Origin of the sequence: Pseudarthrobacter sp. CCNWLW217, assembly GCF_037203985.1 — a bacterium.
Taxonomy (GTDB): Bacteria; Actinomycetota; Actinomycetes; order Actinomycetales; family Micrococcaceae; genus Arthrobacter.
In genome coordinates this window covers 55,784-112,891 of record NZ_JBBCBT010000016.1, presented here as the reverse complement: position 1 = coordinate 112,891, position 57,108 = coordinate 55,784, and the positions used below count along the sequence as shown (strand labels likewise).

Below are 57,108 nucleotides of genomic sequence, written 5' to 3'. Positions count from 1 at the left end.
ACTACGAGAACTTCCGCGCCTATCACTCGGCGCTCTATCGACACGTCGAGCCGACCAGCGTCACGCCGTACTCACCGCCCTCCCGCGACCGCGCGCTGCACGCCGCGCTTGTGATCCTAGTTCGCCACCGGCTCGGGCTGGCAGCAGACGGGCGCGCAGGCGAAGTCAGGAACCGCATCGCGGAGTTGCGTGACTTGGCTGCTGCCTTGGTCGACGTAGTGGAGCGTGTCGAGCCCCGGGAGCGCGCCGGGGCGCAGACCTACCTCACCAAGTTCATGGAAGACTGGCTCGACCGCGCCAAGCGTGCCGACGACGACAACAAGCTCCTGTACTACCGGTCCAGCGGCAAGGGGCAGATCAACCTCATCAAGCAGTTCAACGCCAAGGGCGACGCCTGGCCAACCCTCGGCTCAATGCGCAATGTGGACATGGAGTCGTTGGTCGAGGTCGCCCACGGCGCTTCGGGAGGTACGAGTAACTAATGCAGCGCAAGATCAGACAGTCTCAGACCATCGTCCCGTTCGGAGTCGGCGCTATCTTCGACTTCAAAGGCGAGTCGCTGGTCGGATGCGACACCTTCCGGTGGGGGCCCCGCGGCGAGACCATCCAGAGCGAACGGCTCGCAGCCGCGCTCGGCGTCGCCCAGTTCCGCGCGGCCCCAGCCGTGGACAGCAACGCCTGGGCGTCACCCACAGCTGGCGTGCCATACTCACGGTTCCCGACCTGGCTATTCTGTCAGCAGTGCAGGCGCATGGTGCGATGGCGCCGCTCGCTGGAGCAGGAGGGCAAGGCCCCGACTTGTGGGAGCTGCCCGGGCAAGAAGCCGCTCGTGCCGATGCGTTGGATTCAGATTTGCGCCAAGGGCCACATGGACGACGCCGACTGGCGACGTTGGGCCCACTCGCGGAACACGAGTCCGGAGGCGCGCCAGTGTCAGAAGGACAACCTGTTCTTCGAGACGCTGCCTGGCAAGGGCGCTGGGGGTCTCGACACGCTACAGGTGCACTGCCGGAGCTGTCACAGCCGTCGTAACCTCATGGGAATCACGACGAAGGGTTCGCTTAAGTCAATCGGGGTCGCGTGTGGTGGTCGACAGCCGTGGCAGCGGTTCGAGGAGAAGGTGGACTGCGACGAGACTCCGCTGGCTGTCCAGCGCGGTGCCAGCAACGTCTACTTCCCGCTCGTGCACTCGTCCATCGAGATTCCGAACCCTTCCCGTTCGGATGCCTTCAGTGAGAAAGCGTTGGCGATCAAGGCCGATCCTTTCTTCCGTCCGCTTTTGACGGTCAACGATGACGCACCAATGTTTGACATGATGGTGCAGACGCTGGCGGAAGGGCACGGAGTTGGTCCCGGCTTCGTGAAAGCACTCGCCCGGGACGAGAGGCAGCGCGAGGCCGGAATGGCGACCGCAGTCGAAGCGACGCCGGGGGACTTGCTCGGTGAGGAGTGGGCGGCCTTCCTGACGCCCACGGAAAATTCCGACGACCGTCACTTCCGCACCCGACACGTCGGCTTGACCATTGGCACTGGCGATGGCGACGAGATCACGTCCTTGCTCACCGATCGCATCGACAAGGTGGTGCTTGCCGACCGATTGCGCGAGGTTCGAGCGCTGGAGGGATTCCACCGAGTGACGCCCGGCGGAAGGGACACGCTGGTAAAGGCCGCGCTCAAGCACACCGTGAACTGGTTGCCAGCCATCGACGTGCGCGGCGAGGGCATCTTCCTGTCTCTTGACGAGAACCGGCTGACTGTATGGGAGGAGCGGGACGACGTGCGTGCACGCATTGCCGAGCTCGACCGACGCCTTGACACCTCATTCATGGCCCCGCGCCTTCGGGAGCGTACCGGCCCTATCCTCGCTCCTCGCTACGTCCTGCTGCACACCTTCGCGCACTTGCTGATCCGCCGTCTCGCGTTTGAGTCGGGATATGCCGCCACCAGTTTGCGTGAGCGCATTTACGCCAGGAGCAGCATTGAAGTGGACGGCACGGCCAAGCAGGCGGGCATCCTGATCTACACCGCCGCCGGTGACTCCGAGGGCACGCTAGGTGGCCTCGTTCGCCAGGGTGAGCCCCCGGTCCTGAAAACGACGATCCTGGAAGCGTTGCAGGATGCCATGTGGTGTTCGTCCGACCCGCTGTGTAGCGAGAATTTGGCTTCGACGTTCGCAAGCCTGAACCTCGCTGCCTGCCATGCCTGCACTCTTGTTGCGGAGACGAGTTGCGAGAGCGGCAACTTCCTGCTTGACCGGGCGATGGTTATAGGGAACGACCAGGTACAGGGGTTCTTCAAGCCCGTTCTCGACGCCGCCATCGCGGCGGCTGGTGAGGGAGTCAAGGGAATCAGGTGAGACTGCCTGCCTTCGAGGACCTGTCAAAAGAGCAGGACCTCATCTTCAACCTCGACCTCGACGGCAACTACATCGTCAGTGGTCCGCCTGGCACAGGCAAGTCGGTGATGGCGCTGTACCGCGCCCAGGCGCTGACTTTCGATGACCGCAAGCCTACGGTGCTCATGTACTCCAAAGTGCTCAAGCAATACACCGAGCAGGCCGCGAACGAGGTGGACGTGGCAGGCTATGTCACGACTTTCCATAGTTGGTTCTGGGACTTCTGGCGAAAGAACTACAGCGCAAATCCACCTTCGTTAGCCGGCAACTCGTTCGACCACGACTGGGCGCAGATCGCACAGGAGTTCATGACTAACCCGCCGGAGCTTGGCAGCCTTGCTGACCTCATCGTGGACGAGGGGCAGGACTTGTCGCTGAGTTTCTTCCGCATCGCCCGATTCGTCGCCAAAAACATCACGGTGTTTGCTGATGAGAACCAGCAGTTGTTCGACAACAACACCACGCTGCGCGAGATCGAAACTGGCATTGGCGCGCGGGAGCATCTGGTGTTGCGACGCAACCATCGCAACACGACAGAGATCGCGGCTGTCGCCGCCAAGTACTACTCGGGTACGCCAACGGGCATCCCTGACCCGCCTGAGCGCCACGGCGACAAGCCGAGCCTTCGGCGGTACGCCAGCACCGACGAGTTCACCGACTTCGTTGCCCGCTATGTAAAGGCGCGCTCCCATCTGACTATCGGCATCGCCTGCCCGAACGTAAACACCCAGCACCGGCTCTACCGCGAGCTGACGAAGCGAAAGCTGCCGATCCCGGTACAGCAGTACGTCTCGGGGAACCGCCAGCACAGTTTGGTGGGCTTTGATTCGCCAGCTCTGACCCTCCTCCACTACAAGTCGCTGAAGGGGTTGGAGTTCGACGCCTTGTTCGTGCCCGAACTACAGCAGGTGGCAGGAGATGTAACGTCGGCGGCGACTCGCATGATGTTCTATGTCGTGATGTCCAGAGCGCGCAACGAGCTGCACCTGTCGTGGAGCGGCTTCTCCAATAAGCCGGACATTGTGGCGAATTTGAAAGGCCTGGTGCAAGAATAATGACTGAAGAAGGGCAGTTGGAATTTAGTGGACTGCCAAGCGACGAGCTGGCTAACGAGAAAAAGCCCGCACTCAAACGCAAACGAGTTAATCTCGTCGAGGAGCCAGCGGAGGTAGCCCCAACGGCGACTGACCCTGAGCTGGCAACGGACGAGGCTGAGGAACCGGCTGACACTTCCTCCGCGCTCGAGCATTTTTCCGAGATCGAAGAATCGATCTCCATAGGGATCAGCGATGAGTCGATATCGATGGAGGAACCGGCCGCGGGAATCGCGCGCGAGCAAGCGGAGGAGGAAGTTGAAGCTCCCGATCCAGTGGCCGGAGTCGGGGGAGGCGTCGTTGTCGTATCCGGGGCCAGGCGGCTGTTCCTTCTAACTAATCGGATGAACCTCATCGGCATTCTCAGTTCGCGGGTGCTGGCGCCACGCGAGTCCTTCCACAAGTACTACGCCGACCTGTTGGAGCTGTCTCCCGGCTGGGTGCCGTTGCTTACCGTCCAGCCGACAGCTCAACTTGTGGAACGAGTCGTGGCAGAACGCGGAGCTGGCGCACCGGTGCTTGTGGAGTTATCCGAATCAGGTCTGAAGGGCCAGCAACCTGACAGCCCGGTAACGTACGTTCGCGCTGCGCTGTTGTCCGATGTCGTCGCGATCCATTTTCGCGAGGAGAAGTCGCTGCGCGAGCATCGAGCTCGCGGATACAGTAACGTTCACCCGCATGAGGATCTGCTTAGAGTCAGCTCCGAGCTGTTCACATCGACGTCGGATGTCAAGTTCCCGGTCGGAGCACCCGAGGACGGGGCGGGAATTGACTGGCTGCAAATCGATCGTACGCGAGGAGCTCTGAGTGGGTTCCTGGCGGCGGCGGACAGCGGCGAAGGTCTGGCAGTAGCATCTCGCGCGCTGGGCGCCCCTCAGGTCCCCAAGGGGACTGTCTTGCCGCATTGGTTGACATGGGACTCCCTGACAGGCCGAGTTCCGGCGCCAGTGACCGAAAGCGAAGCTGAGCTTGCGGACCGGTTGATATTCCAGACGGCGTATCGGATCCTGGGCGAACGGGATCAGGCGGAGTATTGGAGTGCGTCTGAAGTGCTAGAAGCAGTTGCCAGCGAGATCCAGTCGGCACAGCCCAACCCTGGGGCTCAGGTCCTCATCGATCGGAACCTTCAACGTGTTCGTGAGCTGGTCAACGTCGAGCGTGACTTTGAGCCCTTTCGCAATCCTGGGAGTCCCTACGTCGCGGCGAAGTCCTTCCTAATGGTCTTGTTACGACCCGACCTTGGTCAGCTCCTTGATTGGTCGGCCGAGGAGACAGGCGCTGACCCCACGACTCGCACGGTGGCCGCCGTTCTGGCCGGTCGCCTGCGCGGCTTGGCTCGTGAGTCAGTCAAACTCCGGAACAAGGCACTGGATGACATCACCGCCGCTCAGGCTGTGCATGCCGCGACCGGTGCAGAACGTTCACTAGGTGTAGCTGAGTTCGTGGCCAGCGCCGCCGGTACCACGCTGCTGCTAAATGGCATGGAACTACAGGCGGCAGCACCGCTTGTGTCGATCCAACCACCGTCTTCGGTGCGTTGAGCCCTGAAACAAAGAGTCTTAACCTTAAAAGCCGCCCTGGAGCTGTCCCAGGGCGGCTTTTGTTGTAGCTCTACCCAACTGTGGCAAGCTCTCGCTGGGCTGCTAGCGCAGTGTGGAGATGACGGGCGATTGCCCAGGCCAGCGCGGTCGGGACGGCGTTGCCGATTTGTCGGGCTATTTCGATTTTGGAACCCTCAAAGATGAAGCTGTCAGGGAAGCCTTGGAGCCGTGCCGCTTCACGATGAGTGATCGGCCTGTGCGCCTCAGGGTGGAGGTAGCGGCCCTTCTCCGGCTTAAAGAACTCGGTCCGAATCGTCGGCGATGGTCGCTCCCACCACAACCGACCCATAACGTCGGTTGTGCCGGTCGGCTTCTCAGCCCAGCATCTGGGGAGGAGATCCGGTCGGTTCCTTGCTAGGTCAAATCTGTTCCCGCCCTCAGGAATCGCCATGTAGCGCTCTAGGCTCGTCGGGCGGGGGTTCCGCTTTAAGTGGAGCTCCTGACGGTCGCCAGCAATGCCCTCGATCACTTCCGGCTCGACGGCGGTCGGGTACTGCGGTAAGTCGCCGATAGCGTCGCGCACGGTCACATACGGGGTGCCGCTGACGGCGTTTGGGCCGTGGGTGACGGGCGGGGGCCATGCTACTGCGTCGGCTCCACGGACTGCCATGAAGATGCCTCGGATGCGGCGCTGGGGCGCTCCGTATTCAGCGGCGTTCAGCGGGCCGTAAGCGAAGGCGTACTCCTTCAGTACGGGGTCAGTTTCCATTGCCTCTAGGAGTGCGTGGAACTGCGCGGACTTCTGGAACTCCGGCACGTTCTCGATGACGAACGCCGCGGGCCGTACTTGGCGGACGGCGCGAAGGTACTGCTGCCAGAGTTCATTGAGCTCCGCGCGGGATTCGTCGTCGCGGTCCCGCCCCAGGGGCGAAAAACCTTGGCAGGGAGGTCCACCGATAATCACGTCGGCTTCGGGGAACGACTCTACGTCAGTCACAGAGCCGGTTTCCACGGCACAGCCGAAGTGTCTCTCGTAGGTGCGTGCGGCGGCCTTGTCGATCTCAACGGCGAAGATCGGCATGAAGCCTAGCTCCGCCTGCTCGAAGCCCAGAGAAAGTCCTCCGGCGCCTGCGAATAAGTCTATTGTGCGTATGTCCATGATGCCCTTCCCGGTCGTAATCCTATCCTTACCGAGGGGTGCGACATCCGAGCTCGCCGGTGTGTCCAGTTGGGTGATTGCTCACGTTTAATGAAAGGCTCAGGCTCATGCCAGCCCCTTTCGCCGCTCAGCTGTGCGGATATCGTCTAGACAAACAACAGAACCTTACCGACCGCCCAAACACGTCGGATGCTAGTGAAGAAGGGTCAAAGGAGCTGGGACGGGCCCTGTTCGAGGAACTCGGCGTGCCTACTGACAGGGTGGGCCCCAAGGATCCCGGGGCAAGGATGGAGGAGGCGATTCAGGAGCACCTCAAAAAGATAGGTTCCGACGTTTCGATCCACCGTTCGAAGTCGGCGCTTGATTTCCAGCAGTATGCACATTTGAGGGTTTTTCCAGAGTTTAAAAAGGGCCACAAAGACGCCTGGCCAGCCATAAACGATTTGCTCACAATTGCACAGGAGCTTCCGCGATCCAAGGCTACGACAAGTATCCGGCGGAAACTGAAAGTAGCCTCAACGAACTTCTCGGTGCAAGACAGCATCAGTGAGAGACTGAAGTTGTATATGCCTGAAGAGTCTCTGCTAAATCTGGATCTCACCTGTGCACTAGAGAGGGAGGGGCAGGAACCAGTTCTCCGACTCGGACTTTCGTCGAAATGGACACTTCGCACCGACCGCGCCCAGGACTGCGTATCTCAAGGTGCCAAGTTGGCTTCACAGCGGAGGGGGCCGATGCCGCACTACGCAGTCATAACCATGGAGCCCCGCCCAGCCATGTTGAAGATTCTTGCGGACGGCTCCGGAGCTGTGGATTACGTGTACCACTTGGATCTACCAGCCCTAAGCCGGGCCATAGAAAAGGTCAGATCAACGAAAAAGGGCAGCTGGAGCCCAGGCATTACGTTTGACAGGCTGCTTATGCAAGGGCGTATCCGTGATTACGACGACTTGGTAAGGGCTGTGAAATCGATTTCCGCCTACGTTCCGCCCACGGTGCCAGAGGGCGCCATTGCTGAAGCTGAAGAGATCGCACGCCGCAGCGGCGAGACGTTAGATGATGTAGAACTTCCTCCTAGGAATGTCTAACTGGCCCACTGCCGTCGAGAGTAAGCAATGCGGCACGAAGCTGGACTTGCGAAAACCTAGTGGCATATATGCGGTCTAGGCGAATTGAACTGGAGGAAGAATGTCCGAAGAAGGCACGCTCTTTAGGCTATCCCCGTCTGCCGGAACGGGCGGAGATGAAGCATCCGGCCCGACTGGCGGAGTAGATTTTTATGCCCACGCTGGCGACGTAGTCGCCCGCATGAACCGCGGGACTGAACCTTTATTGGTCACAGCACGCCGCGAGTTTCACCGGGACTTAGCCAGTGCCCTCACGATAGATGCCGAAGGAGTTCCAAGCAACGCGGACTCCAGTAGCCGACCAAGCATTAGGTTTGCACAAGGAGTCGCTGAGCGATTAGGGACGGCGACACGGGCAAAAAAGTTACAAGGCCAAACTTTGGGCGCCCGGTTCGAACAGGCCACTGCTAGTTTCTTAGCAAAAACGTTTCCTTACCTAGATACGATTCGTCCCGGGGATTGGACGGTTCGTCGCATTGGCGATAATAGTCACCCTGGGTTCAAGTCGCAGAAGCAAAAGATTGAGGGGTCAATATACGAGCAGTACGAACACCTTGCAGATCTAGAAACAATCGTGAAGGAGAATCGGGCAATGCAAGCGTCGTTGGGAAACGCCTATGCTATTGCGCCAGACGTGGTTGTGACTCGCATGCCAGTCGGTGACGACTTGATAAATCGGGAGCGCTACATCGTTGGCGAAGATGCCGCACAGCACGCCCCGATTCGGAGTAATGTGCAGACCCGTGCACTTCTTCATGCAGTTGTTTCCTGTAAGTGGACCATTCGCACCGATAGGGCGCAGAATGCCCGCTCTGAAGCACTTAACCTAATTCGAAATCGGAAGGGCCGCACTCCTCATATTGCCATTGTCACAGCTGAACCGGTGCCAAATCGATTGGCATCGCTGGCTCTCGGTACCGGAGACGTAGACTGCGTTTATCACTTCGCGCTTCCGGAGCTTATGCACACGCTTGAGGAAGACAGCGATGAGTCCGCCTTCGAGATGCTCCAGATGATGGTGCATGGAAAGCGGTTAAAGGACATCTCTGACTTGCCCTTAGACCTGGCAGTCTAATTATCGCACGACCAGGCAGGTGGGTTTCTTCATATTCCAGAATCGGACTGATTCGACATCTCCAAGCTAACGCTAATCTAGCAAATCTCATAGGGGCATCCATTCAGAAGGGCCAGTAGAACGCCCATAGGAACGAGGGTACGACTTGCAATGCAACGCTTGCGATCGATGGTGCCCGGGATGCTTTCCACGAAGGGCGTGGAGACAATGAGAGCGCTGGCCTTATGCCAGGCTCTCTGCGCGTGATCAGATTACCGAGTAGAGAATTGCGCACCAAATACTAGGGCCAATCGAAGTAAGTTCAGGTCGAAAGACGCATTTTGATTGCGCAGGCACGAATAAGAGCATTGCAGCCAAACGGCAATCCGCATACCGAAATTGAGGTTGGTCCAATCGCCGCTTCAGACGCTTCCACTTTGCGGGAGGCTGTCGCTGCGTGTCAGCAACTATCTGCCATGCTTCGTATGGACCGGGTTTCGTCACAGCTCAAAAGCGGTGGCTGGCAAGCAGGAGCCATGGGGATTTAGGCTACTTTCGCGCCCTATTCCTTGTGTCCACAAGCAGCATCCGAACTTCCCCAGCCCTACGGTATTGGTGATTTGACCGTAGTTTACAGCATTTCGTTGGCGCGGCTATGCCCTAGTCCCCCTAATCTGTCGTACTCTGACCAAGTAGAGGGAGGTGGGTCAACCACCATGCTAGGGGCCGGGGGACGTTGCTCCCCTACTTCATGGGAATAGTTAGAGGATGTATGCGACTAAACGTTTTCAAGATTCCGACTGGCCAGGTGAAGGCGCTCAAGTCAAAATTGGATAGTAAAGGCCTTACGTCCATCAAGGAGCTTGAGCTGGACGGATGGAATGGGGATTTCCTCTTTTCCGAGTCGCCGGATCCCGGCAAGATACCTTGGATAACCAATTTTGCGGAATTTTTCGGGCAGCGTGACGTTGCAAATGTCAGCTATTTCGGTGTCATCTTGCTCCACAAGAAGAAGTCCTGCTATGCCATTTGCTTTGGTAAGTCACATTTTTATGTTCGCCCGCATTGTGATTTCGATTTCGGAATAGAGCTTTCCAAGCGCATAGCTGATGCAAACGATATCACTCAAACGTCGGCGAGACGATTTCAGGGAAAGCAGAAGAAGGATATTCGGAGCTTTGGTGCGCGAGCTCGCCTCAACATCCCTCCCGGGGAGTCGGTTGATTTCCTGCAGGCGGCCATTATTCCGGCGAAAAAGGAATCATATGGCGCAACTGGAAAATTTGGCGTTTCCGCTCTTGTTTCGCCACCGATACAACCCAGTGAGCTGGGTAATTTCCTTTCTTCGATTGAAAAGGAATTGAAACGAACGGAGCGGTTCAAACTGCCAAGGACGCTTTTACTCAAGGACAAGGCTGAGATTGCCCGATATGATGAGCAGCTTTTGGATGAGCTGACCGCGCCTGTCGGCCTCTCTGATATTGCAACCGCCACATTTGATCTATTTGGGGTGGATTTCATCTTTAGTAGCCAGGGGTCATTCACGCTTAAATGCGGCCATTACAAAGCAAAAGACCTGGATCAGCTCACAATGAAAGAAGTTAAAGCCTATATTAAGGAAAAGGACATACCACGCGAAAAGCTTTTGCAGCTGAAAATTACGCATCGTCGTGAGGGAGAACCCGAGTTCACGCAATCTATAAAGGAAGCGATCGACTTCATCTCCGATGAGGATCGAGTGGTATTGACGCAAGGAAAATGGTTGCAGTTCAACCAAGATTATCTGGACTACCTTGATGCTTCCATCAGGCAGATCCGTGTAGAGGAAGTTGAACAGGACTTCCTGAAAATAGCGGATATTGAAGGTGATTTTAATGCCAAATTGAGTGAATCAGGCTATGAAGTTGCCGATAGGGACTTCTCGATCTTCAGGACTAGCTCGGGGACGGCCGTAGAGGCCTGGGACCTGAAGAAAGGGGGCACCGTCTACGCTGTGAAGTTTGGTACCGCGCAAAAACTGAACTACGTCTGCGACCAAGCTATGAACGTACTTGAGCTTATGCATAATCGCGCAAATGTACAAAGAATCCCCGATTTCGATAGCTACTGCCTGTGGTTTGGCTACCGAGCTACGAAGCTGCCAGCAAATTTGGCCGACTCCGGTTCAATCATCTTGAAGCAAAAAGTGGACGCGTGGGCCCGTCGTTGCGAAGAATTAGGAATAATACCCAAACTTAAAATGAGCCTGAAAATAGACCCTGTGCACGACAGTCTTGCAGGCGTCCACGCCAGCTGATTCAAGTCAAATATGCCCTGCAGCATTATTGGTTAACTTTGCTCCAACAAGGCCAGGAATCTTTCCCGGGCTTCGTAGTAATCTTCAATCATATTCGCGAATACAGGTCGCTTCGGAGAGGTGACCGGCGCTGGCCACGTTGCCCGCTTCTTGTGGCACCCCGTGAAGTCACCGACTGCATCCTGGCGTTGAGGTCCGAACATCACGGGTGAGAGCCGCGCCTGGGTTTTGGGCTCTTCAAGGTTGGTGGGGAATTGAGTTCGTGTCGTTGAAGACAAGAGGGCCCCGTGGCCCTGTTGGGGTGAGGGTGTCTAAGCATTAAACCTGGAACAGGACCACGAGCCCTCCATTTCCCCACGAACCGTGAAGAGCCGATAAAAGACTGCTTGGGCGGATGCGGTTTCCGTGTATCTGCTAGACGGTACAGGAGCCCGGGAACAGGAAATGAGTAAGGAAGTCCATGCACGGAGCCGGAAATCTGGAGATATGTGCGACACAGCTGTTTGAAGCGTTGACTGAAGTTTGACAAGCTGCCGTGGGAGTACGAAGCGTGGCAGGATTCCGAGACTTATAACTGGGCTGTAGGCATCACTGCGCTCCCGTACCTCAGGCGGGAAAGCCCATTACGATGGCAGTTTCCTCAACTGATGGTCTACAGGGACTTTGGACGGGGGAAGGGTTGTGATGAGGAGTTCGTCGGCGTCACGCTTTCCAGTCTTGCCACTCGCCGAATAACGCACAGTTACCAGGCGTTTGGAAAGAGTCCAAGAGCGGATGCCTAACGTCTCGCGGTCCTCGATGCTCGGCGTCATGCGAGCGTGCCCATAGAGCCACGGGCTGTCGGTCAGAAGCGCATTGTGGTCATAGCTAAGCAGCCAACGGAACTGGGCCTTGGTGCGCAGGTATTCGGCAAGCTGCATGTGGAGTAAATGATCAATCCGCGCCGGCTTGCCACCCTCATAGTTGCCGTATCCCCCGCTCGGATCAAATGACGCGCGGTAGAGGTGCGAGGCCTTTTCGAGATATGGCGGGTCGAGGTATGCGACGACGCGCGACGGGATAAGCTGCGGGTATTGCTCAGGAACGTCAGCCAGTGTCTGCTTCCAGTCCTTACGCCAGACATCGACAATTCTGCCAGTCTCGTACAAGTGACCAACGTACCGAAGTCGTTTCTCGATGGCGTCCGGATTCCACCGACATCCGATGCCGTACGGACTCTCCTGCTTTCGCCCACCAATGGGCCCGGCCTTGCCGTGCAGGATTCCGGAGAAGGTCGTGCGGTTCAGGAATAGGCACTGCATCGCCAGGCCGATCCGGACGACGTCGGGGGCCGCGTTGCGAGCGGGTACCCATGAACGCCAATAGTCCCAACGCTCCACTCCAGTCGTTCCGCCAGGCTTGACGTATCGAGTCCACTCGTCATGCATTCGATCGATTAGTGCGTCGGTGTCGGCCGCCGCAACCTGCCAGAATGCGGTCACCAGAGGATCAACATCGGCGAGTAGGACTCGGTCGACGATCCCTTGGCCGACCAGCCGTAAAGACGCCGACGCGCCGCCAGCGAATGGTTCGACCAGCAGACTGATCTCCGGGACCTCTCGTGAGCCCTTTGCAGCCTCCAAGATCCGGGCAATAACCGGAGCAAGGGATGACTTGGCTCCCGGATACCGAAGGGGCGACTGGTATCGGCCGGACGTGAGTGGGTGATCAAGCTTGCCAAGTGGCCAAACAAGCGAACGAGCGTTGTCGAGGATGTGCCTAGGAATCGTGGGCGTGGTGGGAGGGTTGACACTGGTGGGTGGGGAGGCTGTAGCCCCGTCCGCATCCCGAATCATCGGGCAGACCGTGCCGGGTCCGTTGGCGCGGTGGGCGAATCGAGACCAAGACGTTTGGTGGCCACCAGCCGGAGTACGTCAGTGCCCACGCCGATCGGAAATGCGGCCTTTCCATGCGCGGCTGCGACAGGGATGATGCCGTCGAGGTACATGGAGGAACCAGTCCGATCGATCACATCGAGGATTGCTGCCAGTGTTGGGTAGTCTGCAGGATCGGCCTGACCGCCGCTGGCGTCGTAGGGCGCGCCGGACGCGGGTGGAACAGTCGGGACGAGGACGCGCCCATCGAGTGCGCGGTATACGAACTTGCGGCCCCAGTACGTTTCCTTGCCGTAAGCGCGCGCGTTATTGGCGTTGACGACACGGGCAATGACATGTTCGTCGCATATCAGCAACTCGCCCGGCCTCAGGATATCGTGACGCGCAAGTTGGCGAGCATAATCGACGAGAGCTCCCGTTTTCTCGATCCCACAGACGTACGGCGCTTTGCCCGGAGCGGAGTTGCCCATCGCCTGAAAGTACTCAAGGGCTCGTCCGCGCAGCTTCGCTGGCGTGCCAAATACTGCCAGCGGACCATCAACGATGAACAAGGTCGCGGGCAGGGCCTTCTGGCGCGATTGTTCCCACAGCAATGTCGCCAACCCCACTAGCACTAGCAGTTCCACAACGGACATTAGCCGCCCAAGGGCGGACTGGTTCGTACCTTCTTCGCCCACCTCCTCGTGGATGCGAAGCACGTCGGTGGGAAATAGATCGACGCCGCATGCATCGCAGACGACGCCCGCGGGCGGAACCGCCACGTTCCTACTGCAGTCGGGAGTGGGGCAATTGACCGGGACGGTGGCCGCCGGCGCTCCGGGCACGCCATGGAGGAGGAAAAGTAAGTCGAGAAGTGGCTGGTCGAGGCGGTTAACATCAATCTTTTTTTGCCGGAACAGAACGTTGATTGCCTCGCGCCATGAGGTTGTAATGTCGACGCCGGGGCGCGTGTATGCGCCGGCGACGGGAAGGTCCAAGGTAACAAGCGCGGTGTTAACGGCACGCTCTATCTCGTACGGGTCGACAAACCGTTCGGCTCGCTGCGATTCAAGAATGTCGAGGTCCAGGAACGCAGCAGCGGCTTGGGCGAAGCCATACATGACCGATGGCAGGCCGTCACGTACCTGCTCGACAACATAGGAACCGTCAATTGCCAGAGCTGACTGGAGACGCTCCTGCGGGGACGGCAAACTAAATTCACTGCGTGGCCGGATTCGCTCGCGAATCGCATCTGAATCCTGGATCGCCTCTGCAGGAACGTGAAAGGTACGTTGGTCCGCGATGGCTTTGATAGCGGCCGCTGAATGGCCCAAACGCGACGCAATCTCGTGCCCGCCGCCGGTGGTTTCGTACGGCATCAGGTGGCCGAGGCGATCGTTAGCGGCGGGTCGCCGGCTGCAGACCGCGCCTCGTTGACGAGCTCTGCGTTATACCGGTCGATCTGTACAGGGACGATATAGGGCGATGACAGGGTCTTGAGACGCACGAAGCCACGGTCTTCGGACGCGATGATCGCGTCCGAAAATGACCCGAAGTCGTAGAACTTCGCCAACTCACGCACCTCCGTTGTGTTGTTCAAGTGCGCAACGACCCAATTGGCGGTGTTCGCCTTGACCTGGTGCGCGACTCCGGATACCTCCTGCGTGGCATACGTCATGCCGAGATTGAGCTTGCTGGCCTCCTTCGCAAGCTTCACCCACACATCAAGATTGTCCTTATAGCGGTCGGAAGAGAACAGGTTATGTGCCTCTTCGAGCATGACCTGGATGTGGGGTGGTTCTTGGCCCGACGTGAACGTCTCGGTCTGACGAGACAGCAACCGACGCGTAATCGACTCACTGAGCGCCTTCGTGATCGCCTCGGCACCAACGTGGAGGTCAACAATCACGATGCGGCCACCGACGAGTTCGTCGTAGATCTCCAGGGCTGGGTCCTGCTGGGTCAGCGGGCTATGGAAAGGGCGCAGTGGGTTCAGGTTCTTCCATCCACGAACAGGGCGCCCGCTGTTCTTTGTGGTGAAGATCGGCTCAACGCTCGTCCAGCGCACATCCTTCGTGAAGTCAAGCGCGTCAGTATCGCCTGCGGCCTTGAGCTCGACGATCTTGTCGACTACAGGCTGCAAGTTGTCAGCGGAGATCCCCACCAAGTTCGCTGTCTTTCCGACCTGCACGAACGGATTTCTTCCGAGCGCGCCTGTTAGGGTCTGCTGGAACGCGGTCTTAATGTTAGCTCGGGCTTGAAAACCCTGAGGCACGGCAAAACCCGCACGCATCAGCGCACCGTATAGAGCCAGCCGCGCCCGCTGCGCGTGGGTCGTCGCCGACGGATCGCCTGGGACGTCGGCGAAAGAGGTTCCAGCGAAGTCCTTCACATAGCCTGAGTCCTCACCGCTGAGTTGGTCAGCGACGAGCCCCTGAACGGCATCGATCTGGTTCTCCGAGTAGAAGTTGATGTTAAGCGGCTTAACGTGGGCCTGCGAGCCGTCGGCGCCGAACTTGAAGATGCTGACGTGCTTGGCGCCAATGGCCGCGATCTCGGTACCGTCCTGGGTGTTCGCGTTGGCGTACTCGCCTTGAGGGTCGAAAATAAGCTGGCCAATGGGCTTGCCCCCACTGGCACGCTGCCGCTCGGAGACGACAAAAGTTCGGGCAATGATCGTCTTGGCAGTGTTGGACTTGCCCATACGCGTCATGCCAAGGAGAGCCGTCTTGTTTCCGATGAAATCGTGGATGTTGACTTCCACTGCGGCGTCGGCCTGTTTGGAGGTTTTCGCACGGCGCCGTGTCGCCGAGTATCGGACGGCTCCGATCCTGACCCGTTCCTGCTTGCGGCCGGTCGGCTTCAGATACGAGGCGATCGTCGCGAGGCCGTCGCCGATCGGCTTCAGAACCCGGTAGGTGGATGTGGCGTAAAAGTTATCCACATCGGCACCGAACTCCAGCACCTTCTGTCCGTCGACCTCGTCTTCGTAAAAAGTGCCCAGGATCCTGCAGCGGACTCCGGTAAATGACACCCGATTCTTGGTGAACGGGTCAAGCTCCGCATCAAGCACGGCCGATGGCGCTGGATCTCGCATGTTCGAAAGGGCCGTGCGCAGCGACTCCTCACGCACTGCATGGAGGTCGCGCTCGAGCGACAGTGGGGAAGTACCTTCGACACGGAGGAGCAGCACCTCGTCGTCGTCCACGCGAGGGTCGTTAACATCCTGCGCAGTCGCCAGGAGAAAAGAGTACTGCGGGATGCCACCGGCGTCGAATTTCCACCGGTCGTGGGTCAGCACAACAGCTTGGCCATAGTCGATCTGGTGGATTGCTCCGATTCGCGTCGAGCGATCATCGGCAAGCAGCTCAGACCGCAGCAATGACCCAGCGCCAACGCCGGGGATAAATTCCTTCATTCTCACCCTCCCAAGAGGCACCGGCCGGAGGCGGCCAGTGCGCCTCCAGTTTATGGCAACACCTAATCGGTTCGTGGCTAGGCCGACGGGACGCGCGGCGCGTACAACCCTGAGCGCACGGTGTGCTGCCCGAAGTGTCCGGCGATACTAATCGGGCCGCTGCGACCGCCTGCATGGCGGGGACGCCAGGAATGACAAATATCGGGCATCCCCGCGACCCACTAGCCGCCCCAAGGCTTCGACTGCCTCAAAGTCCGAGGCGCTCATGTCCGCGGGCAGCCACCAAATGAGGAGCGCGGCGTCGCCGCTGGACGGCACAACCGACCCGACCGCCAGGTCCAGCTGGCCCCGCAGCAACCTGCACCAGAGCCGGAACTACTCCTCCTACCTGGCCCTGCAGCTCAAAGCCCGGATGGAAGGGCTGGAGACGCCGGTGTACGAACTGCAGCCCAGCCACCACACCCGCTGAGGAGGTGGTTGAGCCTGTCGAAACCAATGGAAGGACCATCATGAAGGCAGCACGATTCCACGCCCGCAAGGCATCCGTATCGAGGACATCCCGGAGCCGGAACTTCGCGCCGGGGCGGTGAAGATCGACGTCGCGTGGTGCGGCATCCCGGCACCGACCTGCACGAATACCTGGAGGGGCCCATCTTCTGTCCGGCGCCCGGCCACCCGCACCCGCTGTCCCACGAGGACTCCCCGGTGACCCTCGGGGGCACGAATTCTCCGGGACTGTCTCGGACGTGGGCGCAGGCGTGGAGGGGCTGGAAGTTGGTGAGAACGTCGTCGTCGAACCCTATTTCCTGGACGGCGACTGCGACATGTGCCAGGCCGGCAGCTACCACCTGTGCCGCAAGATGGGGTTCATCGGGCTCTCCGGCGGCGGGGGAGGGCTGAGCGAGAAGATCGTGGTGGACCAGCGGTGGGTGCACCCCGTTGGGGACATCCCGCTGGATAGGCGGCGCTGATCGAGCCGCTGTCCGTGGCGCACCACGCGGTGGCGCGCAGCGACGTGAAGGCGGGCGACACGGCGCTGGTGGGCGGGTCGGGTCCGATCGGGCTGCTCACCGCCGGGGTCCTGAAGGGCATGGGGGGTGACCACGATCATCAGCGAGCTCACGCAGGCGCGGAAGGAGAAGGCCACCTCCAGCGGGGTGGCGGACCATGTTCTGGACCCGAGTCAGGAGAACGTGCCGGAGCGGGTGCGGGCGCTCACCGGCGGGACGGGGGCCGACGTCTCGTTCGAATGCGCCGGCGTGAACGCGGTGCTGGACACCAAGCTCGACGCCGTCCGGCCCGGCGCCGTGGTGGTCAACGTGTCCATCTGGGGCGCGCCCGCCACTGTGGATATGCAGAAGCTGGTGCTCAAGGAGATCGACCTGCGCGGCGCCATCGCTTACGTCCGCGACCACCCCGCTGTCATCAAGATGGTGCAGGAGGACAAGGTGGATCTCAAGCCGTTTATCACCGGCCGGATCGCGCTGGAGAACCTGGTGGAGCAGGGCTTCGACACCCTGATCAACCACAAGGACACCGCGGTGAAGGTGCTGGTGCACCCGTAGGGGCAGGTGCAGAGCTTCATCGGATCAGGCCTTCGGAGTCTCCAGCGTTACGTCGTTAGGGCCGGGCTCAGCTGGTGGCGTCATGGGCAGACGGTAATCCATCCTCCGCTTGAGGACGGAGACTTTAGGCGTCGGAAATCCTGCATCCCGTAGTTCCTGCGCCTTCCACTGGCCCCGGGTGGCGTTTTTGAAGGACTCGCTGTAGCGCCGTCTGGCTTGGTACAACACCTGCTCAGCCTCTTGCAGCGCCTTGTATTTGTCCAAGACTTTGGCGGCTAGCTCAAGTTCCTGTTCGCTACGGCGTTGATGTGTCTGACGAAGGAATTCCATTGGATCCTGGCTGGTCATGGCTTATCGTACCGACCGGCAGCAATGAGCGACCAGAGGTGGGAAGCGTTGTTCTGGTCGGCCGAAAAGCCCCGGGGCGACAGCCCTGTGGACAGGACTTAGCCCGATAGGCAACGTGGGAAACAAGGCGCAGTGATGCGGGACAGTTGGGACGACGGCGGGACGCAAGTTCCGCCATCGTTCCTCCCCTTCCTTCGCTTTGGAGCGCCGTTGTAGTGTCATGGCGTGATCGTCCCCGAAACCTCCCAGAACGCCGTGGCGGTCGCGGATCACTACGACGAGCTCGATCCCCTTTACCGCAGGGTGTGGGGCGAGCATGTCCATCACGGGCTGTGGACGACGGGCCGCGAGACACCCGGCGAGGCCGTCGAGGCGCTCGTGGATACGGTCGGCGACAGGCTGGGCCTCAGGCCCGGCCAGGCGTGCGTCGACATCGGCTGCGGCTACGGCTCCACCGCAAGGCGGCTCGCTGTGACGCGCGGGGTCCGCGTCACCGGCTTCACGCTTTCGACTGAGCAGGCCCGCTACGCCGCCGCGCATGCCACACCGGAGGTAGACATCCAGGTCCGCGACTGGCTGGACAACGGGCTGGCCGATGCCTCGGCCGATGCCGCCTGGGCGATCGAGTCGAGCGAGCACATGGTCGATAAGCCCCGGTTCTTCGCCGAGGCACACCGCGTGCTCTCGCCCGGCGGCCGCTTCGTCATTTGCGCGTGGCTCGCCGAGACCGGCGCCAGCGGATGGAAGGTCCGCCACCTGCTCGAGCCGATCTGCCGCGAAGGGCGCCTGCCCTCGATGGGCACGCGCGAGGAGTATGAGGAGATGGCAAGGCAGGCTGGCTTTGCGGTCACCGGCTATGAGGATGTCAGCCGCCGGGTCGCCCGCACCTGGCCGATCTGCGCCGGCCGGCTTGTGAAGGCCTTGCTCACCGACCGCGGGACACGGCGGATTGCCCTTGGCGCACGCAACCGCAGCTCGTTTCTGGGCATCCCGCGCATGATCCTGGCCTACCGCACAGCAGCCATGCGCTACGGGGTCTTCACGCTTACCAAGGTTGGGGAGAACGGGCGGTAACAGGCGCAACACCACAGGGGCGGGCTGACCGCGAACACCCTGTTAGAGCCCTGCATCAGGGCAGCGGCTGCCGTTCGCCCACGCTGACGGAGGCCGTCGGCGGCAGGTGCTCCCGCCGTCGTCGTTCCATCCGGCGCTGCTGGCCCGGCGACGGGATCCGGGCACGCTTTGCCCGGTTGCACCTGGCACAGGCCGCAACGAAATTCTGCAGACTGGTGGAACCGCCCTTGGACCACGGGTAAAAGTGGTCGCCGTGCTCGGCCGGGCGGGCGCAGCGGCGCCCGAACCCGGCTTCCAGCTCGCACAGCCCGTCCGCGCGGGCCATCCCTTCGCGGCGCTGTTGGCGCGTGAAACGGCGTACAGGATCCCGGCGCCGGACGTCCCGGCCGGTGATGACGGCGGCGGCAATACCCAGCACGACGGCGGCCACGCCGGGGAGCGCAACCGCGGCGGCAACGCCCTCCACCATGCCGCGCAGCACCCCTGCGGCGGCGGACGGACCAGCTCCGGTAGCCGGTGCTGCCTTGGCCGTGAGCGCCGACATCACCGCGACAGCGAGCCAAATCATCACCGCTGAGTACGCCAGGCGAAGCCCCTGCCGGGTCCAGTAGATGCGGCCGAGTTCCGGCATTGATTCCCCCTATGTCGCTGCGCCGGTAGCCCTTGGCCCCGGATGTCCAGGAAATCTTATTGGCCTGGCGCAGGCCGGCGCCCCAGGTTCAGCTCAGTTTTTGCCCAGTTTTCGTATCCACCGAGCGGACGGATAAGCCGCAGGTGGTCCGAATCTGGGCGGAGCCGCGTCCAACAATGGCGCCATACCCACGAACAGCACGAATCCGCGGAGCCCGCACTGGACAGCACCGAAAAGCTACCGGGACACCACGCTGTACACCACCCTCGCCCCCTGCGCCATGTGCGCCGGAACCATCATCCAGTTCAAAATCCCCCGCGTGGTGGTGGGGGAGGCACGCACGTTCGACGGCGAACTGGAGCTCCTGCGGTCACGCGCGGTTGAGGTTGTGGTCCTGGAGGATCAGCGCTGCGTGGACATGATGCGCACCTTCCAGGCCGACAACCCGGAGCTGTGGGCGGAGGACATCGCCGAGTAGCCCTCAGCCGCCGTCGTCCGTTTCAGGGTGTTGCCCCGCGCGCAGGACCCGGCAGCAGCGGGGACCTTCGCCCCTTCCCTGCCTTGGTTCCGGCTGGGGAGGCTGGATCGCAAAAGGGGGAGCAGGGAGGTGGCTGGCGTGAGCAGCTGGGACTTGGGAATCGGCGGATTGGCACTGCTGGCGGCCATGTCGCTGGCCTTCGGCCTGGTGGCGCAGCTGATCGTCGGCTGGCACGTGGCCCGCTGGCTCTGGCTCTATTCGGCCCTGGCCTATTTCGTGGCGGGGATCCTGGTCAGCGAAGCCTGGTTCGGCTGGGCCACCGAGGAGGAGCTGCAGCCGAACATTGACGGGCTGTCCTTTGACGAAGTGCAGCTGGTGACCCTCGCGGGCCTCATTGCAGCCGTCACCGCACGGCTCGTCCTCCGGCGCAGAGGCCGCGCCGGGGGATCCGCCGGGAAACCGGCCAGCTGAACCCCTGCCCCCGGACCTAGCAGCGGGAGTCCAGGGCGTCGAACTGCTCCTGCCACAGGGACAGCTCGCGGGCCTTGTAAAGCCTGTGCGACGGGCTCCACTTCGGCCAGATCCCGGACGCGGGCTCTGCTTGCGCGGGCGGCCGGTTCTGGACGCGGGCGACTCCCGGCGGGGAGGGCGCGCGCTGCACGTTCCGTCCGCTGGCCACGGCGGGCCTGGCCACCGCTTTTGGCCGGGTTCCGTGCCCGGCGGGCAGGGGCTTCAGGTCCATCGCCCAGAGAATCAGCTTGCGGCCCGTCCAGATGATGCCGAACAGGACCATCGCGGCAAACAGGACGGCAATCCACAACAGGAGTCCGATCGCGGAGAAAATTACCACCATGGTCCATTTTACGGACGTGGCCGCCATTAAGGGGAGGGCTGGATCTCCCGAAGAGGGACCGTGGCCCCCTCGAGTTGGAGCGTGAACACCCACAGCAGCACGTCCTCGCCCGGCACGTACCAGTCCCGCTCGGGCGCCCGCCGGAAGCCCAGCGACTCATAGAGCCCGTGCGCCCGTTCCATGAACGTGGCGCTGGTGATGCTGATCGCCCCGATGCCGGGCAGCTGCTGGGCGTGATCCACGATCCTGCGGACCACGGCGCGGCCCACGCCGCCGCCCTGGCACGCCGGGTCCACCGCCAGCATCCGGAACTCCAGCTCCCCGTCCGCGGCGATTTCACTGTACGGCTGGCCGGCGAACGTCAGCGTCACCGCCGCCACCACCCGCCCGCCGGCCTCCGCCACCCACACCTGCGCATGCTCGGCGCGGTGCTCCACATCCTCCAGCACGCCCATGTACGGGTGGTCCGCGGCGAAATGCCCGGCCCGGAGGTAGGCATCGCGCGTGATGCGCCGGACCTCCGGAAAGTCCGACGGCGCCGCCCGCCGGAGCGCGACGCTCACCGCGCGCCGCCGGTTGCGGCAGTCCGGTCCACGTAGTGGCCCAGCTGTGCCAAATCCGGCTGCGATGAAGGATCGCCCACGGCGTCGCCGCCCACCGCGTTGGCCACGGCCAGTGCCCGCGCATAGTCCAGCCCCTGGCGCAGCGCCAGGACCAGGGCGGCGCAGAACGCGTCCCCCGCGCCCACGGTGTTTGCCACCGTCACGGCGGCCGACGGCGCCTCGGCCACCTTCCGGCCGTGCTGGAACATCGCGGAGCCGTCCCCGCCGAACGTCACGGCCACGAGTTTGGCCGACTCGAGGGCGGGGATCAGGGCGTATTCGCTTTCGTTGACGATCACCAGGTCGCACCGCTCCAGCAGCTCGGCCGGCAGGTCCATGGCCGGAGCGGCGTTCAGCACAAAATACCCCGGAGTCTTCCGGGCCGCCTCCAGCACCACCGGCAGGCCCACCTCCAGCTGGCACAGCACCGTCTCCTCCGGGCCGAACTCCACCCCGTCCAGGGACAGGTGCGAGTTGGCACCCGGGCACACCACAATCTGGTTTTCGCCGTCGCGGTCCACCACAATCAGCGCGGTCCCGGTGGCCCCCGGAAGGACCGCCACGTCAGCGGTGCCGACGCCGGCACCCGCCAGGGCGTCCAGCATCCGCTGCCCCTGGGCGTCACTGCCCACCGCACCCACCATCCGGGCGCTGCCTCCCAGCCGCGCGGCAGCCGCGGCCTGGTTGGCGCCCTTGCCTCCGGGCTGCTCGGACAGCACGGCGCCGCCGATGGTTTCGCCCGCCGTCGGGAGCCTTTCGGCGGTGGCGATCAGGTCCAGGTTGATGCTGCCGACGACGGTGACGGCAGGAAATGGATTGCTCATGGGAAGTCTCTCTCGAGGGGAAGCCGGAAGCGGCCGGATTAGGAAATAGTGTACGCCATGGTTGTACTTGTGCGTCATACATGGTTGTATAACAACTCGAATCGCCATTCCGGCGCATCCCCGTTCGAACAAAGGAGTTTGATGTGAACACCCCCACCCCGGTCACCGCCTCCCCGCCGGTTACCGCGGAACAGCCCGCCTTGGCCGGCAGCCGCGCCGCCCTGTTGATCTCCACCCTGCTGCTGGGCGTGCTGTCCTTCCAGCTCAACGCCAGCATGGTCACCCCCGCGCTGCCGCAGATCGCCGCCAGCTTCGGCCAAGGTGCGGACAGCGCCGCCCCCGTCCAGTCCATGTTCTTCCTGGCCGGCGCCATCGCCGGGCCGGTGATCGGCCGGTGGAGCGATTTCATCGGCCGCCGCGCCGCCCTGCTCCTGGTTCTCGGCATCATGGGCGCCGGCACCATCCTCTGCATCACCGCCCCCACCCTGCCGCTGCTCATCACGGGCCGGTTCCTGCAGGGCGTCTCCAGCGCCGTCTTCGCCCTCGCCTACATCGTGCTCAGCGAAAACCTGCAGGCCAAAGTCTTCGGCACCTCGGTGGGCATCATCGCCGCCATCAACGGGGGAGTGGGCGGCGTGGACGGCTACGTGGGCGGGCTGATGGCCGAGACCCTCGGCTTCCGGTCCATCTTCGTCGTGGTCCTGGTCCTCACGGCCATCGCCGCGGCCTGCATCATCAGGATCGTCCCGGCCGGACGCCCTGCCGGAGTGCGCGGCGCCATGGACTGGTGGGGCGCCGGATCCCTGTCCGTGTTCCTGGTCTTCATCACCTACTTCGTCTCCGGCGGCTCGGCCGCCGGCTGGACAGCACCGAGCACCCTGGCCCTGCTGGCCGGCACCATCGCGTCCTTCGCCGCCTTCTGGATCATCGAAAAGAAGCGCAGCCACCCGCTGATCGCCGTCCACCACCTGCGCTCCCGCCAGGTCTGGCCGGTCATCGCCACCACCGTCCTCACCCTGGCCGGCATCTTCGCCATCATCAACTTCACCGTGGTGCTTCTCAGCCAGGACGCCGGCGCCGGCTTCGGCCTGACCGCGTCCGTCTCCGCGCTCCTGTTCCTCACTCCGGCCGCGCTCATCGGCGTCTTCGCCGCACCCCTTGCCGGCTGGCTGGCCGACCGCCGCGGCTGGATCAAAACCCTCCGGATCGGCACCGGCCTGAGCCTGGCCTGCGCCATTGTTGCGGCCACTTTCTCCGAGAACCAGGTGGCGGTGCTGATTGCCGTCGCGGCCCTGGGCATCTTCTACAACGGCTTTTTCCTCACCGCCATCAACGGGCTCTCGGTGCTGCTGTCACCCAAGGAAGCCCCGGCTGCCCTGCCCGGCATCAACGGTGCCTCCTTCGGCATCGGGGCGAGCCTCGGCGTCGTGCTCGTGGCGCCGTTCGCAGCGCAGGCCACCGCCGCCGGGTACGCCGCCGCCCTCTGGATTTCGGTGGCCATCACGGCCGCCGCGTTCATCGTCAGCCTCTTCGTCGCCGCCCCCAAGGGCGAGACCCTCTGACCAACCCCACCCTCAAAGGAAAGATAAACACCGCCATGACCACCACCAGCCACCCGTTCTACCTGGACTGCGACACCGGAATCGACGACGCCCTCGCCCTGGCCTACCTTCTCGCCGCGCCCACGGCCGACGTTGTGGGGATCGGGACCGTCAGCGGCAACGTCAGTGCCGCCGTCGGCGCCCGCAACACCCTGGACCTGCTCCAGCTCGCCGGCCACACGCACATTCCCGTGGCGCTCGGCGCGCACCATCCGCTGGCCGGGCAGTTCGGGGGAGGGGCGCCGTGGGTGCACGGGGACAACGGCATCGGCGGGGTGCAGCTGACGACGGCGTCTGCCGGGCTTGCGTCTGAGTCAGCGGCGGAGATGCTGGTCCGGCTCGCCCATGCGTATCCGGGAACGCTGCGGGTGCTGGCCGTCGGCCCACTGACCAACATCGCCGAGGCCCTCCGGCTGGAACCGGACCTGCCCGCGCTGGTGGACTCGGTCACCATCATGGGCGGCGCGGCCCTGTCCCCCGGTAACATCTCGCCGGTGGCCGAGGCCAACATCCACAACGACCCCGAGGCCGCCGCCCTGGTGCTGGCGGCCGGCTGGGATGTCACGCTGGTTCCGCTGGACGTGACCATGGCCTCGGTGCTGGAGGAGCCGCACCGGCAGGCGCTGCTGACGTCCTCCGCGCCGGTGCCGCAGGCGCTGGGGGAGATGCTGGGCTACTACTTCCGGTTCTACGAGGGCATCTTCGGGCGGCCCTGTTCCGCCATGCACGATCCCCTGGCTGCGGCGCTCGCTGTTGGCGCGGTGCAGGCGGCTGTTGCACCCGTGGTGCGGGCCGCCGTCGACACTTCCGACGGGCCGGGCCGCGGGCAGACCGTTTGCGACCTGCGCGGGCTGTACGCGGGCTACCCGCCGGTGAAGGGCGCGCGGTGCCGTGTGGTCCTCGCGCTGGAAGAGGACTTTGCCCCACACCTGGTGGAGACGCTGCTTGGCTTCTTTGAGGGCACGACGGCGGGACTCGCCTCAGCGGGCTCCGCCGCCTGACGCCCTCCTGCGGTGGGGAGAGCCGTTGCCCGGCACGTCCGCAGGGACGAGCCGGGCAACGGTCGTTCAGCTCACGTGCTCCGGGACCGGCCGGGTGGTGTTCGCAACGGCGTGCGGGACCGCCACTAGGGCCAGCACCGCGAGGGCGCCGGCTGCTGCGAAGACGTAAAAACCCCAGGGATAGGCGATGCCGGCGGCGACCAGCCCGCCCGTCACCGCAGGTCCGGCGATGGCGCCGACGCGGCCCACGCCGGCAGCGAACCCGAGGGCCGTGGCGCGCAGGCGGGCCGGGAACAGCTGGCTCACCCAGGCGTAAACGAGCACCTGGGAACTGAAGACAAACACCCCGGTGACGAAGACGAGGGCGTTGAGCAAGACGGCGTTCTCAACCTTGATGCTCAGCAGGGCAAGGCAGGCCGCGGAGAGGCCGAACCAGAGCAGCACGATGGGTTTGGTGCCGTGCTTGTCCGCCAGGATGCCGGCGATAATTAGGCCGGCTACGGCGCCCAGGTTCAGCACCAGAAGCAGGGAAAGGCCGGCGCTGACAGGGTAACCAGCGGATGCCATGAGCTGCGGAAGCCAGGTGTTCAGGCCATAGACGAGCAGCAGCCCCATGAAAGAGGCGGCGGCGATGGCCGCGGCAACCAGGGGGTAGGGCTTCTTCACCAGGTCCCGGAACCCGGTCTGTTCCTGCTTCTCGGCGGTCTCTGCAGCGGGCAGGGTCTCGGGCAGCTTGAACCACAGGAACGGCAGCAGGACAAGGCCGGCGACGCCTCCGACGACGAACATCGTGCGCCAGTCCGGGATGACCATCAGCGCCAGGAAAGCAGTTGCCACAGCCCCGACGTGGTAGCCGGTCATGGTGCGGGTGGTGGATTTTCCTGCGGATCCCGCCGGTGCGTAGTCGTTCATGTAGGCGAGGGCCACCGGAAGGCAGGCGCCCAGTCCGACTCCGGCCAGGAAGCGGAAGACGCCGAACATCGCCACGTTGGGCGCCCACGCCACCGCGAGGGTGAAGATCGAGAACCAGAGCACGCAGGCAACCATCAGTTTGCGGCGCCCGAAGCGGTCTGACAGCGGGGCGATAAAGAGCGCGCCGAGGCCGACGCCGACGAGGGAGATGGTGGCAACCAGGGTGGCGCCGACCGCGTCGAAACCAAGTTCGCCGGTCTTAATGAGTGTGGGAATGACGGTGCCAAGCACCACCAGGTCAAAGCCGTCCAGGATCATGGCCAGCCAGCAAAGCCACACGGGCCACTGGGACCTGCGGATGGAGGGTGAAGTACTCATGTAATCCTCATTGATCAGGGAAAGGGATAGGTGCACGCCGCGACTTACAGCCTCATCAGCAGATGTGATGCGCGGCATACGATCCGTCGACGAGGATAACGGAAAGTTCAGTGAACGCACAAATGTTCGCATATCGAACACTTAAGAGCATGAAGTTGCTTAGGCATGAAGCATTCAGGTTCCTGAAATCCAGGTAGCTGCCGGGCAACTCCGCGTCGCGGGTGGGTTTAGGACTGGAACTGCTGCATCACCGAGAGGTGGCCGGCCCGTGCCGACACTAGGCACTTGGCCAGATAGAAGGGCCGGTTGCCGTTCCGCACGTACTGCGTCAGGACCAGCACCGGGTCCGACGCGCGCAGGTCCAGCAGCTTAGCCCGGCTGGGTCCCACCTGGCTGAGGCTGATCTGGCACTCGCCCGGTCCGGCCAGCCGGCCCAGCTGCTTGTTGAGCGCGGCAAGCAAGGTGGCGCCGCCGTCGTGCTCTATCTCAAGGGGCGCCGCGGCACCCTTGCCAACGCTGACCGGCTGGGCGGTGACGTTTTCCTGCAGGTGGGCGATCGCCTCGCCGTCGCGGATCAGGACCGATTCCCAGAGCCAGCAGTCGGTGCCGGGCTCCACGCCGATGCCGGGGGCGACGAATTCGGAGGCCGCCTGCCGGACCACCTGCGTGCGTTTGACCTCCACCTGCTGCCCGGGGCTGCCGAGGACGTCCTCGAACGGCTGGATGCGCTCGATGCCGATGCGGGGGAGCGTGTCCGAGACGAATCGCCCGACGCCGCGCCGCGCCCTGATGAGCCCGTCCTCCTCGAGCAGCATAAGGGCCTCGCGGACCACCGTGCGGCTGACCTTCATGTCCGTGCCGAGTTCGGTTTCGGTGGGGATCATGGACCCGGGCGTGAGCAGGCCGTTGCGGATGGCTGCGGCGATCCGCGAGTACACCGCGACGCGAAGAGGAGCGCCGGGCTGGGCGGCCACCGGCTGAGACAGGAACCGGGCGGCGTCCTGGTGCACGATATGCCTCGCTTGCTTGTGGGTGGTCCGGGGGTCGGTCCGGGGATTCCAGCCTAGTGCAACGTCTGACGCGTGTGTTGGACAAGTGTGGGTTGCTGGCTGGGCCGTCGTCCGTCCTGATTCTTCCTGGTGGAAGCCTCTGCAGGTTTCTACTTGCGGAAGGCTGCCGGGCGGGCGCTGTCGCGCACCACCAGGGTGGGCGGAATGGGGGTGCGGTCCACGTCCCGTCCCTCCATGGCACCGAGGAGCACCTCGGTGCTCATCAGCGCCAGCGCGTTGAAGTCCTGGCGCACGGTGGTCAGGGGAGGCAGGAAATAATCCGACCCCTCAACATCGTCAAATCCGACGATGCTGACATCGTCCGGAACCCGGATGCCGTTTTCGGTGAAAGCGCGGATCAGCCCCAGCGCGGTGTGGTCGCTGGCGGCAAAAATGGCCTGCGGAACCTTTTCCTCGCGTACCAGCCGGAGACCCGTTTCGTAGGCCCACTTGGGGCTCCAGTCACCTTCGACGCAAAGCCCCGGCTCCAGTCCTGCATCCCGCAGCGTCGCTTCCCAGCCGCGCTTGCGGACCCGTCCATCGAACCAGTCCATGGAACCGGCAATATGGGCGATGTCCGTATGGCCCAGGTCTATGAGGTGCTGGGTGGCAAGCCTGGCTCCGAGCTCCTGGTTTTCGGAGTAGGTGAAGACATTGGGAGTTGAGGAGGCTCCGGCAGCGATCATCTCCACCGGTACGCGGCATGTGGCGTTCCAGACTGCTGCAGCCATATCAACAACCGGCGCGATGACGATGATCCCTCCCACGCCGGTATCGTCCAGGCTGTCGAGGGCGGCTTGGACAGACTCCTCATAAGGTTTCTCAACGCTGATGACCGTTGCGGCGTAGCCCTTCTTCCGCGCCACGTTTTCCAGCGCCAGGAGCGTTCCCACCGGGCCGAACCGGGGCGAGCCGTCGGAAAGTATGCCGATGGACGTCGAGCGGCTGGTAACCAGTGCCGTGGCCGCCCGGTTCCGCCGGTAGCCGATGTCCTTGATGATCTGGAGGACGCGTTCGCGGGTTGAGGCGCTGACGTCGGGCGCGTCGTTCAGGACCCGCGAGACAGTGCCAAAGGAGACGCCGGCCAGCTGCGCCACATCGTTGATGGTGGGTTTCCTGCGCGACGGCGTTGCCGGAGGCCCGTCATTGCCCTCCCGGCGGACTGCCATGCCTGCCATGCCTCTCCTTGTCCTGCACTGTGCCAGCTGAGCCTGGGACAGCTTGTGAGCCTGCTTAAGCTTACGTCCCTGCCCCCGCACCAGCCTGCCACGTGATCGTTGACACTATCTCCGTTAGCGTTTACGCTAATTACCGTAAACGTTCACGGAGGCGTCGTAAACGATAACGGAAGGCAACCGGGACGGAGAGTGAGCGGGATGAGCGACACAATCGCGGCCGCTCTTTCGCTCCATCCCGGGGCCAGCTTTCGGAACGTTGATGAAGCCCAGTGGGCACATCTGGAGGTACTGCTTACGGGCACAGCATCTGATGATCTCGGAGCAGCTGTCCGCACTTTTGTCCCCGCCGGTTCCTCGGCTGTTGTCGGCGTGTTCGATGACAACACCCTGTGGGCAAGCCTGGTTGTTTCCCTCGACCAATCCGGCACGCCTGTGTCACTGACGACCATCCAGGGGTCAGTAGCCGAGGCAGCCGGCGGCATGGCAAAGGCGGCAGGGGAGGCGGTCAGGTGGGTGCAAGCCCACCACGGACCGTGTTCACTGGGCCTTTTCGTAGACAAGGTCCATGCGGAAGCCTTCGTGAAGGCTTCCGACAAGGCGGCCGCTGTCCGCACGGCCGCGGCCGCAGGCGGCCTTGTCCTGTCGCCGGTTCCCCCTGCCCTCGCCATAGCGCTGGCCTGACCCAAACAACCACACCACCCATTCCATACAAAGCACTGGAGAACAACGATGATCCGCAGGCTTCCCCTGGTGGCCCTGGCCGCAGCTCTGTCCCTTTCCGTCGCATCCTGCAGCAGTTCAACCGCGAGCACCTCCAACGCCCCTGATGCCGGCGTTTCCGAGAAGGCCCAGCAGGCCCTCGACAAGATCAAGGGACAGGTCCTGAGCAAGGGCCCCAACGGTGAATCTCCGTCTCCGGCCTCAGTTGCAGATCTGACGCCGGAGGAGATTGAAAAGGTCAAGGCACTCAATGCCAAAGCCGCCATCGTGATGCACTACGGCGGCAACGACTGGGCCACCGCCCAGACCAACGGCCTCAAGAGCGAGTTCGAAAAGCTCGGCATCCAGGTGATTGCCACCACCGACGCGAACTTCAAGCCGGACAAGCAGGTCTCGGACATCGAGACCGTCATGACGCAGGACCCGGACATTATTGTGTCCATCCCCACCGACCCCGTGGCCACCGCCTCGGCCTACAAGAAGGCCGCGGCCGCCGGAACCAAGATCGTCTTCATGGACAACATTCCCCAGGGACTGACCGCCGGCACGGACTACGTTTCGGTCGTTTCCGCGGACAACTACGGCAACGGCGTCGTCTCCGCACACCAGATGGCCAAGGCCATCGGCGGCAAGGGCAAGATCGGGCTTGTATTCCACCAGGCTGACTTCTTTGTGACCAAGCAGCGCTACCAGGGCTTCAAGGAGACGATCACCAAGGAATACCCCGAAATCCAGATCGTCGAAGAGAAGGGGATCGCGGGTCCGGACTTCGCCGGTGATGCGCAGGCAGCCGCCAACGCCATGCTGAGCAAGTACGCCGACCTCTCCGGCATCTGGGCGGTATGGGACGTGCCGGCAGAAGGTGTCATGGCTGCCGCCCGCGCCGCGGGCCGGCAGGACTTGAAGATCGCCACCGAGGACCTCGGCAAGAACGTCGCCATCGCCCTGGCCAAGGACCAGCTCATCGTCGGCCTCGGCGCCCAGGTTCCCTTCGACCAGGGCGTGACTGAGGCCCGGCTGGCCGCAGGAGCCCTCATTGGCAAGCAGGCACCGGCCTACGTGGCGCTGAGCGCACTGCCGGTGGACCACTCCAACGTCCTGGAGGCCTGGAAGCAGGTCTACCACGAGGACGCTCCCAAGGACATCCAAGAGTCCTACAAAAAGTAGCCAGACCTGACGGTGCGGGGGCTGCCTGCCCCCGCACTGTCCCGAAAGGGCAACAATGAACACCGCAGACAATGCCGTCGAAATGCGTTCGATCTCCAAAGGCTTCAACGGTGTCTCCGTGCTGAAGGACGTCAGCTTCGACGTCCGGAAGGGCGAAGTCCACGCCTTGGCAGGCGGCAACGGCGCCGGAAAATCCACGCTCATGAAGATCCTCCAGGGCGTTTACCAGATGGACGCGGGCGAGATCCTCATCGGCGGGAAACCCACCGTCATCAACTCGATCCAGGAAGCCAAAGCAGCCGGCATCGGCATGGTCTTCCAGGAATTCAGCCTGGTACCCAGCCTGACCGTGGCCCAGAACATTTTCCTTGCCGCCGAGCCCCTCAGCGCGGGCGGGTTCATTGACGACAAGGCCTCGGCCCGGCGGGCCAAGGAAATCTTCGCCGAGATGGAAGTGGATGTGGACCCCCATGCGGAGGTCTCCCGGCTGGGTACCGCGTACTGGCAGCTGACCGAGATTGCCAAGGCACTCTCGCAGAACGCCCAGGTACTGATCATGGATGAGCCCACCGCCAGCCTTGCCCGGCACGAGTCCGAAGCGCTCTTCGAACTGATTGACCGGCTCAAGCAGCGCGGCATTTCCATCATCTACATCTCCCACCGCATGGACGAGGTCTACCGGCTCGCGGACCGGATCACCATTCTCCGCGACGGCCGCCAGCTCCTGACCGAACCGCTGAGCGCAGTGACCCCAGAACAGATCGTGGAAGGCATTGTTGGCAAGAAAATTGAAGGCCAGCTTGCATACCGCGAACGGGACACCGTGGCCGATGGGGGAGTGCCCCTGCTGGAGGTCCGCGGCCTGAACGTCGGCCGGCGGGTGAAGGACATCTCCTTCACGCTTCAGCCCGGCGAAATCCTGGGACTGGCAGGGCTCATGGGGAGCGGGCGCACCGAACTCGCGCGCGCACTGTTCGGCATCGACCGGCGTGACAGCGGTGAAATCCTCATCAGGGGGAAAAAGGGCACCCTAGCCTCACCGCAACAAGCCATCGACGCCGGCATCGCCCTCATCCCCGAGGACCGGCGTGCGCAGGGCCTTGTCCTGGACCATTCGGTCCGTGACAACCTCCTGCTGCCGCTGCTGGGCCAGATCAGGCGCGGACCGCTGCTGGACGCCACCAAAGGCAAGGAACTTTCGGCGTCCCTCATCAAGAAGTTCGCGGTCAAGGTGGCCCACCCCCACCGTCCGGTGCGGCTGCTCTCCGGCGGCAACCAGCAGAAAGTGGTCATCGCCAAGTGGCTGGGCACCGACCCGGACATCCTCATCCTGGATGAACCGACGGCCGGCGTCGACATCGGCACCAAAAGCGAAATCCTGGACATGATCCGCGAACTCGCCAGTGCCGGCAAAGCCGTCATCGTCATCTCGTCCGAGTACCCCGAACTACTCGCGGTCAGCGACCGCGTCCTCGTCCTCAAGGACGGCTCCGTCATCCGTGACATCCCCCGCAGCGAGATCGCTGACGAGGAATATCTTCAACTTGCAGTCCAGGGAGTCTGACCAGTGAGCAACGCCAACACCATCACCCCCCGCGATGCCGCGGTAACCCGCAATTTTGGGTCCAAGCTGAAAGAGCTGGACTGGCGGCGCTACGTCATCTACATCGGCTTCGTCGTCGTCTTTATCTTCTTCGCCATCCTCCTGCGCGACCAGGGCTTCCTGTCTCCGCAGAACCTGCTCAACATCTTCCGGCAGACGGCCACCATCACGGTCATCGCCGTCGGCATGACGTACGTCATCTCGTGCGCGGAAATCGACCTCAGCGTCGGCTCCGTGGCCGGTCTCTCCAGCGTCTGCACAGCCATGGCGCTGGCACAGTGGGGCATTGTCCCCGGCATCCTCGCGGGCCTCGCCGTCGGACTCGTGGTGGGCTCCGTCAACGGTGCGCTGGTCAGTCTCCTCGGGATCCCCTCCTTCCTGGTGACACTGGGCATGCTGGGCATCGCCGTCGGCGTCGCGCAGTGGATTACCGCCTCGGCGCCGCAGCCGATCCTGAACGACACCTTCAACATGCTGTTCGGATCAGGAGACTTTGGCCCGGTTCCCGGCCTGGTGGTCTGGAGCGCAATCTTCGTCGCCATCGGCGCCGTCGTCCTGAACCGCACCAGGTTCGGCCGGCAGGTCCTCGCCACGGGCGGCAACCGCAACGCGGCCGAGTTCACCGGCATCAACACCAGGCGCATCAAATTCCAGGTGCTCCTCATCTCGGGCATGGTGGCCAGCGTTGCCGGCATGCTGTACGCCGGCCGCCTGCAGTCCGGCCGGTTCCAGTGGGGAGCAGGCGATGAGCTATCCGCCATCGCAGCCGTCATCCTGGGCGGAACCAGCCTCTTCGGCGGGTTCGGCTCGATCATCGGCACCCTCTTCGGCGCCCTGCTGATCGGCCTCATCAACAACGGACTGATCCTCGCCGGCCTCGACAGCAGCCAGCAGCAGGTGGTCCGCGGCGCAATCATCATCCTGGCCGTCGCGCTAGCACGAAAGAAGTAGCACCCGTGACCCCCACATCTTCCCTAGCAGCTGAAAGGCAGAAGCAATGAAACTCGGTTACTGTTCCATCACCTGGGGCGGCGTCGTCGGCCACCCCCAAGGTGTAACCAGCGTGAAGGACCTTTTCTACCTGACCCACGGATCCATGCGGGACGCCGTCGCGGACATCGCATCAGTGGGCTACCAGGGTGTTGAAATGTTCGACGGCAATCTCGCGGAATACGCGGAAAAGCCCGAAGAACTCAAGGAAATCCTGAGTACTGCCGGCGTCGAACTGACAAGCGTCTACACCGGGGCGAACTTCATCTACGCGGACATCCTTCCGGACGAGCTGCACCGGATCCGCCGTGCCGCCGAGCTGGCTGCAGGCTTCGGAGCGGAACGGCTTGTGGTGGGAGGCGGAGCACGCCGCGCTGCCGGCACCACCGACGAAGACTACCGACGGCTCGCCGAAGGGCTGAACCAAGTAACCGATATCGCGGAAAGCTTCGGGCTGTCAGCCAGCTACCACCCGCATCTGAGCACCATCGTGGAGAGCCCTGACGAGCTGGACAAGCTGATGCCGCTCACCCGGATCGGATTCTGCCCGGACACCGCCCACCTTGCTGCCGGCGGGGCGGACCCGGCCGCGGTCATCCGGAAATACCCGGACCGTATCCGGCACGTCCACCTCAAAGACTTCCAGCAGGACCCCTTCGCCTTCCTCCCGCTGGGCCAGGGTGAGCTGGACTTCCCGGACATCATCGCCGCCATCCGCGAAAGCGGGTATGACAGCTGGCTCATGGTGGAACTGGACAACTACGACGGCGACCCCCGCGAAGCAGCAGCCCTCAGCAAAAAGTACCTGGACAACCTCCTCTCCAACTGATTTTTCAACCGAAGGGGAGTGCCACAGCCGGCATCTGCCCCGCCTTCCGGAAGGAACAAGATTCACATGCAGAACCTCAACGTCGGCCTCATCGGAGGCGGCTTCATGGGCAAGGCCCACTCCTTGGCGTACGCCGCCATGCCCATGTTCTTCTGGCCTGCACCGGCAATGCCGGTCCGCAAGGTCATTGCCGAAGCCAACGAAGACCTCGCTGCCGAAGCAGCCCGACGCTTCGGCTTCGAAAAATCCACCTCGGACTGGCGCAGCATCATCGACGATCCGGACATCCACGTGGTGGACATTGCAACGCCGAACCACCTCCACGCCGAGATCGCCATTGCCGCGGCCGAAGCCGGCAAGCACATCATCTGCGAAAAGCCCCTGGCCCGTACCGGTGAAGAATCCAAGGCCATGTACGACGCGGTCAAGGACAAAAACATCGTCCACATGGTTGCCTTCAACTACCGGCGCACCCCTGCCGTTGCGCTGGCAAAGAAATACATCGAGGAAGGCGCCATTGGCCGCATCCTCAGCTTCCGGGGGACCTACCTGCAGGACTGGAGCGCCGACCCGAACTCGCCGCTCTCCTGGCGCTTCCAGAAATCCATTGCTGGTTCCGGTGCCCTTGGTGACATCGCAACGCACGTCTTCGACATGGCCCGCTACCTCGTCGGCGAATTCAGCGCCGTGAACGCCGTCCTGTCCACCTGGATCCCCGAGCGGCCGCTCCAGTCCGGCGGTGCCGACGCATTGGGCACCGTTCGCGGCGAAGAAGGACCCCGCGGCGACGTTGATGTGGACGACGAAGTCATGACCATGATCCGTTTCGCCAACGGCGCCGTGGGATCCGTGGAAGCAACACGCAACGCCCACGGCCGGAACAACTACATCACCTTCGAGATCCACGGAACAGAAGGAAGCATCGTCTTCAACTACGAGCGGCGCGACGAGCTGCAGGTCTGCTTCGCTTCAGACCAGTCCGACCGCCGGGGCTTCCGCACCGTCTACACCGGCCCGGCCCACCCCTACGGAGAAGGACTCTGGCCCATCCCTGCCCTGGGCATTGGATACGGCGAAACGAAGATCATCGAGGCCTACGACTTCTTCAAGGCCATCGCGGAAGGCGGCAGCGTCAGCCCGAGTTTCGCCGACGGCTACCAGGTGGCACTGATCGATGACGCAATCGTCGAATCCGCCGCCAAGGAATCGTGGGTAGAGGTTCCGCTTATCAATTCATGACCGAACAGGAGGGGCGGCGGCCAAGCCGCCCCTCCTGAACGCACAGGACCACCCGAGGACGTCAAAATTGCCACATACAACAGTCAGCCAAGAAGCAGCGGAAGTCTGGCTCATGCCAGTGTTCATCGCAAAAGAGGGGCACGAAGCGACGCTTCGGGAAGCCCTCGGGGAGCTGGAGTCCGCGAGCCGCCAGGACGCCGGATGCCTGGAATACACCGTCTTCTCTGAAGACCAAAGGCCCGGCGCGTTTGTCCTCTTTGAGGGATGGGCAACCCGCGAGGACCTCAAGTCCCACAATGAAAAAGACCATGTCAAGGAATTCGTGAAAGGTGTGGAGTCCCTGCTGGCCGCACCGTTCTCAGTAACTCCCATAACCCCTCTTACCGGGGCCTCCAGCTGAACCTGCTGAGCCTGGCGGGCCGGCGGGCCTGTTAAAGTCGGGAACCATGACCCATCCACGCAACGGTGCCGCCGATAGAGTCGGTTTCCTCCACACGGCGCAGGTCCATGAGGCCACGTTTGAGGCCCTTGCCCGGGAGTATCTGCCTTCCGCCTCCACCGTCCACCGCGTGGATCCCGATGCCCTGGAGCTTGCGCGGCAAGACGGAACTGAGGAGAGCGTGCGGGCCGTCGTCGCCGCCCATCTCGCGGAACTTCGACGTGCTGGATGCGAGGTGGTCTTGTGCACCTGCTCCACGCTCGGCGAGGTAGCGGAGGACCTCTCCGGCGATGGGCTGGAAGTGGTTCGGATTGATCGGCCGATGCTTCGCCGTGCCGTGACGCTCGGTCCGCGCATCGGAGTCCTCGTGGCTCTCGCGAGCACCGTGGAGCCAACCAGCCGTGTCCTCGCCGAGGAGGCTGTGGACGCGGAAGCCGGCATCACCGTGGAGGTCAGCGTTGTGGAGGGGGCGTGGGACGCCTTCCTGGCGGGGGATGCGGAGGCCTACCACTCGAGCATCGCCCAGGCGGCGGATAGGCTCGCAAGCCGCTCCGACGTCGTCGTCCTTGCCCAGGCCAGCATGGAACCCGCGGCGGCCCTGCTGACCGGGCTCGCAACGCCGGTCCTCACGAGCCCCCGCTCCGCCGTCGAAGCAGTGGCACTGATACAAATCAGCAGCCCGCCGAAAGGCCCGTCTTAGCCGGAAACCTCAGCCACCTCAACCGCAACCCCCGCGTCCCGGAACTTCTGCACCTGCACCGGATCGGCGCCGTCGTCCGTCACCAAAGTCCACGGCAGCGCCAGCCGGGCCCAGGCATGGAACGGCCGCAGGCCGAGCTTGGACGAGTCCGCCAGCACATACACAAGATTGCCGCGCCGGGCCATTAGCTCCTTGAGCCGGGTCTGCTCGTGGCTAGCCTCGCAGATGCCGTCCTCGGCGGTGACGGCGTCGGCACCCAAGAACACCCGGTCGAAGCTCATCCGCTCCAGCGCGGCCTCGGCCAGCGGTCCCACGAAGCTCTGGCTGACGGTGCGGAGCCGGCCGCCCAGGCAGTCCACCTCGATGCCCTCCGAGTCCGCCAGTTCCTGCATGGTGTTGATGCCCGGGGTGGTCACGGACAGCTTGTCGAACCCGCGGAGTTCGTGGGCCAGGGCACCCACGGTGGAACCGGCGTCGAGCAGGATGTTCTCACCCGGCGGGATCACGGACGCCGCCCAGCGGGCGATGGCGTGCTTCTGTTCGAACGCCTGGCCGGTGCGCTGCCGCAGCGACGCCTCGGGGTGCGCGCCCAGCGCCATCGCGCCGCCGTAGGTGCGGGCCAGCCGGCCCTGCGAATTCAGCAGCGCCAGGTCGCGGCGGATGGTGGACGCGGTGACCTCGAACCGGGCGGAGAGTTCCTCCACCGATGCGAGGCCGGTGGTCACGGCAAGGTGGTAGATCTCCTCGCGTGGTCGTGGTATACGGCCACCACCACGCCGTAAGCGCTCCGGCCGACGCGGGTTTAGGATCTCTTAGGGTGAACCAGCGGTGGGTACACCCCATCGGGGACATCCCGCTGGATGAGGCGGCGCTGATCGAGCCGCTGTCCGTGGCGCACCACGCGGTGGCGCGCAGCGGCGTGAAGGCGGGCGACACGGCGGTAGTGGGCGGGTCGGGTCCCATCGGCCTGCTCACCGCCCCGGTCCGAAGGGCATGGGGGTGACCACGATCATCAGCGAGCTCACCCAGGCGCGCAAGGAGAAGGCCACCTCCAGCGGGGTGGCGGACCACGTCCTGGACCCCAGCAAGGAGGACGTCCCGGTCCGGGTGCGGGAGCTCACCGGCGGGACCGGGGCCGACGTCGCCTTCGAATGCGCCGGCGTAAGCGCGGTGCTGGACTCGACGCCGTCCGGCCAGGCGCCGTGGTGGTCAACGTGTCCATCTGGGGCGCGCCCGCCACCATCGACATGCAGAAGATTGTGCTCAAGGAGATCGACCTGCGCGGCACCATCGCCTACGTCCGCGACCACCCCGCCGTCATCAAGATGGTGCAGGAGGGCAAGGTGGACCTCAAACCGTTCATCACCGGCCGGATCGCGCTGGAGCACCTGGTGGAGCAGGGCTTTGACACCCTTATCAACCACAAGGACACGGCGGTGAAGGTGCTGGTGCACCCGTAGGAGTGCTTGAGGCTACGCGGAGTAACTGCACTGCAACAGTCGCGTAGCGCGGCATAGCAAAGCCCCCGCCTCTGGCGGGGGCTTTGCGAACTTCCTCTGAGTGTTATTTGGCTGCGACGAATACCTTGTCACCGAGCATGCCCGCCCTGACGGCGAGAACGCCTTGAGCCGCGGTGGCCGACGGCACTTCAAAAGCCTTGTTGCCTGTTGCCGAGCCGCCCTTAAAGAGCGCGTTCGAGCTGATGGCATCCGGTTCTACGACGGACTTGTCGTAGCTATTCACGGTCCTGCCGTCAGCTGTCACGTATTCGACTGACACGAACGAAGGCGTCTGCCCGTTAGCGTCATCGCCGATGTAGGTGACGGAGTAGTTCACGAGGATGTACTCCGAACCCGCGGCAGGCGGGTCGTTGAATTGGTTGGCAGCGACAACAGCGTCTGTGGCGGCAAGGGTGACCGAGTTGACCACAACACGCCAGTCCTTGGATTCAATGACCGAGCCGATCGGATGTGGAGTCTCGCGGGTCCCGGTCTTGGCAGCGGGAGCCTCCGCTGCCTCGCCGTTAGTGGCACCCTCGCCGGACGGTGCTACGACTTTGGTGTCGCCGCTGCCGAATGCGTTGTCGAAGGACGACCCGACTACGGCAAAGAACACGACGACCCCGACAATTGTTCCAACGATTGACAGGATCAGGGCGGTGATACCCAGCCCTTTGGGCTTGTCCTTTAGGAACAGAGAAACGAGAGCCAGAACGAATGCGATCGGCAACAGTATCCAGCCAACGATGAGGGCACCAGGCATACAGGCGAAGATGAACCCGAGCACGGCTGTGATGAGGGCGATGAGCCCAACGACGTTCAATGGCTTCTTTGCCTTCGTCGGCCGGGGCGGGAGGGTCTGCGTTGACGCCTCGTAAGCCGGCTGCGCGGCAGGTGGATGGTTGGGCGAAGCCTGCTGTGAGCCCGCCCCAGGGAACTCTGGTGTAGTCATGGCTCAAATATCGCAGACGCAGTAGGTTTTCCGGTGTTACGACAAGATGCAATCTCAAATATGACAAGCATGAGTGGCTTTTCATTTGTTATTTACAAAGAGTATGTATGCTTGAACCTTTGACTTTGAGTCTCAGATCCTTTGGCCGGGTGTAATGAGATCTGCGCCCGCACCGGACCCGGGCGGCACAAAGATGGACCCTCTTCGACGGATCGTTCCAGCGCTCATTGGGAACGTTGAAGGCCCCCGGCGCGATGGCGCCTAGGCCCGAATGGCAGCCATTCCGAGTCCGTTCCGTACCCGTAAATCGTGGTCGTGGCTCATCTCATGGCTTTCGACACCTAATTTCGACACACATGTATTTCAATCAATCGTGCCGTAATTTCTTCCCATGGAGCAGAATAAAGTCGCACGAGAGCAACAGGTTGCCGTATTCGGCAAGAGCGGAAGCGGCAAGACAGTGCTCTTGTCGTCCTTTTACGGACTCGCGGCAGCAGGTACTCTCCGTCACCGAGCTGTTTGACGTTCTTGCAGGCGATAACGCTCAAGGTCGACGTCTGCATCAAAACTGCCTCGGCATGAAAAATTCAGCCTTGCTACCGACGACGAATAGGTTTTCTGCCACGTCGTAGGCGTTTTCGATCAAACGGAAGCCGGGGACGAGTTCATGAAGTGCCTGTATGACGTGCTGCGGCCAGTGCTCCCGCAGCAGTTCCAGGACGTCGGCGACGTCATGCAGATGCCGCGGATTGTGCCAGAGCTCGGATGGAAGGGGCTGGAACGCCGGTAGACGAACTGCAGCCAGCACAAACACCCGCTGAGACACTTTGGTTGAGCTTGTCTAGACCCCGGGTTCCGGGACGGCCCAACCCCGCCGCAGTTTGTCTCTCCAACGTTCTCTCCCTTCCTGCACGTTTCCCAACGCTCTATCACTTTGGGGCCACAGAATGTCTAGTCCGAAATCCCGTCAACGAGAGTATGGCCAGGGATAACAGACGTTGAATGGTTCAAGCGGTCCCTGCGTTCAAGGGCTTACTTTTGTTCGGGAGGGCTTGCCCGCCCCTGTATATCCGGATTGCGGCCAGAGTGGTTACGACGCTCGTTATCGCAACGACCGTCATGCTGATGACGAGTTCCAACAAGCTGATGTTTCCGAGTGCATTCCGGAACAGCAATGTACTGGGTGCAGTGAGTGGGAAATAGGTCATTGTCTGAACCGCCAGCGATCCGGGATTTTCCGAAATCACACCCAGAATGTAGCTCGGAGAGAACATCGCAATGATAAACAGAGTTCCGAATGCTGATCCTTCACGCACGCTCTTGATTTTTGCGCCAACAGCCGCATGAACCGCGATCATCATGGCGACGCCGAGCAGCAGCGTCGCGAACCCCACGAGCATCTTTGAACTGTCAAGGACCCAAGTGCTAAATGCCGGGACTGGCAGTCCGAGACTAGGTCCGATGGCGAAGTAGGCGATTATGAGCGGAATTGCCATGATGGCAAGCTGAAGGGCTCCCAACACAGTGGTTGCGACCATCCTTGCAAGAAACACGCTCGAAGCGGTCACGTCGACGAACAGCACCTCGCGTATCTTCTGTTCGCGTTCCTCGGCAAAGCCTCCGATTATTTGGTTGCCGAGAAAGATCGTCATGGTGAAGTACACGAACAAGAACAGCATTGGAACCGCCACGGCTGCCAACCCTGGATCAGGAACTCCGTTTCGATAGCCGGCTCTGGTCACTTCGACACTGGCAGTTAACGATTTCACAATCTGAGGCGAGTCGACGGTTCTTGCAACCGACATCTGGAGGAGTTGTCTGGCAAAAGCGGTTGACTTTTGATCCCCTACAAGACCCACATTGTTCTCGAAAATCTGGATCTTCCCGCGAGCCACGTCGCTCGGGTAGACGATCAGCGTCTGTATTTTGCCAATCTTCACTTCCTCTTTGGCCTTGTCCACGTTGGTAGCGATACTTCCACCAACCCGTTTGGCCAGATCTGCGTCGATCAAGCCGGAGTAGTCGGCGTAGTGAAACGCAAACGACGTTAGGCCGGATACGTCCGAACTCTTCCGGATGGCACTTTCGCTGGACTGGACCAGAAAACCCAAGAGAACCATGAATGCAGGCACCATTAGTGACGCAATCCAGAAACTCTTCCTTCTCAGATGGCGCCTGACGTCAAAAGCGACAAGCTGCCGGTTTGGGCCTGTCATCCGGTGATCTCATCCTCCACTTGCACCGATTCTCCATATGTGCGCACAAACACTTCATCCAGGGTTGATGACCGAGTCTGAAACCCAGTGAGCCGGACGCCGGCATGTATCAAGTCCGAAAGCAAACGCTCGGGCATCCCCTGACTATGCGTGTGAATCAAGGCAGCACGCCCTCGTCCTTGGCGTACTAATGGCCAGTCACTTATGAGAGAGGGGAGGTCTCCAAGATATGTGAATTGCGTTCGGGTCTCACCGAGGTCGGTTTTGGCGTCATGCACCGTTCCCAAGTAATGCTGAGCCCCATTGTCTAGAAAGAGGATGCGCTCAGTTAGGTCTTCGACCTCCTGCATCTGATGAGTGACTAGGATCAGTGTCGCCCCTCGGCTAGTGCGTTCTGCCACGTACTTGTTGAAGGCGGCCTTGTTGACAGGATCAAACCCCCGTGTGGGCTCATCCAGCACCAACAGGTCAGGATTCCCCATGAAGGTGATTCCCAAATGGACCTTTTGCTGCTGGCCGTTCGATAGGGCCTGGATCTGTGTGAAGGCCAACGATCCCAACCCCATCTCTTCAAGATATTCGTGAGCCTGGCTATCGGCCGCCCTCGAGTCGAGACCCCGCAAGGTGCCGAAAAGCCGCAGCACGTCAATCACTCGGTCACGCTGAAAATGCCCTCGATCTTCTGGTAAGTAGCCGATCCGGGTCGGGTCGGCAGGCTGATACGCTCTCCCTGCAATATCCACAATCCCTTCGCTCGCTTCGACCAAGCCGAGCAAGCACCTGACCAGAGTCGTCTTGCCAGATCCGTTGGGCCCAACTATCGCCATCGACTCTCCTGCGTTGAGGTCGAATTGGATGTGTTCAATTCCTCGGACTGAGCCGTAATGCTTTGATAGCTCCTTGACTCTTACCAGTGCCATTTGCCCTCATTGGTTGGCTGTGTATGTGGCTCAACACGTGTCCGTGTCTGGAGCGGACCTCTGTCGACTCCAGACACAGCCATGTAGAGACGCAGTACAGACTTATTTTGCTTGCTTCTTGTAGACGAACCACGTCGCGAGACATGCCCCCGCCGCGGCCAGGGATAGGACCCCCATGATCTGGTTGCTAAAGAACGCAATGATGGCAACGATCGAGAAAATGACAGCCGCGGACAGGGTTAGAAATTTCATAGATCAGTTACCCACACCCCAAGGCCAGTGACAGGCCGCTAAGTGTGTACGAAATACCAGCAATGACAAGTGTTGCACCACCAGTAAATGCAGCCGCGATCAGCGAACCCGTCGTAATGATGTGTCCCAGGAATCCCAGTATGCAGTTGAATTGTTGCCAGTTCACAATTCCTCCAAAAGGTATGATTTCCATAATTTCGATTAGGAAAGATTGGCCACATATTGAACCCAATGACCGCTCCTTCCTGAAAGGAAAATACGGCCGTAAATTTCATCTAGGTATGGACTGGGTCATTTTTGGGCTGATCTGGGACCGATTTAGGTGTGATTCCCGCAAAGATAAGTGGAGAGCGGCCTGCTTCTAGGTGGAGGTCTGCGCCCCCCCTGAGACGAGGTTGCCGTCGTCGGCTACTTCCTTCCGCTCTCGCAACCGTAGCCGCGACATTCTCCCGCGCAGCTGGATCCGCACGGGAGACCTGCGCAAGAGCCGGAAGTACTCCTCCTACCTGGGCCTGCAGCTTAAGGCAGGATGGAAAGACTGGAGGCGCCACCGCCTGGCCTGCCGGGTCAAATGCCGGCATCCTGAACTCCAATTCGCCGTGGGCGGCGATCTCGGGCTGTGAGCACCATGGCATACGCTGGCCGCCCACGCAGCAGGCACCGCCCTGCTGCTGCCAGGCCGCAGCCGTGTGTGTGACGGGCGGTCGCGTGGCAGGGCGCCCTCTAAATCCTGGGTATCTCGTGGGTACGGATCACGCGGGAGTCGTTCGGGCACCCGGACCGAGAGACCACCCCGCTGATAGCTTCAGGGCTTGTCCTGTCTATTGCTGTGGCGCTGCTCGAGCTCGGACGAAAGCGGCGGCAGCTGGCCCTTCGGCCACTCGTACGGGGGATTAGATCCTGTCGTTGTCACAGGTCGTGTGGACAAATTTCAGTACCCGCCAGCCCAGGCGTTCCTTGTCCGAAGGCGGGCTCGTCCTCACTTCCGGCCCACACAGCACCGCCGCCAGGGCAGGGCATCACCTCGAATGCAAGGGCATCATGCTCGGCCCGCAGGTGGCGTCCGTCATCCTCAACCACTTCCCAGCCCGCCTCAGGCAGCGCTGCACGATAATGCTGCAGCACATCCACGTCTTCTGAGATCACTAACCACCGGACACAACCGCCCACACCACTTACGCCGCCACCGCTGAATAGGCCGATGTGTTCGATGGAATCGAACGCCCGCTGGGACTCGCGGTCTGCGCTGGCCATGGGCTCAGCCGTTCCCTCCATCACGCACTGCGGAGAGGAGTCGTACTTCCCCACCTTCTGCGCCAAGGCCAAGGGGGTGACAGCGAGCATCACGAGCAGCAAAACTACCGGAATGGCCACGGCCGTCAGCCGCATCCACAGCCGTGGCGAGAGGACCAAACCGGCCACGGCAACCACCGCGACCACACCGAGCGCCATTCCGGAGGGACCGGCCGTCAACCCCCAGGTGAGCGCCTCAAGCGCGGTATCGGTGACATTGCCGTATACGGACATGAAGCCCTGGTGGACCAGTACAGCCAGCAGGGCCAGCCCTGCCTCGACGGCGAGCAGAACCACAACAGAGACAGCTCGGCCGGTCATGGGCATGGCTCATTGTAGGGTCCGCCTGACCACTTGTATACGGATCGACGACTCGGCGGGAACGCGACCATCCGCCGATCAGATCCGGTCAGGCAAGGCGGGCGCCGTCGAGCAATTCGACGGAAAGCAGGTCACCGGTGGCGGTGCCGGGGAGGGCATGAACAGCGAAGACGAGTGCCCCGGACACTTCGGTCCTTGCCTCTGCGGGGACGGCGTATTCGGTCACCTCGGCGCCCTGCTCGAGGGCGGAGCGCAAAGCCTCGGTCAGCGGCACTCCGTTGAGGCTGATCCGCTGTCCACGTCCTGCATCTGGCCGCATTCTCACCCGGACGCTGGCAGCTTTGCCGTGGGCATCCTTGAGCACATAGGAGAACCAGCCCGTCGCATTGCGCCAATGCACTCCGTCCTGACCGCCGGCCCGGGTGGCAACGCCGGCGAAGAAGTGGTCCGACTCCGGCTGCTGCTCACCCGCGGCCACGGCGTCGATGACATCGCTCTTCATGCCCGCTGCCGCATCAATTGCGGCAAGCTCCGCCGTCCGCACCTCGGCGGATGCACCCGTGGGCCAGTACACGGTGTAGCGCTCGTCGTGGATCCCGGCAAACGGCTCGAGCTTGAGCTGAACGGTTGCGCCGTTCCGGACGGCAGTCAGTTCCGCGGTGATGGCCGCCCGGTTGGACAGTTCGACGGCGGCTGCCGGGTCAGCTGAAACTACCACCGGTGTGCCGGCCAGGGGATCCAGGGGACCGGATGCAACATGGCCCATGCGCTCGTCCGGCGCCTCCACGGCTTCCACCCCGGCGGTTCCCTCCCGCGCGGCGAGGACCACGGGCCCGTAGAGGAAGGAAACCCAGGGAGAACCGTCTGGCAGGGCTTCGGCCGTCATTTCGGCCTGCAGCCGAACGGTGACCGTGGTGGTTCCCTCCCACACGCGATGGACGGTGTTTCGGCCCACCGCCTGTGGCCGCCCCCCGCCGGCCGGATGCACACTGACCTCCATGGCGGTCGCCCATTCCGGGCGGCGGAGCTGCAAGGTGAAGGCTGTTGGACTGTCGGCCGTGACGGCCAGCTGGACGGTGTCCGAGTACGGGAAGTCTGTCTCCATCCGGACCTTCACTCCGCGCTCGGCCCAGTTGAGTTCCGAGGCGATGTACAGGTTCACTGCCAGGTTGCCGCCGCTGTGGCTGTAGATCAGCTCGCCATAGCGGGCATGGTTTTCCAGGCCGGAGCCCACGCAGCACCACATGGATTCATGGACGGTGGAGTACACACGGTAGTGGGACGGACGCATCGGCGTGAAGTACACAAACCCGCCGCGCTCCGGGTGCTGGGAGGAAAGGATGTGGTTGAAGGTGGCGCGCTCGTAGAACGCCATCGCTGCAGGATCGCCGGCCCGCTCGAAGCGCAGCTTGGCGAGCTTGAGCATGTTGTAGGTGTTGCAGGTCTCCGGTCCCTCGACGTCGAGGATCATGGGCGTGAAATCGCGGGACGAGTGGAAATGCTCCCGGACGCTGTTGCCCCCGATCGACACCGTGCGCTCACGGGTGACGGTCTGCCAGAAGTAGTCGGACGCCTCGAGATGCTCCTGGCTGCCCGTGGCCTGCGCGTACCGTTCGTACCCCACCACCTTCGGTATCTGTGTGTTGGCGTGGAGCCCGTCCAGCCGGTCAAGGCCTGAAGCAAGGGGTTCCAGGATGGCGCGGTGCGAAAAACGGCGGGCCTCGCGCAGGTAGTCATCCCGCCCTGTCAGCTCGGCAAGGGATGTCAGGGTGTCGTTCATTCCGCCGAACTCAGTGACCAGGACATCCTCGAATGCATCATCGTCCAGGCCGGCGGAAACCGTGAGCCACCAGTCCGCCAGGCGGGTGAGCATGTGCAGGGCGGATTCGGCCCCGGCATACGTGTAGGCATCCAGGAGCCCGGCGAAGGTCTTGTGAAGGCTGTAAAGCGGGACCCAGCGTCCGTTGAGCGTGAAAACATCAGCATCAATTTCTCCTGCCCGGAGCTCTTCGCCGAGGCGGCGGCCGCCGGGAACCCCGCCCAGGTACCCGGTGCCCGCCGCGTTCTGGCACTCTTCGAACACAGCCAGGACGTACTGTAGCCGCTCGAGCAAGCGGGCATCGCCCGTTGCCGCAAACAATTGCGCACAGGCCGAGAGGTAGTGCCCGCCGATGTGTCCTGCCAAGCCGTCCGATTCCCACCCGCCGTACGCCGCCGCCGTCGTCGGAAGTCCTGCTTCCCTGCGGTAGGGAGCACAGAGGCGGTCAGCATCCAGTGCCAGGACATAACGGATGCTGGTGTCCTGCGCGTTCTTGAAGTCGCCGGCCAGCAGCCGGACGCTGTTCAAGGGAAAGGACGACGGCGGCGCGGTGGTTTCCGCGGTGGCGGTGGTGGGGTGCATGGGAAGTGCGGCTCTCTTGGCTTGGGTCTGTGGGGAACGGGACGGCGTGGTTCTTAGCCCTTGACGGCCCCCGCGACGAGGCCCCGCACGTAGTAGCGCTGAACGGCTGCGTAGAGGATGAGGCAGGGGAGCATGAGCAACACCGCGCCTGCGATCACGTAACCGTAATTCACCGTTCCGAAGGCTCCGGAGGCGACGTTCTCCACCGCGACGGGCAGGGTGAAGAGCTCCTGCCTGGTCAGGAAAGTCAGCGCTCCCAGGAAGTCTCCCCAGGCGCCGAGGAACGCGAAGAGGAATACGGTCACGGCCCCGGGGACAATCATGGGCCTCAGCACGGAGAACAGAATCCGGAGGGGACCCGCGCCGTCGATCCGTGCCGCTTCCACAACCTCTGCCGGGATCTGGGCGAATGAGTTCCTCATCAGGAAGACGCCGAAGGGCAAGTTGAAGGTGAGGTGGAAGACGATGATGCCAGCCAGGGAGTCTGTCAGGCCCAGGGCGTTCATCTCCAGGAAGAGCGGCGTCAGGATGGCCTGGAAGGGGACCATCATGGTCAGCAGGATGAGCGCGAACGCCACGTTCGAACCCCGGAACGGGTAGTTGACCAAGGCGTAGGCGGCAAGGGTGGTGATGGCCACGCTCAACACCGCGGAGCCCAGCGCAATGGTCAGGCTGTTCCAGATGTAGGAGCCGGCGCCGATGTTGTTGATGAGGCCGACGTAGTTCTCGAAGGACAGCTCAGTGAACGATTGCCCCGCCGCCGGGCCCGCAATCTGGGCGCCGGGCTGAAGGGAACGGAGGACGGACCAGAGAACCGGGGCAACGAAGAGTATCGATACGACGGTGCCAATCACCGCGTACAGTGCCGTCCTGATCCGTGCCGACGCAGGTGCTTTCTTGGCATGTGGGGCGTTGGGGGGAGTGCGGGGCAGCCGCGTAGTAACCGGCGGCGGCGCTTGGGTGGAAGTTGTCACGAAATCTCCTTTGATCGGACTCGGACGAAGAGTTTGTGCTTGTCAGTCCTCGCGCATGACGCGGAACTGGATGAGGGTGAGGCCTGCTGCGATGACGACGACGACAAACGACAGGGCGGTTGCGTAACCCACCTGCAGGTCGCCGAAGGCCTTGTTGTAGACGTAGAGCATGGTGGTGAGGGTGCCGGTTCCCGGGCCACCGCCCGTGATGATGAAGAACTGGGTGAAGGCGAGGATGGCGCCGATGAAGCCCATCACCGTCAGCAGCCCGAGGTACCGCTTGAGCAGCGGAACGGTGACCAGGAATTCCTGCTTCCACCGTCCGGCGCCGTCTATCTGGGCGGATTCGTAGAGTTCCTCCGGGATGCTTTGCATGCCGGACATCAGGATGATCATGGTAAAGCCGGCGCCCACATAGGTGCCCAGGAGGACTATCAGCACGGTGGCGCTCGTACCGTCCAGGAGCCAGGCCGTGGGCGCCGAGGTGATGCCAAGGTTGAGAAGCAGCTGGTCGAGCGCGCCGCTGTCCGGCCGGAATTCCAAGATGGCCACGAAGCTTAATGAGGTGATGCCGATGACGTAGGGCAGGAACACTGCAGTGCGGATGAGCCCGGCACCTCGGCGGTTGGAGCGGACCAGCATGGCGAGCATGTAGCCGACGGCGATCCCTAAGGCCGTGGAGACGACGGCAAAACCCAGCGTGTAGAGGATGGATCCCCAGAAGACGGTGTCGGCGAAGGCGGTGACGTAGTTTTCGACGCCGTTGAACTCCACTTCGCCGACGAGCGGCCAGTTGGTCAGGGAGATGACCACGGCAAAGATCAGCGGAACGATGACGAAAACAGCTACGAGGAGCACGGCCGGGGCGAGCATAAACATCCCGGTGTAGGAATCACGGCGCGATGCGCGCCGGGGTGCCTTCTTCCCGGTCTTCCCGGTCTGGAGTTGGGTCTGGTACGGGGTTGCGGTTGTCATGCCTGATTCACCTTCAGAACTCGGGCAGTCTCTTCATGCGCCCGCTGAAGTACGTCGTCGAGGGCGTCCTGGCTGAAGACTGCTTCGCGGAACATCGCAAGCCAGGGTGACTGCACGGTGTTGGTGAGCTGTGTGTAGAGCGTGGTGGGAGCGGCGAAGCCTTCGTTCATGCGCTCCATGCCCGGGACCATCAGAGGGAATTTCTCGGCGAAGCCGGTCTTGAGGATGTCGCTGCGGACCGGGTACCAGCCCAAGGCGGCCAGTTCGGACTGCTGTTCAAGCTCACCCACGAAGCGGATGAAATCCCAGGCGGCCCCCGGATTCGCGGCGCCCCGGGGAATGGACAGCACCGCTCCGCCGGAAAATTGCGAAACGTTTCCGTCGGGGCCAGGGAAGGCGCTGACGCCAAGCTTGTCCAGGAACTCCGGTGTGGCGCCCCCTACCACCAGGTCGTAGGACCCCGGAAAGAGCCCCACAGTTCCCTTGAGGAAGTCCTGCCCCCACGCCGCACCGGAGTCCGCCTCGGCGCCTGGCTGGGCGAGTCCTTCCGTGTAAAAGCTGCGGTAAAGCTCCAGCGTCCTTCGGAGCGGCTCGTTGCCGAGCACCGCCGCCTGCTGGTGGCCTAGTGGCCCCTTGTAGAACGGGCTCTGGTCGGCCCAGAAATGCGGTTGGATGACGTAGCCAAGGATGCCGGCGGAGTTGCCGGTGAAGGTCACTCCGGAAACCCCGTTGATGGACCGAACCGCCGCGGCGTGCTCCAGATATTCCGCGTAGTTGCTGGGGCCCTTCTCCGGGTCCAGCCCTGCCTTCTCGTAGAGCTCCTTGTTCCAGAACAGTTGCGACACGTTGGAGAGCGCCGGGAGCCCGTAGATTTTTCCGTCGAAGGAGGCCACGTCAAGGAGTGGCTTGTTCAGGTGCTCCGCGTAGGGGAGCTCGTTGATCAGCGGCGTGAGGTCCGTTAAGGCGTCCCGGGTGCTGAAAACGGGAGTCGTGACGGAGTCAGGGGCTACGACGTCCGGCACGGAACCGCCCCGGATCGCGGTGGCGAGCTTTGTGGTCATCTGGCCCTCCGGCAGGACGGTGAGTTCGATCCTCACTGCCTGCTGGGCCCGGTGGTATTTCTCCACGATGAGCTGGGCGGGCTTGAAGGCCGTGGCTCGGCACCAGAAGCGGATGGAGCCGGACGGGTTCTTCCCGAAGTTGGCTGCAGCAACATTTGTTTCCGGCAGGACAGCCGAGCATCCTGACAGGCCGAACGTCGCTGCCACGGCTGCGGCTCCGAGCGTCAGTACAGAGCGGCGGCTGAAGTCCCTGCGGCCGCCGTCGGGGGAATTTTGGGCGCGGCGAAGGCCGGCCGGTGGGGAGTGCATCATTGGTCCCTCGTGGTCGTTGACGTTAGTGGGGCTGGATGGATGTTAAGTGGAATCGCGGACGATGAGTTGGCACGGCTGTGCTTCCACTCCGGTCCTGCTGTTTCCGCCGATGGCTTCAAGGACACGTGCTCCTGCGGCGCGGCCCAGTTCTTCAAGGTTCATGTCGACGGTTGTCAGGGATGGCCTGCAGTTCATGGCCGCTGCTGCCCAGTTGTCGAAGCCGATGATCGCGACGTCATGAGGCACCACAATGTTTGCTTCGCGGAGTCCGTCAGCCACACCGCGGGCGATCTCGTCACTGCCGCAGAGAACGATGTCCACAGGTTCCACCCGCTGGCGCAGCATCTGGGCGGCTTGCCTGCCCCAAGCCTCGGACCAGTTTCCGTAGAGGGGACGGTCGCCCGCCAGGGTGAGCCCGAAGGCTCCGGCATGTTCCTGTACGGCCTCGGCGCGGATGCGGGCAGAGTAGTCCTGGCGCGGCCCCGCTACGTAGGCGATGTTCTGATGACCCAGGTTGGCTGCATGTTCGAGTGCAAGGAGTACGCCCTGCACCTGGTCAACCACCACTGACATGTCTTCGGGGTCGGAAGAATGTCCCATGACATAGACGATCGGGACCGATGTCGGGGGCAAGGGGGCGCGCGGGCCGGTGAGATTCGTCATGACCACGATTGCATCGACATTGCGGGAGGCCAGCGTCTCCACGCAGTGGCGCTCGCGGACCAGGTCGCCCCGTGAGTTGCTGATGAGCACCGATGCCTGCTCCGGGCCGAACGAATCCTCTAGCCCGTACATAACGGGAATGCTGAAGCGTCCGATGTCGTCCGACGTCACCAGGCCGATGGTGAGGACGTCGTTGTGGTTGCCTTCCGCAGCGGGGGCCTCGAAACCGAGTTCCCGCGCGGCAGCCAGGACGCGGTCCCGGGTATCTTCACGAAGCTGGCCCCGTTTGTTGAGCGCCTTGGACACCGTGCCTATGGAAACGCCAGAGGCGTTGGCGACGTCGGCCATGGTGACCCTGCGGGACGTGAAGCTCACGGATCCTCCTGGAAGTGATGAGATGTGCAACACGTTCAGAATAGGTTGCGGAAACTTTTCCTGTCAATGGGAAACATTTCTGCGAACTCTTTTCCGGCCGAACATTTCGGGATGTCCCGGCGAAAATCATCGCAGCGAGCTGTATAGGCTGGATAGATGCCCTCCGGTCCGCTAAGAATCGTTGTCCTCCTCTTTCCCAGAGTCACCCAGTTGGATTTCACCGGGCCGGCTCAGGTTTTCTCCAAGTTCCCGGATACCGAAGTCCACCTCGCGTGGCACGATCTGGATCCCGTCATCACTGACGCCGGCTGGTGCATCGTGCCGACGACGACCCTTGACGATTGTCCCCAGGCTGACGTTCTCTTTGTTCCCGGAGGCGCCGGGGCGTTCGACATGTTCGACGACCCCAAGGCCCTCGAGTTTCTACGCGTACAAGCACGGAGTGCCCGCTGGATCACGTCCGTCTGCACCGGATCATTCACCCTCGCCGCTGCGGGTCTCCTCACCGGCTACCGAGCCACCAGCCATTGGGCGTCCCTTCGGATGCTCGAACACTTCGGCGTCGAACCGACGTCTGAACGGGTTGTCCGCGACAGAAACCGGATCACAGGTGCCGGTGTCACCTCGGGGATCGACTTTGCCTTCACACTGGCGGCTGAACTCTTTGGTGACGACGAAGCCCGGAAGATTCAGCTGGCCATCGAATACGACCCGGATCCCCCTTTCGACCACGGCTCGCCCAGTAAGGCAGACCCCGAAACCGTCAGGAGCATCATCGCCGCCACGGAGAACCTCCGAATGGCGACCGTTCTAGCGTCGGCTCATTCCCTGGCGGCCTCGAAGCCCTCTTCGTAACCGGAGCCGCACCGCGCCCGAACCAGATCTTCCTGCTGGTGCCACACACTTGGTCGGATGGATCCACCTATGAAGTGGCCCACCCGGACCTGATCGGGTTCGTTCAACGCCGGGCCCACCCGGATCATGCCGAAGACGTGGTTGCCGACGCTTTCCTTGTTGTCTGGCGCCGCCTCGATGAGGCGTGGAAGACTTCGACTATGGGCATCGAGCAGTGGTGGACAAAACTACAGCCATCAACGCAGGAATGGCTGATCGAGAACAACGGCGACGCGGTGCCGGCGGAAGTGGTGGCCGAGATCGCCAGCGCCGGGGGACCGGCGAACGCCGATCCATGGTGGGCTGACCGGGCCGGAGAACCGGGCCACTATTTCCCTGACGAAGGCATCGACTGGGTCGAGGCGATCGCAAATGACGAGGATCCGGGCTAGAACCACAGTGCCCGCTGCAGCCATGGGAGGTGGCCTTGAACGGAGTGCCGGGCCTGAGCGGACCGCACTGGCGCCGGGTCATGGCGGCGCTCGCGAACCGGGATGCGCGCACCGCTTATGCACAGATTGTGCTCGGTGAAGAGGTCCTCCCCGGTGTGAAGGAGCAGCGGCGCACCAGGGCCATCGCTGTCCTGCTGGAAGCCGGCCTGGCCGAGTGGACCGGGAGCAAGGGACTGGAAGCGTCGGATGCGGTCTTCCGCGAGCTCCTGACCCAGCAGCCGAAGCGCCAGCCGAAAACAGGGGTGGACCGCTTCCTGCGCCTCGGCCGGATCGACAGGTACCCCGCGTCCTCGGCGGACCGGCGCGAGCTCCTGGGCTGGATCGTCGCGCAGGCGATCCAGCCGGGGGAGAATCTTAGCGAGCGGCAGGTCAACGAGCGGCTGCTGAACTACACCGACGACGTGGTGCTGCTGCGCCGCTACCTGGTCGACTTCGGATTGCTGGAGAGGACAGCGTCGGGTTCCTCGTACCGCCGTCCATCCGGCGAATCCACGTCTTAGAAACAGCCGCGTGCGAGAATGACGCCATGACCCACGACCAGCCACGAACCGGGGCGCCCGAACCACAAGCCGCCTCCGACTCGGCATTCGAAGCCGCCTACCAGGCCGCCCAAAAGAGCCTGGCGGAAGGCGGCATCCCCATCGGAGCAGCGCTCGCCCGGGACGGCCTGGTCATTGCCAGCGGACACAACGAACGGGTCCAAAACGCCGACCCGATCGCGCACGGAGAAATGTCCGCGCTCCGCACAGCAGGCCGGCAGAAGAATTACCGGGACACCACGCTGTACACCACCCTCGCCCCGTGTGCCATGTGCGCCGGGACCATCATTCAATTCAAGATCCCCCGCGTGGTGGTGGGGGAGGCGCGCACGTTCGACGGCGAACTGGAGCTTCTGCGGTCACGCGGGGTTGAGGTGGTGGTCCTGGATGATCCGCGTTGCGTGGACATGATGCGCACTTTCCAGTCCGAGAACCCGGACCTGTGGGCGGAGGACATCGCGGAGTAGGAGGGCAGGCGGCACTCCTGCCGCCCACCACCCCTCCCGCTGGCTGCGATTCCCCGGCACGGAAGGAACGACGACGGCGGGAGGCATTCCCGCCGTCGTCGTTCCTGGGGCCCGTGCCCTCGATCGGATCGAACCGCAATAGTCGGGTGTGAAGTTGAGTCGATGAGCGAGGCTTGATGCGGAAGGGGGAACCGTGATCGCAGTTCTGAACCATGTCCTCGGTTACATCGAGGAGCACCTCACCGAGGAGATCGACGTCGCTGGCCTGACCAGCGGACTCGGTACCACCGAGTATCATGTCCGCCGGATGTTCTCGTCGCTGGCTGGCATGCCGCTGTCGGAGTACATTCGGCGGCGGCGCATGACGGTCGCCGCGGCCGATGTCCTTGGAGGCAGCGATCTGTTGGGGACTGCGGTGCGCTTCGGCTATGGCTCCACCGAAGCATTCAACCGGGCTTTCCGTGCGGTGCATGGCGTCAGCCCTGCGGACGTGCGCCGGGACGGTGGCCCCCTTCGGACACAATCACAGCTCAGGTTCCGCCTGACGATCGAAGGAAACACCACCATGGATACCCGCATCGCAGATCAACCGGCCTTCCGGCTGGTCGGCCACGCCGCTCGCGTGCCCCTCATTCACGAAGGCGCCAACCCGCACATCCAGGCGCACATCGCGGCGCTGCCTGAAGCGGAACACGTTCGCCTTAAAAAGCTGAGCAACACCGAGCCCGCCGGACTGTTGCAGGTGAGCGCCGACGTCGACCCCGATTACACCGAGGGGAGCGAGCTGACCTACCTGCACGGCGTTGCTGTCAGCGAAGGAACGCCGGTGCCGGAGGACCTTGACACGATCGACGTCGCGGCCGGCGCCTGGGCGGTGTTCCGCACCAGCGGACCCTATCCGGCAGCCCTCCAGTCCACGTGGGCTGCGACCGCCGCCGATTGGTTCCCCTCCAACCCCTGGCGGCTGAGGCCCGGCCCGTCGGTCGTTGCCATTCTCGACCGCGCCGCCGACTTCAGCACAGCAACCACCGAATTGTGGCTGCCAGTGGAACGCGCCTAGCGGCGAGAGCCACGCGCCTCGCCACGAGTTACTTAGGGCAGGGAAGGCAATGGCCCCGATAACAGCCGAAGCTGCCATCGGGGCCATTGCCCTGTATATGTTGGTGCGGGATTACGCCCGCGCCCTGGCATGCCCCTTGGTAAGCAGCAGCGCCAGTGCCACCATGCCGGCGCCGAGCAGCAGGTGCAGGCCGTTATCGAAGCCGTTGAGTGGCACGAAGTTCCCGGCCGAATCCTGGGGGACCACCAGGCCGTAGACGAACAGGACCAGGTAGATGATGCCGCCGTAGAGCAGGAACGAGCGGGCGCCGGCGGCGGTCCTGGCCAGGGCGATGCCTGCCGCGCCGAACAGCAGGTGAACGATGTTGTGCAGGGCCGAGACCTGGAAGAGGCCCAGCAGCATGGCCTCGGAGTGGTGGCCAGCGAAGTGCAGTTGGTCGAAGTTGGCCGTGATACCCGGGACGAAGCCCAGGATGCCGACCAGCAGGAACACTGCTCCCACTGCCAGGGATGCCTTCTGGACGTTACTGCGAGCCGCGATGCCTGTGCTGGTGTGTGTTGCCATGGTGATCTCCTGAATGCGATATGGGCCGGTTTCTGAATGCCGACCCAAGGGGTTATGCCAGCTATTCGGTCGTTATCGCATGTCGGATGGGTTTGTTCAGCAAAGAAGTTCCAAGCCAATGGCGGGCGAAGCACTCAAGGTGGGTGCCGCCGTCGTGCGTTACAGCTCGAGCCGGAACACCCACAGCACCGCCAACCACTAGAACCCGATCAACGGCACCTAGATTTCAAATTCTCGCCCTTAGATTCACTTCTCCCGGCACCTAATTTCCCCGTTTGTCCACATGGGCTCGTGCTTGCGCCCATATTCTCCAATCACTCGCTCAAACGAAAGGGGGATGATTCAATGCCAGTCAGTGTCTCGGCTCCGATTTATGATCCGCGGACTGCAGGGAAATGGGTCAAACGAGGGACGGTGGTTTTGCTGGCGGGGATCTGAAGTGGCCCAGCGCTTGGACCCGTGCCGTCTTGGCACCCTGCGTTCTGCAGCTTGTGCGGAACCGAGCGAGGCCTACGGCTATCAGATTGTGCAGGACCTGAACGCGCATGGCCTGCCGGGAATCGGCGGCGGCACCGTCTATCCCGTGCTGAACCGACTCGAGGCCGATGGTCGCGTTTGCTCCGAATGGCGCGAGGGGAACGGCGGCCCCGGCCGCAAGTTCTACAGGATCACTGAGGAAGGGGAAGCTTGGCTGAAAGAGACGGCCGGGTCCTGGCAGGACTTCACGGCAAGGGTAGCGACAGTAATGACAATGGAGGGAAGCCCGGCATGACGGCATTGGGCTATTTCAAGACGTTGGCCATGGAACTGCGCAAGCGCAGACTTAGCGAGGACCAGGTAGCCGATGTGCTTCGGGAACTCCATGGCCACGTGCTGGGGACCGGAGAGGAGCCGGCAGAGGCCTTCGGTAGTGCGAGGGAATACGCAGCCCGGTTAACACGCGGGACGACCGTCTCCCGAGGGTCCCGGATCGGTAACCTGGCCGCCGCCGTGCTGATTGTCCTTGTCGCTGTTAAGGTCGTCCTCGGACTCGTTCTCGGGGTTTCCTTTGGCATCGCAGCGACGGTCACCTACCTTGCGGCGACCCTCCTCGTAACTGCCGTTCTGATCGGGTGGAGCGCTGCACTGCAGCGGAAGCTTCCCGAGCTCATGACGGAAGAACTCAGCCGATAGGGCTAAGCCGGGCGCGGTTCGGGCCTTCAAACCATGCCAGGTGGGGTCGCTTCTAAAGTCTGTTCAGTCAACCCAAAGGGGGAAAGCATGAATTGGTACCGATATGTTCACGCTGTTCTGTTCGTTGCGTCATTTATTCCTTTGGTTTTTTCTCTTTGGCCTTTCTGGCATGGGGTCGCGCTTCCCTTGCTTGTAGTAGTCCCTTACTCGCTCAATGAGATTTGGCTTAACAGAAAGAGCAAATCATCTGCGTTGTTGATGCGCGGGGAGAAGCCTCAGTCGCCGAGACTGCATGCATATCGAGAGTCCTAACAGCTGAAGCAATAAGGCGGTGGATGCTACTCCTGGCATCTGCGTGCGTGCCTGTGCTCCCGCTTCTGCCTTGTACGACCTGTTCGGAATCTGCGCCTCGAGATCGGAAGGGCCGATCCCGCCTCCACTACATGATGCGACGGATCCACGGACGAAAGGCTACGAGTCCGTGGGGTGCCGATTCCGCCCACTGCACTAATTCAGAAGTCAGGTACGGGACGTACACCCTGACTTCTATTTCTCCTGTCGGCCCGAGGCCTTGGCCGGCCGCATGGAACGGCCAGGGAGCGTGGCTGAGCGAGGCCTGGGTTCGTTCGATCTGGGCTCTGGAGTATGAACTCTGCTGGATCACAAGCGAGTTCATGTGAAGAGGGCCAAGAATCCTTCGTGCTCGATTTACGTCGGATGCGAGAACAAACGTGCAGCGTGTGGGCGCATCCTCGCGTGTTCTGACCGGCACATCCACGCGCCAAAGAACACTGCCGTCATCAAAGAGTTCGGCCATCCGGTCCGATGCCCGGTCATCATTGTTGCCGGTAGCGGGTAGCCATCCCGTTGGAGGGATATACGACTCAAGCATTCCTGGGAGGGGTATGACCGGCTCGGCGGGCCAAGGGGTCGTTCTGCTGCCCCGGAGGCGGATACTCGTTTGGGTCCAGTCACCTTCAATGCTAATTACTGACTCGTGACTGAAAGGAGCCAGAAGTGATTCTGGGTCTTCGAGCGTGACGCTTGGGTAGTTTCTATTGATGGTTCCCTCAGATTCGGCCTGATGGGGTGGAATGGCAAACAGGACTGGCAGCGGCTGGCTGAGGTCTAGCTGGCCAACGGCGCTAACACGATGATTCTTTTCCAAAGGACGCTGCACCATGGTCATCATCCTTACATTGTGGGTGGAACGACCGGATGCCGGCTGTACGTCAGCATCCGGCCGAGCATTAGCAGCCTGCTGGAGCCAAGGCCTCTGTAGTTTTGGTTCCCCCTGAGCTGGCTGTGGGGTCGACGCGGCAACCGAATTCGTCAATGAACTCAAGGTACAAAGACCACTTGCCGGCCTGTGTTCCGCGCTGGCAAAGCCAGTTGTTCACATCAGGCTGGGACCGAACAAGAGATTTTCCCCTCGCCGCGCAGGTTTCGTTGCTGTAGAACCAATTGACTTCGTAGGGAAGCCAGGTGTTTGCCTGCGCGGGAGCGGCGGACACAGGCCGCCGCTCAACACGCAAACGGCCAAGCCAATGCTGGTCGCGACTTTACGTACTGAAATTTTCAGTTTCATTTTTCCCCCTGGAATGATGGGTGTTCGCTGACAAGCGAC

The 57,108-nt window shown here is 62.5% G+C and carries 53 protein-coding genes and 3 pseudogenes (1 of these 56 running past the window's edge); 31 read left to right on the top strand and 25 right to left on the bottom strand.

The genetic code is table 11. From position 1 onward, the window contains the following. The 4 genes in view from V9L18_RS17570 to V9L18_RS17555 are tightly spaced (each overlapping or abutting the next) and all read left to right on the top strand, a layout consistent with a single transcriptional unit that may run on beyond the window. Positions 1-482 carry the 3' end of a helicase-related protein gene (locus tag V9L18_RS17570; RefSeq protein ID WP_337348445.1) on the top strand. 2,758 nt of this gene lie to the left of the window's left edge, so the window shows 482 of its 3,240 coding nt (coding positions 2,759-3,240); its start codon lies off the left edge, out of view; its stop codon occupies positions 480-482. Continuing rightward, positions 482-2,356, top strand: coding sequence for a DUF1998 domain-containing protein (locus V9L18_RS17565; protein WP_337348444.1), 1,875 nt, complete (start codon positions 482-484; stop codon positions 2,354-2,356). The genes V9L18_RS17570 and V9L18_RS17565 overlap by 1 nt, the downstream gene beginning before the upstream one ends. Continuing rightward, positions 2,353-3,450: an AAA family ATPase gene (locus V9L18_RS17560; protein ID WP_337348443.1), complete on the top strand. Its 1,098-nt coding sequence runs from the start codon at positions 2,353-2,355 to the stop codon at positions 3,448-3,450. Before V9L18_RS17565 ends, V9L18_RS17560 begins: the two co-directional genes overlap by 4 nt. After that, positions 3,450-5,030: a hypothetical protein gene (locus V9L18_RS17555; RefSeq protein WP_337348442.1), complete on the top strand. Its 1,581-nt coding sequence runs from the start codon at positions 3,450-3,452 to the stop codon at positions 5,028-5,030. The genes V9L18_RS17560 and V9L18_RS17555 overlap by 1 nt, the downstream gene beginning before the upstream one ends. 70 nt (positions 5,031-5,100) lie before the next feature. On the opposite strand, the gene V9L18_RS17550 is transcribed toward V9L18_RS17555, so the two are convergent. Next, positions 5,101-6,189: a DNA cytosine methyltransferase gene (locus V9L18_RS17550; protein WP_337348441.1), complete on the bottom strand. Its 1,089-nt coding sequence runs from the start codon at positions 6,187-6,189 to the stop codon at positions 5,101-5,103. A gap of 107 nt (positions 6,190-6,296) precedes the next feature. On the opposite strand from V9L18_RS17550, the gene V9L18_RS17545 reads away from it, so the two are divergent. The 3 genes from V9L18_RS17545 (at position 6,297) to V9L18_RS17535 (ending at position 10,666) form a co-directional block, all read left to right on the top strand. Further along, complete coding sequence (locus tag V9L18_RS17545) at positions 6,297-7,277, top strand: NgoMIV family type II restriction endonuclease (RefSeq protein ID WP_337348440.1); 981 nt, start codon at positions 6,297-6,299, stop codon at positions 7,275-7,277. Between the two features lie 100 nt (positions 7,278-7,377). Further along, entirely contained in the window at positions 7,378-8,391 is a 1,014-nt protein-coding gene (locus V9L18_RS17540) for an NgoMIV family type II restriction endonuclease (RefSeq protein ID WP_337348439.1), read from the top strand. Positions 8,392-9,178: 787 nt separating this feature from the next. Beyond that, a complete protein-coding gene (locus V9L18_RS17535) occupies positions 9,179-10,666 on the top strand; it encodes a DUF6119 family protein (RefSeq protein ID WP_337348438.1) in 1,488 nt (495 codons plus the stop codon). 623 nt (positions 10,667-11,289) lie between these two features. Here the strand turns inward: V9L18_RS17535 and V9L18_RS17530 are convergent. Genes V9L18_RS17530 through V9L18_RS17520 form a run of 3 tightly spaced genes read right to left on the bottom strand, consistent with a single transcriptional unit; the run spans position 11,290 to position 15,937 of the window. Next, positions 11,290-12,501 carry a DNA adenine methylase gene (locus tag V9L18_RS17530; RefSeq protein ID WP_337348437.1) on the bottom strand — a complete coding sequence of 404 codons (1,212 nt, stop codon included), beginning with the start codon at positions 12,499-12,501 and terminating at the stop codon, positions 11,290-11,292. After that, entirely contained in the window at positions 12,498-13,898 is a 1,401-nt protein-coding gene (locus tag V9L18_RS17525) for a hypothetical protein (RefSeq protein ID WP_337348436.1), read from the bottom strand. Before V9L18_RS17525 ends, V9L18_RS17530 begins: the two co-directional genes overlap by 4 nt. Beyond that, entirely contained in the window at positions 13,898-15,937 is a 2,040-nt protein-coding gene (locus tag V9L18_RS17520) for a helicase HerA domain-containing protein (protein WP_337348435.1), read from the bottom strand. Before V9L18_RS17520 ends, V9L18_RS17525 begins: the two co-directional genes overlap by 1 nt. A gap of 265 nt (positions 15,938-16,202) precedes the next feature. On the opposite strand from V9L18_RS17520, the gene V9L18_RS17515 reads away from it, so the two are divergent. After that, positions 16,203-16,406 carry a hypothetical protein gene (locus V9L18_RS17515; protein ID WP_337348452.1) on the top strand — a complete coding sequence of 68 codons (204 nt, stop codon included), beginning with the start codon at positions 16,203-16,205 and terminating at the stop codon, positions 16,404-16,406. A gap of 40 nt (positions 16,407-16,446) precedes the next feature. After that, positions 16,447-17,502, top strand: a pseudogene (locus V9L18_RS17510) (2,3-butanediol dehydrogenase). A gap of 24 nt (positions 17,503-17,526) precedes the next feature. Here the strand turns inward: V9L18_RS17510 and V9L18_RS17505 are convergent. After that, complete coding sequence (locus V9L18_RS17505; RefSeq protein ID WP_337348434.1) at positions 17,527-17,850, bottom strand: hypothetical protein; 324 nt, start codon at positions 17,848-17,850, stop codon at positions 17,527-17,529. Positions 17,851-18,075: 225 nt separating this feature from the next. On the opposite strand from V9L18_RS17505, the gene V9L18_RS17500 reads away from it, so the two are divergent. Beyond that, positions 18,076-18,924: a class I SAM-dependent methyltransferase gene (locus tag V9L18_RS17500; protein WP_337348433.1), complete on the top strand. Its 849-nt coding sequence runs from the start codon at positions 18,076-18,078 to the stop codon at positions 18,922-18,924. Positions 18,925-18,979: 55 nt separating this feature from the next. Here the strand turns inward: V9L18_RS17500 and V9L18_RS17495 are convergent, their stop codons facing one another. Beyond that, a complete protein-coding gene (locus V9L18_RS17495) occupies positions 18,980-19,555 on the bottom strand; it encodes an HNH endonuclease (protein ID WP_337348432.1) in 576 nt (191 codons plus the stop codon). Positions 19,556-19,787: 232 nt separating this feature from the next. On the opposite strand from V9L18_RS17495, the pseudogene V9L18_RS17490 reads away from it, so the two are divergent. Further along, positions 19,788-20,033 (top strand): annotated as a pseudogene (locus tag V9L18_RS17490) (deaminase); the annotation flags it as partial. 138 nt (positions 20,034-20,171) lie between these two features. Next, positions 20,172-20,504, top strand: a complete 333-nt coding sequence (locus tag V9L18_RS17485; protein ID WP_337348431.1) for a hypothetical protein — start codon at positions 20,172-20,174, stop codon at positions 20,502-20,504. 16 nt (positions 20,505-20,520) lie between these two features. Here V9L18_RS17485 and V9L18_RS17480 read toward each other — a convergent pair whose 3' ends face one another. Genes V9L18_RS17480 through V9L18_RS17470 form a run of 3 tightly spaced genes read right to left on the bottom strand, consistent with a single transcriptional unit; the run spans position 20,521 to position 22,312 of the window. Beyond that, positions 20,521-20,886, bottom strand: a complete 366-nt coding sequence (locus V9L18_RS17480) for a hypothetical protein (RefSeq protein WP_337348430.1) — start codon at positions 20,884-20,886, stop codon at positions 20,521-20,523. A gap of 26 nt (positions 20,887-20,912) precedes the next feature. Next, positions 20,913-21,449, bottom strand: a complete 537-nt coding sequence (locus V9L18_RS17475) for a GNAT family N-acetyltransferase (protein WP_337348429.1) — start codon at positions 21,447-21,449, stop codon at positions 20,913-20,915. Beyond that, positions 21,446-22,312, bottom strand: a complete 867-nt coding sequence (locus tag V9L18_RS17470) for a ribokinase (protein ID WP_337348428.1) — start codon at positions 22,310-22,312, stop codon at positions 21,446-21,448. The genes V9L18_RS17475 and V9L18_RS17470 overlap by 4 nt, the downstream gene beginning before the upstream one ends. Positions 22,313-22,455: 143 nt before the next feature. Between V9L18_RS17470 and V9L18_RS17465 the strand changes: the two genes are divergently transcribed. Next, positions 22,456-23,874 carry an MFS transporter gene (locus tag V9L18_RS17465; protein ID WP_443197970.1) on the top strand — a complete coding sequence of 473 codons (1,419 nt, stop codon included), beginning with the start codon at positions 22,456-22,458 and terminating at the stop codon, positions 23,872-23,874. A gap of 35 nt (positions 23,875-23,909) precedes the next feature. Beyond that, positions 23,910-24,914 (top strand): nucleoside hydrolase, encoded by a 1,005-nt coding sequence (locus V9L18_RS17460; RefSeq protein WP_337348427.1) that lies wholly within the window; start codon positions 23,910-23,912, stop codon positions 24,912-24,914. Between the two features lie 66 nt (positions 24,915-24,980). Here V9L18_RS17460 and V9L18_RS17455 read toward each other — a convergent pair whose 3' ends face one another. From V9L18_RS17455 to V9L18_RS17445, 3 genes are all read right to left on the bottom strand, one after another. Further along, complete coding sequence (locus V9L18_RS17455; protein ID WP_337348426.1) at positions 24,981-26,204, bottom strand: MFS transporter; 1,224 nt, start codon at positions 26,202-26,204, stop codon at positions 24,981-24,983. Positions 26,205-26,431: 227 nt separating this feature from the next. Further along, positions 26,432-27,214 (bottom strand): GntR family transcriptional regulator, encoded by a 783-nt coding sequence (locus V9L18_RS17450; RefSeq protein ID WP_337348425.1) that lies wholly within the window; start codon positions 27,212-27,214, stop codon positions 26,432-26,434. A gap of 149 nt (positions 27,215-27,363) precedes the next feature. Beyond that, the gene (locus V9L18_RS17445; RefSeq protein WP_337348424.1) at positions 27,364-28,431 is read right to left on the bottom strand and encodes a LacI family DNA-binding transcriptional regulator; all 1,068 of its coding nucleotides are present in this window, start codon (positions 28,429-28,431) and stop codon (positions 27,364-27,366) included. Between the two features lie 198 nt (positions 28,432-28,629). Between V9L18_RS17445 and V9L18_RS17440 the strand changes: the two genes are divergently transcribed. From V9L18_RS17440 to V9L18_RS17405, 8 genes are all read left to right on the top strand, one after another. Beyond that, a complete protein-coding gene (locus V9L18_RS17440) occupies positions 28,630-29,112 on the top strand; it encodes a hypothetical protein (RefSeq protein ID WP_337348423.1) in 483 nt (160 codons plus the stop codon). 48 nt (positions 29,113-29,160) lie between these two features. Further along, entirely contained in the window at positions 29,161-30,318 is a 1,158-nt protein-coding gene (locus V9L18_RS17435) for a substrate-binding domain-containing protein (protein ID WP_337348422.1), read from the top strand. A gap of 55 nt (positions 30,319-30,373) precedes the next feature. Continuing rightward, positions 30,374-31,882 carry a sugar ABC transporter ATP-binding protein gene (locus V9L18_RS17430; protein ID WP_337348421.1) on the top strand — a complete coding sequence of 503 codons (1,509 nt, stop codon included), beginning with the start codon at positions 30,374-30,376 and terminating at the stop codon, positions 31,880-31,882. A gap of 3 nt (positions 31,883-31,885) precedes the next feature. Then, positions 31,886-32,872, top strand: a complete 987-nt coding sequence (locus tag V9L18_RS17425; protein ID WP_337348420.1) for an ABC transporter permease — start codon at positions 31,886-31,888, stop codon at positions 32,870-32,872. 46 nt (positions 32,873-32,918) lie between these two features. Beyond that, positions 32,919-33,740: a sugar phosphate isomerase/epimerase family protein gene (locus V9L18_RS17420; RefSeq protein WP_337348419.1), complete on the top strand. Its 822-nt coding sequence runs from the start codon at positions 32,919-32,921 to the stop codon at positions 33,738-33,740. Between the two features lie 66 nt (positions 33,741-33,806). Continuing rightward, positions 33,807-34,979 carry a Gfo/Idh/MocA family protein gene (locus V9L18_RS17415; protein WP_337348418.1) on the top strand — a complete coding sequence of 391 codons (1,173 nt, stop codon included), beginning with the start codon at positions 33,807-33,809 and terminating at the stop codon, positions 34,977-34,979. Positions 34,980-35,046: 67 nt separating this feature from the next. Next, the gene (locus V9L18_RS17410; protein ID WP_337348417.1) at positions 35,047-35,379 is read left to right on the top strand and encodes a putative quinol monooxygenase; all 333 of its coding nucleotides are present in this window, start codon (positions 35,047-35,049) and stop codon (positions 35,377-35,379) included. A 46-nt stretch (positions 35,380-35,425) separates the two neighbouring features. Next, entirely contained in the window at positions 35,426-36,118 is a 693-nt protein-coding gene (locus V9L18_RS17405) for an aspartate/glutamate racemase family protein (RefSeq protein ID WP_337348416.1), read from the top strand. Here V9L18_RS17405 and V9L18_RS17400 read toward each other — a convergent pair. Further along, entirely contained in the window at positions 36,115-36,879 is a 765-nt protein-coding gene (locus V9L18_RS17400; RefSeq protein WP_337348449.1) for a DeoR/GlpR family DNA-binding transcription regulator, read from the bottom strand. The two genes, V9L18_RS17405 and V9L18_RS17400, sit on opposite strands and share 4 nt — an antisense overlap. Positions 36,880-36,935: 56 nt before the next feature. Here V9L18_RS17400 and V9L18_RS17395 point away from each other — a divergent pair. Then, positions 36,936-37,578, top strand: a pseudogene (locus V9L18_RS17395) (zinc-binding dehydrogenase); the annotation flags it as partial. A gap of 103 nt (positions 37,579-37,681) precedes the next feature. Here V9L18_RS17395 and V9L18_RS17390 read toward each other — a convergent pair. Then, on the bottom strand, positions 37,682-38,569 hold the full coding sequence (locus V9L18_RS17390; RefSeq protein ID WP_337348415.1) for a hypothetical protein: 888 nt from the start codon (positions 38,567-38,569) through the stop codon (positions 37,682-37,684). A gap of 391 nt (positions 38,570-38,960) precedes the next feature. On the opposite strand from V9L18_RS17390, the gene V9L18_RS22090 reads away from it, so the two are divergent. Beyond that, positions 38,961-39,092, top strand: coding sequence for an ATP-binding cassette domain-containing protein (locus V9L18_RS22090; protein WP_376045175.1), 132 nt, complete (start codon positions 38,961-38,963; stop codon positions 39,090-39,092). 39 nt (positions 39,093-39,131) lie between these two features. Here V9L18_RS22090 and V9L18_RS17385 read toward each other — a convergent pair whose 3' ends face one another. The 10 genes from V9L18_RS17385 to V9L18_RS17340 all read right to left on the bottom strand — a co-directional run bounded on the left by V9L18_RS17385 (position 39,132) and on the right by V9L18_RS17340 (position 50,332). Beyond that, positions 39,132-39,377, bottom strand: coding sequence for a hypothetical protein (locus tag V9L18_RS17385; RefSeq protein ID WP_337348414.1), 246 nt, complete (start codon positions 39,375-39,377; stop codon positions 39,132-39,134). Positions 39,378-39,576: 199 nt separating this feature from the next. Next, positions 39,577-40,785 carry an ABC transporter permease gene (locus V9L18_RS17380; protein ID WP_337348413.1) on the bottom strand — a complete coding sequence of 403 codons (1,209 nt, stop codon included), beginning with the start codon at positions 40,783-40,785 and terminating at the stop codon, positions 39,577-39,579. After that, on the bottom strand, positions 40,782-41,705 hold the full coding sequence (locus V9L18_RS17375) for an ABC transporter ATP-binding protein (RefSeq protein WP_337348412.1): 924 nt from the start codon (positions 41,703-41,705) through the stop codon (positions 40,782-40,784). The genes V9L18_RS17380 and V9L18_RS17375 overlap by 4 nt, the downstream gene beginning before the upstream one ends. 102 nt (positions 41,706-41,807) lie before the next feature. Beyond that, positions 41,808-41,957, bottom strand: coding sequence for a hypothetical protein (locus V9L18_RS17370; protein ID WP_337348411.1), 150 nt, complete (start codon positions 41,955-41,957; stop codon positions 41,808-41,810). 909 nt (positions 41,958-42,866) lie between these two features. After that, positions 42,867-43,571: a hypothetical protein gene (locus V9L18_RS17365; protein WP_337348410.1), complete on the bottom strand. Its 705-nt coding sequence runs from the start codon at positions 43,569-43,571 to the stop codon at positions 42,867-42,869. A gap of 88 nt (positions 43,572-43,659) precedes the next feature. Further along, positions 43,660-45,972, bottom strand: coding sequence for a beta-L-arabinofuranosidase domain-containing protein (locus tag V9L18_RS17360; protein ID WP_337348409.1), 2,313 nt, complete (start codon positions 45,970-45,972; stop codon positions 43,660-43,662). A gap of 53 nt (positions 45,973-46,025) precedes the next feature. Next, positions 46,026-46,946 carry a carbohydrate ABC transporter permease gene (locus tag V9L18_RS17355; RefSeq protein ID WP_337348408.1) on the bottom strand — a complete coding sequence of 307 codons (921 nt, stop codon included), beginning with the start codon at positions 46,944-46,946 and terminating at the stop codon, positions 46,026-46,028. Between the two features lie 42 nt (positions 46,947-46,988). Further along, complete coding sequence (locus V9L18_RS17350; RefSeq protein ID WP_337348407.1) at positions 46,989-47,921, bottom strand: carbohydrate ABC transporter permease; 933 nt, start codon at positions 47,919-47,921, stop codon at positions 46,989-46,991. Further along, positions 47,918-49,294: an ABC transporter substrate-binding protein gene (locus V9L18_RS17345; protein WP_337348406.1), complete on the bottom strand. Its 1,377-nt coding sequence runs from the start codon at positions 49,292-49,294 to the stop codon at positions 47,918-47,920. The genes V9L18_RS17350 and V9L18_RS17345 overlap by 4 nt, the downstream gene beginning before the upstream one ends. Positions 49,295-49,336: 42 nt before the next feature. Beyond that, on the bottom strand, positions 49,337-50,332 hold the full coding sequence (locus tag V9L18_RS17340) for a LacI family DNA-binding transcriptional regulator (RefSeq protein ID WP_337348405.1): 996 nt from the start codon (positions 50,330-50,332) through the stop codon (positions 49,337-49,339). Between the two features lie 156 nt (positions 50,333-50,488). Between V9L18_RS17340 and V9L18_RS17335 the strand changes: the two genes are divergently transcribed. The 5 genes from V9L18_RS17335 (at position 50,489) to V9L18_RS17315 (ending at position 53,744) form a co-directional block, all read left to right on the top strand. Further along, complete coding sequence (locus V9L18_RS17335; protein WP_337348404.1) at positions 50,489-51,187, top strand: DJ-1/PfpI family protein; 699 nt, start codon at positions 50,489-50,491, stop codon at positions 51,185-51,187. A gap of 38 nt (positions 51,188-51,225) precedes the next feature. After that, entirely contained in the window at positions 51,226-51,618 is a 393-nt protein-coding gene (locus tag V9L18_RS17330; protein ID WP_337348403.1) for a hypothetical protein, read from the top strand. A gap of 44 nt (positions 51,619-51,662) precedes the next feature. Further along, positions 51,663-52,178 carry a DUF2087 domain-containing protein gene (locus V9L18_RS17325; RefSeq protein WP_337348448.1) on the top strand — a complete coding sequence of 172 codons (516 nt, stop codon included), beginning with the start codon at positions 51,663-51,665 and terminating at the stop codon, positions 52,176-52,178. 26 nt (positions 52,179-52,204) lie between these two features. Further along, complete coding sequence (locus tag V9L18_RS17320; RefSeq protein WP_337348402.1) at positions 52,205-52,684, top strand: nucleoside deaminase; 480 nt, start codon at positions 52,205-52,207, stop codon at positions 52,682-52,684. A gap of 193 nt (positions 52,685-52,877) precedes the next feature. Then, positions 52,878-53,744: an AraC family transcriptional regulator gene (locus tag V9L18_RS17315; protein WP_337348401.1), complete on the top strand. Its 867-nt coding sequence runs from the start codon at positions 52,878-52,880 to the stop codon at positions 53,742-53,744. Positions 53,745-53,855: 111 nt separating this feature from the next. On the opposite strand, the gene V9L18_RS17310 is transcribed toward V9L18_RS17315, so the two are convergent. Beyond that, the gene (locus tag V9L18_RS17310; RefSeq protein ID WP_337348400.1) at positions 53,856-54,308 is read right to left on the bottom strand and encodes a DUF4383 domain-containing protein; all 453 of its coding nucleotides are present in this window, start codon (positions 54,306-54,308) and stop codon (positions 53,856-53,858) included. A gap of 439 nt (positions 54,309-54,747) precedes the next feature. Here V9L18_RS17310 and V9L18_RS17305 point away from each other — a divergent pair, with 439 nt between their 5' ends. Beyond that, a complete protein-coding gene (locus V9L18_RS17305) occupies positions 54,748-55,080 on the top strand; it encodes a PadR family transcriptional regulator (protein WP_337348399.1) in 333 nt (110 codons plus the stop codon). Further along, complete coding sequence (locus V9L18_RS17300; RefSeq protein ID WP_337348398.1) at positions 55,077-55,481, top strand: hypothetical protein; 405 nt, start codon at positions 55,077-55,079, stop codon at positions 55,479-55,481. The genes V9L18_RS17305 and V9L18_RS17300 overlap by 4 nt, the downstream gene beginning before the upstream one ends. The last annotated feature ends 1,627 nt before the right edge of the window (positions 55,482-57,108 follow it).

What these genes read in the sequence shown, in the direction of transcription:
- V9L18_RS17545 (WP_337348440.1), top strand. Translation starts at nt 6,297, where the DNA reads ATGCCAGCCCCTTTCGCCGCTCAGCTGTGCGGATATCGTCTAGACAAA.
- V9L18_RS17405 (WP_337348416.1), top strand. Translation starts at nt 35,426, where the DNA reads ATGACCCATCCACGCAACGGTGCCGCCGATAGAGTCGGTTTCCTCCAC.
- V9L18_RS17550 (WP_337348441.1), bottom strand. Translation starts at nt 6,189, where the DNA reads ATGGACATACGCACAATAGACTTATTCGCAGGCGCCGGAGGACTTTCT.
- V9L18_RS17345 (WP_337348406.1), bottom strand. Translation starts at nt 49,294, where the DNA reads ATGATGCACTCCCCACCGGCCGGCCTTCGCCGCGCCCAAAATTCCCCC.
- V9L18_RS17495 (WP_337348432.1), bottom strand. Translation starts at nt 19,555, where the DNA reads ATGCCGGAACTCGGCCGCATCTACTGGACCCGGCAGGGGCTTCGCCTG.
- V9L18_RS17435 (WP_337348422.1), top strand. Translation starts at nt 29,161, where the DNA reads ATGATCCGCAGGCTTCCCCTGGTGGCCCTGGCCGCAGCTCTGTCCCTT.
- V9L18_RS17430 (WP_337348421.1), top strand. Translation starts at nt 30,374, where the DNA reads ATGAACACCGCAGACAATGCCGTCGAAATGCGTTCGATCTCCAAAGGC.
- V9L18_RS22090 (WP_376045175.1), top strand. Translation starts at nt 38,961, where the DNA reads ATGGAGCAGAATAAAGTCGCACGAGAGCAACAGGTTGCCGTATTCGGC.
- V9L18_RS17375 (WP_337348412.1), bottom strand. Translation starts at nt 41,705, where the DNA reads ATGGCACTGGTAAGAGTCAAGGAGCTATCAAAGCATTACGGCTCAGTC.
- V9L18_RS17320 (WP_337348402.1), top strand. Translation starts at nt 52,205, where the DNA reads ATGACCCACGACCAGCCACGAACCGGGGCGCCCGAACCACAAGCCGCC.
- V9L18_RS17505 (WP_337348434.1), bottom strand. Translation starts at nt 17,850, where the DNA reads ATGACCAGCCAGGATCCAATGGAATTCCTTCGTCAGACACATCAACGC.
- V9L18_RS17515 (WP_337348452.1), top strand. Translation starts at nt 16,203, where the DNA reads ATGTCCGCGGGCAGCCACCAAATGAGGAGCGCGGCGTCGCCGCTGGAC.
- V9L18_RS17530 (WP_337348437.1), bottom strand. Translation starts at nt 12,501, where the DNA reads ATGATTCGGGATGCGGACGGGGCTACAGCCTCCCCACCCACCAGTGTC.
- V9L18_RS17520 (WP_337348435.1), bottom strand. Translation starts at nt 15,937, where the DNA reads ATGAAGGAATTTATCCCCGGCGTTGGCGCTGGGTCATTGCTGCGGTCT.
- V9L18_RS17440 (WP_337348423.1), top strand. Translation starts at nt 28,630, where the DNA reads ATGAGCGACACAATCGCGGCCGCTCTTTCGCTCCATCCCGGGGCCAGC.
- V9L18_RS17470 (WP_337348428.1), bottom strand. Translation starts at nt 22,312, where the DNA reads ATGAGCAATCCATTTCCTGCCGTCACCGTCGTCGGCAGCATCAACCTG.
- V9L18_RS17335 (WP_337348404.1), top strand. Translation starts at nt 50,489, where the DNA reads ATGCCCTCCGGTCCGCTAAGAATCGTTGTCCTCCTCTTTCCCAGAGTC.
- V9L18_RS17380 (WP_337348413.1), bottom strand. Translation starts at nt 40,785, where the DNA reads ATGACAGGCCCAAACCGGCAGCTTGTCGCTTTTGACGTCAGGCGCCAT.
- V9L18_RS17460 (WP_337348427.1), top strand. Translation starts at nt 23,910, where the DNA reads ATGACCACCACCAGCCACCCGTTCTACCTGGACTGCGACACCGGAATC.
- V9L18_RS17480 (WP_337348430.1), bottom strand. Translation starts at nt 20,886, where the DNA reads ATGGTGGTAATTTTCTCCGCGATCGGACTCCTGTTGTGGATTGCCGTC.
- V9L18_RS17390 (WP_337348415.1), bottom strand. Translation starts at nt 38,569, where the DNA reads ATGACTACACCAGAGTTCCCTGGGGCGGGCTCACAGCAGGCTTCGCCC.
- V9L18_RS17540 (WP_337348439.1), top strand. Translation starts at nt 7,378, where the DNA reads ATGTCCGAAGAAGGCACGCTCTTTAGGCTATCCCCGTCTGCCGGAACG.
- V9L18_RS17370 (WP_337348411.1), bottom strand. Translation starts at nt 41,957, where the DNA reads ATGAAATTTCTAACCCTGTCCGCGGCTGTCATTTTCTCGATCGTTGCC.
- V9L18_RS17525 (WP_337348436.1), bottom strand. Translation starts at nt 13,898, where the DNA reads ATGCCGTACGAAACCACCGGCGGCGGGCACGAGATTGCGTCGCGTTTG.
- V9L18_RS17420 (WP_337348419.1), top strand. Translation starts at nt 32,919, where the DNA reads ATGAAACTCGGTTACTGTTCCATCACCTGGGGCGGCGTCGTCGGCCAC.
- V9L18_RS17360 (WP_337348409.1), bottom strand. Translation starts at nt 45,972, where the DNA reads ATGCACCCCACCACCGCCACCGCGGAAACCACCGCGCCGCCGTCGTCC.
- V9L18_RS17415 (WP_337348418.1), top strand. Translation starts at nt 33,807, where the DNA reads ATGCAGAACCTCAACGTCGGCCTCATCGGAGGCGGCTTCATGGGCAAG.
- V9L18_RS17300 (WP_337348398.1), top strand. Translation starts at nt 55,077, where the DNA reads ATGACGGCATTGGGCTATTTCAAGACGTTGGCCATGGAACTGCGCAAG.
- V9L18_RS17350 (WP_337348407.1), bottom strand. Translation starts at nt 47,921, where the DNA reads ATGACAACCGCAACCCCGTACCAGACCCAACTCCAGACCGGGAAGACC.
- V9L18_RS17445 (WP_337348424.1), bottom strand. Translation starts at nt 28,431, where the DNA reads ATGGCAGGCATGGCAGTCCGCCGGGAGGGCAATGACGGGCCTCCGGCA.
- V9L18_RS17310 (WP_337348400.1), bottom strand. Translation starts at nt 54,308, where the DNA reads ATGGCAACACACACCAGCACAGGCATCGCGGCTCGCAGTAACGTCCAG.
- V9L18_RS17455 (WP_337348426.1), bottom strand. Translation starts at nt 26,204, where the DNA reads ATGAGTACTTCACCCTCCATCCGCAGGTCCCAGTGGCCCGTGTGGCTT.
- V9L18_RS17565 (WP_337348444.1), top strand. Translation starts at nt 482, where the DNA reads ATGCAGCGCAAGATCAGACAGTCTCAGACCATCGTCCCGTTCGGAGTC.
- V9L18_RS17365 (WP_337348410.1), bottom strand. Translation starts at nt 43,571, where the DNA reads ATGACCGGCCGAGCTGTCTCTGTTGTGGTTCTGCTCGCCGTCGAGGCA.
- V9L18_RS17555 (WP_337348442.1), top strand. Translation starts at nt 3,450, where the DNA reads ATGACTGAAGAAGGGCAGTTGGAATTTAGTGGACTGCCAAGCGACGAG.